The 43,197-nt window shown below is 65.0% G+C and carries 33 protein-coding genes; 6 read left to right on the top strand and 27 right to left on the bottom strand.

The window, feature by feature from the left end:
- Positions 1 to 2: 2 nt before the first annotated feature.
- The 3 genes from argJ to CG471_RS15820 are packed head-to-tail and all read left to right on the top strand — an operon-like array spanning position 3 to position 2,602.
- Positions 3 to 1,163 (top strand): bifunctional glutamate N-acetyltransferase/amino-acid acetyltransferase ArgJ, encoded by a 1,161-nt coding sequence (argJ, locus tag CG471_RS15830; RefSeq protein WP_257211568.1) that lies wholly within the window; start codon positions 3 to 5, stop codon positions 1,161 to 1,163.
- 12 nt (positions 1,164 to 1,175) lie between these two features.
- On the top strand, positions 1,176 to 1,973 hold the full coding sequence (locus CG471_RS15825) for an inositol monophosphatase (protein ID WP_099232428.1): 798 nt from the start codon (positions 1,176 to 1,178) through the stop codon (positions 1,971 to 1,973).
- Between the two features lie 17 nt (positions 1,974 to 1,990).
- On the top strand, positions 1,991 to 2,602 hold the full coding sequence (locus CG471_RS15820) for a glutathione S-transferase family protein (protein ID WP_099232427.1): 612 nt from the start codon (positions 1,991 to 1,993) through the stop codon (positions 2,600 to 2,602).
- A gap of 52 nt (positions 2,603 to 2,654) precedes the next feature.
- Here CG471_RS15820 and trxA read toward each other — a convergent pair whose 3' ends face one another.
- The 10 genes from trxA to CG471_RS15770 all read right to left on the bottom strand — a co-directional run bounded on the left by trxA (position 2,655) and on the right by CG471_RS15770 (position 16,937).
- Positions 2,655 to 3,002, bottom strand: a complete 348-nt coding sequence (gene trxA / locus CG471_RS15815; RefSeq protein WP_257011054.1) for a thioredoxin TrxA — start codon at positions 3,000 to 3,002, stop codon at positions 2,655 to 2,657.
- A 32-nt stretch (positions 3,003 to 3,034) separates the two neighbouring features.
- Positions 3,035 to 6,445, bottom strand: a complete 3,411-nt coding sequence (gene addA / locus CG471_RS15810) for a double-strand break repair helicase AddA (protein ID WP_099232426.1) — start codon at positions 6,443 to 6,445, stop codon at positions 3,035 to 3,037.
- The gene (gene addB, locus CG471_RS15805) at positions 6,426 to 9,404 is read right to left on the bottom strand and encodes a double-strand break repair protein AddB (protein ID WP_099232425.1); all 2,979 of its coding nucleotides are present in this window, start codon (positions 9,402 to 9,404) and stop codon (positions 6,426 to 6,428) included. The genes addA and addB overlap by 20 nt, the downstream gene beginning before the upstream one ends.
- Positions 9,397 to 10,104 (bottom strand): nucleotidyltransferase family protein, encoded by a 708-nt coding sequence (locus CG471_RS15800; protein WP_099232424.1) that lies wholly within the window; start codon positions 10,102 to 10,104, stop codon positions 9,397 to 9,399. Before CG471_RS15800 ends, addB begins: the two co-directional genes overlap by 8 nt.
- On the bottom strand, positions 10,101 to 11,087 hold the full coding sequence (locus tag CG471_RS15795) for an aminoglycoside phosphotransferase family protein (protein WP_099232423.1): 987 nt from the start codon (positions 11,085 to 11,087) through the stop codon (positions 10,101 to 10,103). The genes CG471_RS15800 and CG471_RS15795 overlap by 4 nt, the downstream gene beginning before the upstream one ends.
- Positions 11,084 to 11,527: a tRNA (adenosine(37)-N6)-threonylcarbamoyltransferase complex ATPase subunit type 1 TsaE gene (gene tsaE, locus CG471_RS15790; protein WP_099232432.1), complete on the bottom strand. Its 444-nt coding sequence runs from the start codon at positions 11,525 to 11,527 to the stop codon at positions 11,084 to 11,086. The genes CG471_RS15795 and tsaE overlap by 4 nt, the downstream gene beginning before the upstream one ends.
- Positions 11,528 to 11,534: 7 nt before the next feature.
- Positions 11,535 to 13,883 (bottom strand): PAS domain-containing sensor histidine kinase, encoded by a 2,349-nt coding sequence (locus CG471_RS15785; protein ID WP_004207175.1) that lies wholly within the window; start codon positions 13,881 to 13,883, stop codon positions 11,535 to 11,537.
- A 179-nt stretch (positions 13,884 to 14,062) separates the two neighbouring features.
- The gene (ahcY, locus tag CG471_RS15780; RefSeq protein ID WP_004207176.1) at positions 14,063 to 15,481 is read right to left on the bottom strand and encodes an adenosylhomocysteinase; all 1,419 of its coding nucleotides are present in this window, start codon (positions 15,479 to 15,481) and stop codon (positions 14,063 to 14,065) included.
- Positions 15,482 to 15,600: 119 nt separating this feature from the next.
- Complete coding sequence (locus tag CG471_RS15775) at positions 15,601 to 16,206, bottom strand: hypothetical protein (protein WP_099232422.1); 606 nt, start codon at positions 16,204 to 16,206, stop codon at positions 15,601 to 15,603.
- A 170-nt stretch (positions 16,207 to 16,376) separates the two neighbouring features.
- Complete coding sequence (locus CG471_RS15770; RefSeq protein WP_048937090.1) at positions 16,377 to 16,937, bottom strand: YqgE/AlgH family protein; 561 nt, start codon at positions 16,935 to 16,937, stop codon at positions 16,377 to 16,379.
- Positions 16,938 to 17,081: 144 nt separating this feature from the next.
- Between CG471_RS15770 and CG471_RS15765 the strand changes: the two genes are divergently transcribed.
- Together CG471_RS15765 and CG471_RS15760 are read left to right on the top strand one after the other, a co-directional pair.
- Positions 17,082 to 17,564: a peroxiredoxin gene (locus tag CG471_RS15765; protein ID WP_017499748.1), complete on the top strand. Its 483-nt coding sequence runs from the start codon at positions 17,082 to 17,084 to the stop codon at positions 17,562 to 17,564.
- 93 nt (positions 17,565 to 17,657) lie between these two features.
- Positions 17,658 to 19,112 carry an AMP nucleosidase gene (locus CG471_RS15760; protein WP_010338771.1) on the top strand — a complete coding sequence of 485 codons (1,455 nt, stop codon included), beginning with the start codon at positions 17,658 to 17,660 and terminating at the stop codon, positions 19,110 to 19,112.
- A 37-nt stretch (positions 19,113 to 19,149) separates the two neighbouring features.
- Here the strand turns inward: CG471_RS15760 and CG471_RS15755 are convergent, their stop codons facing one another.
- The 14 genes from CG471_RS15755 to CG471_RS15690 all read right to left on the bottom strand — a co-directional run bounded on the left by CG471_RS15755 (position 19,150) and on the right by CG471_RS15690 (position 37,466).
- Positions 19,150 to 20,298: a diguanylate cyclase gene (locus CG471_RS15755; protein WP_099232421.1), complete on the bottom strand. Its 1,149-nt coding sequence runs from the start codon at positions 20,296 to 20,298 to the stop codon at positions 19,150 to 19,152.
- Positions 20,299 to 20,329: 31 nt separating this feature from the next.
- Positions 20,330 to 22,153, bottom strand: coding sequence for a M2 family metallopeptidase (locus tag CG471_RS15750; protein ID WP_099232420.1), 1,824 nt, complete (start codon positions 22,151 to 22,153; stop codon positions 20,330 to 20,332).
- A 58-nt stretch (positions 22,154 to 22,211) separates the two neighbouring features.
- Positions 22,212 to 22,973 carry an alpha/beta fold hydrolase gene (locus CG471_RS15745; protein WP_010338774.1) on the bottom strand — a complete coding sequence of 254 codons (762 nt, stop codon included), beginning with the start codon at positions 22,971 to 22,973 and terminating at the stop codon, positions 22,212 to 22,214.
- Positions 22,970 to 23,653, bottom strand: a complete 684-nt coding sequence (locus CG471_RS15740) for a DUF2238 domain-containing protein (protein WP_099232419.1) — start codon at positions 23,651 to 23,653, stop codon at positions 22,970 to 22,972. Before CG471_RS15740 ends, CG471_RS15745 begins: the two co-directional genes overlap by 4 nt.
- Before the next feature lie 8 nt (positions 23,654 to 23,661).
- Positions 23,662 to 24,687 carry an aspartate-semialdehyde dehydrogenase gene (locus CG471_RS15735; RefSeq protein ID WP_004207185.1) on the bottom strand — a complete coding sequence of 342 codons (1,026 nt, stop codon included), beginning with the start codon at positions 24,685 to 24,687 and terminating at the stop codon, positions 23,662 to 23,664.
- A gap of 157 nt (positions 24,688 to 24,844) precedes the next feature.
- Positions 24,845 to 27,064: a S9 family peptidase gene (locus CG471_RS15730; RefSeq protein ID WP_099232418.1), complete on the bottom strand. Its 2,220-nt coding sequence runs from the start codon at positions 27,062 to 27,064 to the stop codon at positions 24,845 to 24,847.
- Between the two features lie 122 nt (positions 27,065 to 27,186).
- Entirely contained in the window at positions 27,187 to 28,143 is a 957-nt protein-coding gene (locus CG471_RS15725) for an alpha/beta hydrolase (protein WP_017499743.1), read from the bottom strand.
- 12 nt (positions 28,144 to 28,155) lie between these two features.
- Positions 28,156 to 29,577: a BNR-4 repeat-containing protein gene (locus tag CG471_RS15720; protein ID WP_099232417.1), complete on the bottom strand. Its 1,422-nt coding sequence runs from the start codon at positions 29,575 to 29,577 to the stop codon at positions 28,156 to 28,158.
- A 19-nt stretch (positions 29,578 to 29,596) separates the two neighbouring features.
- Positions 29,597 to 30,832: an MFS transporter gene (locus CG471_RS15715; protein WP_099232416.1), complete on the bottom strand. Its 1,236-nt coding sequence runs from the start codon at positions 30,830 to 30,832 to the stop codon at positions 29,597 to 29,599.
- Positions 30,829 to 31,779 carry a 2-dehydro-3-deoxygalactonokinase gene (locus CG471_RS15710; protein WP_257211566.1) on the bottom strand — a complete coding sequence of 317 codons (951 nt, stop codon included), beginning with the start codon at positions 31,777 to 31,779 and terminating at the stop codon, positions 30,829 to 30,831. Before CG471_RS15710 ends, CG471_RS15715 begins: the two co-directional genes overlap by 4 nt.
- Before the next feature lie 7 nt (positions 31,780 to 31,786).
- Positions 31,787 to 34,432, bottom strand: coding sequence for a TonB-dependent receptor (locus CG471_RS15705; RefSeq protein ID WP_257211565.1), 2,646 nt, complete (start codon positions 34,430 to 34,432; stop codon positions 31,787 to 31,789).
- A gap of 169 nt (positions 34,433 to 34,601) precedes the next feature.
- A complete protein-coding gene (locus tag CG471_RS15700) occupies positions 34,602 to 35,324 on the bottom strand; it encodes an IclR family transcriptional regulator (protein ID WP_004207194.1) in 723 nt (240 codons plus the stop codon).
- A gap of 46 nt (positions 35,325 to 35,370) precedes the next feature.
- Positions 35,371 to 36,546: a mandelate racemase/muconate lactonizing enzyme family protein gene (locus CG471_RS15695; protein ID WP_099232431.1), complete on the bottom strand. Its 1,176-nt coding sequence runs from the start codon at positions 36,544 to 36,546 to the stop codon at positions 35,371 to 35,373.
- A gap of 14 nt (positions 36,547 to 36,560) precedes the next feature.
- Positions 36,561 to 37,466: a dihydrodipicolinate synthase family protein gene (locus CG471_RS15690; protein ID WP_099232413.1), complete on the bottom strand. Its 906-nt coding sequence runs from the start codon at positions 37,464 to 37,466 to the stop codon at positions 36,561 to 36,563.
- Positions 37,467 to 37,602: 136 nt separating this feature from the next.
- Between CG471_RS15690 and CG471_RS15685 the strand changes: the two genes are divergently transcribed.
- Positions 37,603 to 38,337, top strand: a complete 735-nt coding sequence (locus tag CG471_RS15685; protein ID WP_099232412.1) for an SDR family NAD(P)-dependent oxidoreductase — start codon at positions 37,603 to 37,605, stop codon at positions 38,335 to 38,337.
- 57 nt (positions 38,338 to 38,394) lie between these two features.
- Here the strand turns inward: CG471_RS15685 and mqo are convergent, their stop codons facing one another.
- The 3 genes from mqo to CG471_RS15670 all read right to left on the bottom strand — a co-directional run bounded on the left by mqo (position 38,395) and on the right by CG471_RS15670 (position 43,051).
- Positions 38,395 to 40,119, bottom strand: coding sequence for a malate dehydrogenase (quinone) (gene mqo, locus CG471_RS15680; RefSeq protein ID WP_099232430.1), 1,725 nt, complete (start codon positions 40,117 to 40,119; stop codon positions 38,395 to 38,397).
- Between the two features lie 97 nt (positions 40,120 to 40,216).
- A complete protein-coding gene (locus CG471_RS15675) occupies positions 40,217 to 41,698 on the bottom strand; it encodes an alginate export family protein (protein ID WP_099232411.1) in 1,482 nt (493 codons plus the stop codon).
- A 12-nt stretch (positions 41,699 to 41,710) separates the two neighbouring features.
- A complete protein-coding gene (locus CG471_RS15670) occupies positions 41,711 to 43,051 on the bottom strand; it encodes a dicarboxylate/amino acid:cation symporter (RefSeq protein WP_099232410.1) in 1,341 nt (446 codons plus the stop codon).
- Between the last annotated feature and the right edge of the window lie 146 nt (positions 43,052 to 43,197).

Below are 43,197 nucleotides of genomic sequence, written 5' to 3'. Positions count from 1 at the left end.
CGTTGCGTGTCGCCAAGGCGCGATACAAGAATTGGGACCGGTGCGACCTTACCTATGTCGAGATGGACGCAGGCACGGCGGTCGCCGGCGTGACGACGCAGAGCAAATGCCCCTCGCCCGAGGTCGAATGGTGCCGGGACGCCATCCCGATGGGCCAGGCCCGCGCCGTCGTCGTCAATGCCGGCAACGCCAACGCCTTCACTGGCCATCGCAGCCGCGCCGCCGTGGAGGCGATCGCGGCCAAGGTCGCCAATCACCTGTCCTGCCAGCCGTCCGACATCTTCGTCTCCTCGACCGGCGTGATCGGCGTGCCGCTGCCGATCGACAAGGCCGAGGCAGGCCTGGACGCCGCCTTCGCCGCCGCGCCCTGCGGCTGGGAGGATGCGGCCAACACGATCGGCACCACCGACACCTATGCCAAGGGCGCTCATGTCTCCGCGATGATCGGCGACACTCGCGTCGATCTGGTCGGCATCATCAAGGGATCGGGCATGATCGCGCCCGACATGGCGACGATGCTCGGCTATATCTTCACCGACGCCGCGATCGATCCGGCGCTGCTGCAGCAGATGCTGTCGGCTGCCAACAAGCGGACCTTCTCCTGTATCACCGTCGACAGCGACACCTCGACCAGCGACACGGTGCTGGCCTTCGCGACCGGCAAGGCCGGCAATGCCCCGCTCGCGTCGATGGAAGATGCCGGCGCCGACGCCTTCGCCGCCGCGCTCTCCGACCTCTGCCGCCAACTCGCCCATCTGGTCGTGCGCGACGGCGAAGGCGCCAGCAAGTTCATCGAAATCACGGTCGAGGGCGCCGAGAGCGATGCCAGCGCCCATCGCATTGCCCTTTCGATCGCCAATTCGCCGCTGGTGAAGACCGCGATCGCCGGCGAGGACGCCAATTGGGGTCGCGTCGTCATGGCTGTCGGCAAGGCGGGCGAACCGGCCGAGCGCGACAAGCTGGCGATCCGCTTCGGCGCGACGCAGGTCGCCGCCGGCGGCCTGGCGCTCGACGGCTATGACGAGGCGCCGGTGGCCGCGCATCTCAAGGGGCAGGATATCGTCATCGGCGTCGATATCGGCCTGGGCGAAGGCCGCGCCACGGTGTGGACCTGCGACCTGACCCATGGCTATATCTCGATCAACGCGGACTATCGCAGCTAAGGGGGCCGGCGCATGATGGTGGAACTGCATGATCCCGTCGTCGCGCTGATGCGACAGGTGGGGCGCGACATCGTCATGCCCCGCTACCAGAATCTGGCGGCGGAAGAGATTAGCGAGAAGGCGGCGAACGACTTCGTCACCATCGCCGACAAGGAAAGCGAAATCCGGCTGGCCGAAGGACTAACGTCGATCCTGCCCGAAGCCGGCGTTATCGGCGAAGAGGCCTGCGCGGCCGACCCATCAATCCTCGACCGCGCCGGCGACGGCCTCAACTGGATCATCGATCCAATCGACGGCACGGGCAATTTCGCGTCGGGCAAGCCGCCCTTCGGCATCATGATCGCGCTGGCCGACAATGGCGCCACTTTGGCCGGCTGGATCCTCGATCCACTGACCGGGCGGCTATGCCATGCGACCTTGGGCGGCGGCAGCCATGTCGATGGCGAACGGATCATGGCGAAGGAGAGCACCGGCGACCTGCCGATCGCAGCCATCTCCACCATCTTCATGGAAGCCGAGGAACGGGCCGAGATGGAGCGCAAGTCGCAGGCCATTTTCACCATGGTGGACATTCCCCGCTGCGCCGCCGAGCAATATCCCCGGCTAGTTCTGGGGCAGAATGACGTGTCGATCTTTGCGCGCGTGCTGCCTTGGGACCATGCGGCCGGCACCCTGTTTGTCAATGAGGCGGGGGGCTGCTGCCAGCGGCTCGACGGCAGCGCCTATCGGGTCGGTGAACAGCGCCGGGGCCTGATGGGCGCGTCCTCGCCGCGCCTGTGGGATCTGGCGGCCAAGACCTATTACGCCTGACCCAAGGAAGACCGACTATGCTGACGATCTGGGGCCGCCTCAATTCGCATAATGTGAAGAAGGTCGCCTGGTTCGCGCAGGAAATTGGCCTGCCCTTCATACGCCATGATGTCGGCATGGAACATGGCATGTCCGACGCCTATCTGGCGATGAACCCCAATCGCCTGATCCCGACGATCGAGGATGGCGATGTCATACTGTGGGAATCCAACGCGATTCTGCGCTATCTCGCCCATCGCTACGCCCCGGAGGAGATCTATCCTGCCGACCCGGCTTTGCGGGCACAGGGCGACAAATGGATGGACTGGCAATTCAGCTTTGCCGACGCCCAGCGCGACGCCTTCATCCAGCTGGTCCGACGCCAAGATGGACAGCGAAATTTACAGGTCATCGAGAAGTCGGCGCAGGCGTCGGGTGCGACGATGGCGATCCTCGACCGGGCGCTGGCCGATCAACAATGGCTTTCGGGTGTCAATTTCGGTGTCGCGGATGTGCCGATGGGCGTCTACGCCCACACCTATTTCACGCTCGACATGGCGCGACCGGACCTGCCGCATCTGCGCGCCTGGTATGACCGGCTGCGCGAGAGGCCGGCTTATGCCGAACTGGTGATGATCCCGCTCAGCTAACAAAAAAGGGACGGCAGCCGGGCTGTCGTCCCATTTTAGATTTACCAGCGACTTAGAGGACGCTTTCGATCCAGCCCTTGAGCGCGCTCTTGGGTGCGGCGCCGACCTTGGTCGCGGCGACTTCGCCATTCTTGAACAGGATCATCGTCGGGATGCCGCGCACGCCATACTGGCCCGGCGCATCGGGATTTTCGTCGATGTTGATCTTGGCGATCGTGACCTTGTCGGCCAGTTCCTCGCTAATCTCTTCCAGAGCCGGGCCGATCATCTTGCACGGGCCGCACCATTCGGCCCAGAAGTCGACAAGCACGGGCTTGTCGGCGTCGATCACGTCCTGCTTGAAGCTGACATCGGTAACTGCCTTGGTGGCCATAACTGCAAACTCCTTAAGTTGGTCGATATCTAGGATGGCTGCGCCCGTGGCTCAACGGGTCACAGCAGCAAATATTGCTGCGCGGGCGAAAAGCCCGGCTTGTAGGGCGCCAGTTGCGCCGCCGTCAGCGCAATGAGCCGTGCCGCGCTGGTATAGAGCAGGGCCGCTTCCACCGTGCGGCCGGGGAAGATCACTTCCAGCGCAGCGACATAGGCGGCCATCTGCCGGACGTGGGCGACCGGTACTTCCTCCGCATCGCGCGGTGTCATCCGCCCGGTCTTGAAATCGACCAGTTGGACCCGGTCCGCCTCGACCCGCAGTCGGTCGACGGTGCCGGCAATCACCGCTTCGCCGACCACCGCGGCGATCGGCGCTTCGGCCAGCGCGCCCGGCGCGAACAGGGCGGCGAAATGTGGATCCTCGATCACCCGCAGCGCATGATCGATCACATCCCGGCGCAGAGTGGCATCCCCTGCCCCCTGCTGCTCCAGCCAGCGTTCCGCCCCCTCGCGACGCCGCTCGGCCGGCAGGTCCGGCAGGCGCTGGAACAGGGCATGGAGCCAGCGACCGCGCTCGGCTGCCTGGCGCATCGCGGCGGTGGGCGGCGGATTGGGCACGTCATCCTCGACCGGCGCGGAGGGCGCCAGTGGCCGGGGTGGACGCTGTTCCGCCGGCGCCTGCGCGCGCAGCCAGTCCGGCTCGACCACCACAGGCTTGTCTTCGGCGCTTTCCAGCTGCGTGGCCTTGGGCGTCAACGCCTCGGTCCCGCGCCAGCGACGGCGGGCGCCCCAGAGCGGGTCAGCCTCCCAGTCGCACCCCATGTCGACCATCGCTGCATCGACCGCGCCATACCAGCTTTGCGGCTTGACCTCGCCCTTGGCCCTTGGCCCGAGCGATCCGGCGACGATCAGTTTCTCCTCGGCACGGGTCAGCGCGACATAAAGCAGACGCCAATGCTCCTCGCGCTCGATCGCGGCGGCATCGGCCGCGACGTCGCCGATCGGCCCGATCCGTTCGCCCTTGCGCGGGGCCAGTATCGGCAGCCCGTTCCATTCAAGCGAATCCATGCGGTTGCCGGCGTCGGGATCAAGACAGGCATCGGCGAGAATGACGATTGGCGCCTGCAATCCCTTGGCGCCATGCACGGTCAGCAGCCGCAGCGCATCACCCTGCGCCGCCGCATCGCGGACGATTTCGACTTCGCCGCGATCGAACCAGTCGAGGAAGCGCTGGAGCGAGGGATGGTCGTCCGCCTCAAAGCCGAGCGCGGCGTTCAGCAATTCCTCGATCGGGTCTGCCGCTTCCGCGCCCAGCCGCTCGATCAGCCGGCGGCGCCCGTCCATCGGGCCGGACAGGATCGCCTCCAGATAGCGATAGGGGGTGGTGAAGTCCGCCTGCCCCAGCAATTGGCGCAGCGGCAGCAATTGCGCGTCGTCCAGCCGCTGGAGCAGATGGCGCCACAGGCCACCCTTGCGCCCGATCGCCCGCTCCATCAGTTCGTCCTGGGTCCAGCCGATCAGCGGCGACACCAGCAGGGCGGCCAGGTTCAGGTCATCGTCGGGCTGCGTGGCAAAGCGCAGCGCGGCCAGCAGGTCGCGCACCGCCAGTGGCGCATTGAGGCGCAGGCGGTCTATCCCCGCAACCGCGACCTTTTCCTCATAGAGACGGGCGACGATCAGCCGCGCAAGTTCGCTGCGGCGGCGGACCAGGATCATGATGTCGCCAGGGCGGACCGGGCGCCCACGCGCCTCCAGCATCATCTTGTCGTCGATCCATTGCCGGATCTGGCGCGCGATCTTGCCGGCCAGTTCCCGTTCCTGATCGGCGACCCAATCCTCCTCGCCCTCGACCTCGTCGGCCAGGCCCGCGATCGTCGGCTTCCACAGCAGCACCTCGCCCGGATGCCGATTGGCGCTGATATGCCGCACCTCGCCATCGGACAGGCCCAGCGACTGCGCCCGCAAGGTGGCGATCGTCCGGTCGACCAGGTCGAGCACCGGCGGGGTCGAGCGAAAACTGCGATCGAGCGACAGGTCGTGGAAGGCATGACCGGCCATATCGGCATGGCGGGCGAACACCATCTGCGCGGCGGCGAACGCCTGCGGGCTGGTGCCCTGGAAACCGAAGATCGCCTGCTTGAAATCGCCCACGGTGAAGATGGTGCGAACCTTGTCGGCCTTGGCACCGTCACCGGCGAAGAACTCGGCGGCCAGCGCACCGACGATCGCCCATTGGTGGACGTTGGTGTCCTGCGCTTCGTCGACCAGGATATGGTCGATCCGCTGGTCCAGCTTGTAGCGTATCCATTCGGCGATCCCCTCCTTCTGGAGCAGGGACGCCGTGCGCGCGATCAGGTCGTCGAAATCGACCGCACCGGCGAGCCGCTTGGCCTCGTCATAGGCGCGGGCATAGGCGCGCCCGGCATGGAGCGCGCGGGCCAGCAACGCAGCATAATCGGCCTGCAGCTTGACGCCGATCAGTTCGGCGCAACGGGCATGGAGGCGCGCGGTCGCCTCGCCATAGCCGTCGATCGGCGGCACCCAGCCCTTGGCGGAGATGAGGTCGCCATCCGCCTTCGCCCAGGCGCCGTGCAGGTCGGTCAGGGTTGCGGCACGCGCGGCGGGATCGCGGCCGCGCCAGGCGGCGATCCGGTCGCAGCGCTCCAGTGCCCGCCCCGTGCCCCAGTCGGCATTGGCCTGCGCCACCCAGGCAAGGTTGCGCATGTCGAACATGTCGTCGCTGCACTGATCCGCCAGCCAGGCGTCGATATCGCCTTCGGGCAGGCCCAGTTCGCGCGCCAGCCAGGGACCGATATCGCCGGGTAGCTCTGTCAGTGCGGAGAGGCGCGCGGCACAGCGCAGCAGGAAAGTCTCGGCCGCCCCCTCTCCCAGTCGCAGGCTCAAAGCCTGCAACGCGTCGATCAGGTCGCCATCGCCCAGTTCCTCGGCGCGGATGACCATGTCGGCCAGCGTCTGGCGGGCCAGCACACCCTGTTCGCGTGCGTCGAGCGGGCGGAAGCCGGGGGCCAGGTCCGCCTCCAGCGGGAAGGAGGCAAGCAATTGCTGGCAGAAGCCATGAATAGTCTGGATGCGCAGGCCGCCACCGGTCGATTCCAGCACTTCGGCGAACAGGCGGCGGGCGCGGTCGCGCGCTTCCGGCCCGCTTTCCTCGCCCAGCGCTTCCAGATCGTTGAACAGGTCGCGTTCCTCGGCCTGCACCCAGGTGGCGAGCCGATCATGGATGCGGTCGGCCATTTCCGCCGCGCCGGCCTTGGTAAAGGTCAGGCAGAGGATATTTTCGGGACGCACCCCCTGCAACAGCAGGCGGAAGACGCGCGCGGTCAGCACATGGGTCTTGCCGGTGCCGGCGGAGGCCGACAGCCAGACATGGGCGTCGGGCGCAGCGGCCAGCGCCTGCGCGCCGGCCAGCGGTTGCAAAGGGCTGGAGCCTTTAGCCATCGTCGCGCCCATACCATTCCTCCAGCCGCATCAGCTGGTCATAATCGCCATAATTGGCCACTTCCGGATTGACCTGCGCGGCGAAGGGCGCGGCGCCCGTCAGCCAGGTTTCGGCCGCGTCGCGGAACTGGTCGTAGACGAAGGCGGTGAAATCGGCGGTGATGACCTTGTCACGCTTGCCCATCGGATCGACCGGGCTCTCGCGATAGCCGAAAGCGTCGCCCTTCTTGGCCAGCGACCAATATTCGAAACTGCCCGCCACCCGCGCGCCGGCCACGCCGGGAAAGGCGCCATCGGCGGATTCTGCAATCAAACCCAGCAGGCCCAATTGCAGCGCGTAGCCGCCGCGCACCTGCCGCGCGCTGGGCGGCTTGCCGGTCTTGTAATCGACGATGCCGATGCTGCCATCGGGCATCCGGTCGATGCGATCGGCCTTGCCGGTCAGCAGCACGCCGGCAATCTCTGCCTTCCCTTCCGTCTCCACAGCCAGGATATGGCGGCCCGCGGACTGATCCTTCGCCACTTCGGCCGCGATCCAGCGGATCGCCTCGATCAGGCGCGGCTGCCACAGGGCGCGGAGCAGCGGATGAACATCGGGCCGGGCGAACATGGCGCGGGCGCGCGCCTCCAGATCGGCGGGATCGCGACTGCCGCCCTGCGCCCAATGCTCCAATATTTCATGCACGACCGTGCCACGCCAGGCCGGCCCGGCATCGGCATCGACCGGGTCGAGGCGATTGAGCTTCAGGATGCGCCGGGCATAGAAGGCGAAGGGATCGGCCTTCAGCCGGTCGACATCGGTGACCGGAATGCGGGTCGGCCGGGCGGCGAGCGGCGGCACCGGCGCGGGGCGCGCGGACGGCCGATGGCTGGGCGGCAGGTCCAGCGCATCGGCCAGCAAGCGATAGCGATCAGCGGTTTTCCATTGCGGCCCCGCCATCGCCTTCAGCCGCAGCCAGAAGCGCGAGGCGATCGCCGGCCCACCGCTGCCGCGCCGGGCACGGGTGATGAGGACATGCGGGGCGCCCAGCGCGCTCGCGAAATCATGCGCGGCAAGGCCAATCCGTGTTTCGAGGCCCGGCAAGCCCAGTTCGCGGCGGATGCGCGGCGCCAGCCAGGGATCAGGCGACGGCAGGCCCGGCCAGCTACCTTCGTTGAGGCCGCCCAGGATCATCAGGTCCGCCTGCACCAGTTGCGCCTCGACCAGACCCAATATGGCGATGCGCGGATGCCCGCCCTGCGGCGGGCGCACCGACACGCCGCCCAGCATATGGTCGAGCAGCGCCGGCAACGACCGGATATCGGCCTGGCGCGGCCCTTCGGCGGCGGCCGCCTCCATCTCGGCGAACAGGTCGGCGGCAGCATGGCCCTGATGCCCGGCCCAGAGCGCGTCATTGGTCAGCGCCCCGGCCTGTTCGCGCACCGCCGCCAATTGTCCCGCCAGATCGGGCGCGAGCGCGAAGGCGGCTTCCAGCGGTTCGAGCAGATCGCGCGCCCAGGGCCACCAGGCGCGAGCCTGCGCGCGCAGCTCCTTCTGCCGGTCATCACCCTCGCGCGGCTCCAGCAGCAGGTCGATGCCGCGCAGCCCCGCCTGTGGACGCGGTCCGCGCAGCAGCAGGTCGAGTTGGCGCACGCCCTCCAGCCAGGGCAGGCGCATCTCGCCGCGCATCACCAGCGGATGCTTGAGCAGGGTCAGCAGCGCCACTGGCGCAAAGCGCTCGGCCGCAGCCTCCGCCATGGCGATCAGCAAGGTGCCGGGCGGCAGGCGGGAGAGCGGCTGACCGGCGGAATCGTCAGCCTCTATGCCCCAGCGGCGCAGATGGGCGGAGACGCGCACCGCGAGCTGCCGGTCAGGCGTCACCAGCGCGGCGGTGCGTTCGGGCGTTTCCAGCGCCTCACGCAGCGCAATGGCAATGGCCTGCGCTTCCTCGCCCGGCGTCGCCGCCTCCAGCGCCTCGACCCCGGCGAGCGAGCGGTCGGCGGTCTTGAGATCGCGCCAGCGACTGGTCAGGCGCGGCGGCAGCATCGCGTTGGAAATATTGCGGCCGCGCACGGCCCGGGCATCATGCTCGCTGCCCCAGCGCCACTGGGCGACATCCTCGCGGCTGGCGCTCATCCGGTCGAGCAGGCGCTTGAGCGTATATTGGGGATGGGTCTCATGCCCGGCTGCGCTGCGGCCGGTGACGGGATCGGGCGGGAATGGACCGATCGCCGTCCAGGCATCCTCATCCAAATTCTGGTCGAGCCCGGCGAATACCACCTGTCCATTGGGCAGTTCGGCGATCCGCCGCAGCAGCCCCGCGATCGCCGGCGCGGTGGCGCTGATGCCGGCCGCGACGATGAAGCCCGGCGGCGGGGCCTCCGCCCAACGTGCAGCGACCCGATCGAACAGGCGATTGCGCCGATCCGCAAGGTCGATGAAGCCCAGCCGCGCCAGTTCGGCCGGCCAGCGGGCAATCAGGATGGAGAAGAGGTCGAGCGATTTTTCCCAATGGCTCGACAGCCCCTCGATCAGGTCGAGCTTCGACAGCGCATCGAGCGGCACCCGCTCCACCTGCATCTGGTCGAGCACGGCGCCGAGCGCCTGCCCCAGTTGCAGCGCCTGGCCGGCATCGGCCGCGCCGCCAGCATCCTGCACCATGCGGGCGAGGATCATCTGTCGCCGCATCGGCGGGATGGCGGCGGGAACGGCATCGCCTTCCCAGAGCGGATCGAGCGCACCGCCAACTTCCTCACCCAGTTCCGGATCGCCCAGCGCGACCAGACGGGGCAGCAGCAGGCCGCCCTTGGCCCGCCGGACAAAGGCATCGCTGACGGCGCGGACGGCGCGATTGCTGGGCAGCAGGATCATGCCCTGCGCCAGGCGGACGGGATCGCTCCCCTGCTGCGCCAATATGCCGGCGACCAGCGCATCGGCGAAGGCGCGATGCGCCGGGATGGTGTACAGCGCCGGCTTGGCCCGGTCACCCATGGGCGATCATCGACTCCACGAAGGGAATGGCCTGCGGCGTGCCCACGTCAAACCACAGCCCCTGATGCACCGCGCCATAGAGGCGCCCGGCCTCGATCGCGCGGTTCCAGAAGATATTGGTCGAAAAGACATCCGCCGGCGGATCAACCAGCAGGCGGGGCGAGAGGATCTGTACGCCGGTGAAGACGAACGGCGCGACATGGGCGGTCTTGCGCCGGGTCAGACGGCCATTGGCATCCATATGAAAATCGCCCGGTCCGCTATGGCAATTGGCCCGCGCCAGCGGCACCAGCAGCAGCAGCGCGTCCATCCGTTCGGGATCCCATAGCCGCTGCATCATGCCCAGCGTTTCGGCCGGGCCATCGATCCATAGATTGTCGCTATTGGCGCAGATGAAAGGCTTGTCGCCGAGCAGCGGCCTGGCGTGAATCAGCCCGCCGCCGGTCTCCAGCAGCTTGGCCCGCTCGTCCGAGATGCGGAAGTCCATGTCCTTGCGCGTCCTCAGATGCGCCTCGACCGTGTCAGCAAGATAATGGACATTGACCACCACCGTCTTGATGCCGCCGGCTGCGAGCCGATCGAGCGCATGGTCCATCAGCGCCTTGCCGGCGACCTTGACCAGCGGCTTGGGACGGGTCGCGGTCAGCGGGCGCATCCGCTTGCCGAGGCCCGCTGCCATGAGCATGGCGGTATCGATCATGCCTGGGCAAACTCCGCGAGCGCGTGATGGCGCTTGTCGGTAGGGATATTCGCATCGAACCAGGCCTTGACCGGTGCCAGCGCCGGATGGGCCAAATCGCGTTCCAGCAGCCCCCACATGCGCGGCAGATAGGACAGGTAGCGCGGCTTGTGGTCACGCTTCCACAGGCGGGTGAAGATGCCGATGATCTTCGCGTTGCGCTGGGCGCCCAGCACCGCATAGGCGGCGTCGAAATCGGCCGGCGGATTGGCCACCGCATGATAATGGGCCAGCATCGCGGCCTCCAGTTCCGGCGACACGTCGCGCCGGGCATCCTGCAGCAGCGAGACGAGGTCATAGGCCGGGTGGCCGGCCAGCGCGTCCTGGAAATCGAGCAGGCCAAGACCGCGCACTTCGGGCCGGTCGATCAACATGATATTTTCGGCATGATAGTCGCGCAGCACGGTGACGACAGGACTTGCCGACTGTTCGGCGATGGGCAGTACCGCGTCCCAGGCTGCATGATAGGCGTCGGCATCGACGTCCAGCCCAAGCGCCGGGCAATACCATTCGGTCAGCAGCCCGACCTCGCGCTGATAGACCGCGCGGTCGTAGGGCGGGACATCGGCAGCGGGCAGCTTGTGCAGGTCGGCCAGCAGATCGATCGCGCGGCGATAGACCGCCGGTTCGCCCGCCGGATCATCCTCGACATGCTCCTTCAGGCGCTCGTCACCAAAATCCTCGATCAGGACGAGCCCCTGCGTCAGGTCCTGCGCCAGGATTGCCGGCGCAGCAAAGCCCTGACCCAGCAGATGCTGAGCAATCACGATGAACGGACGCGGATCTTCATGCGGCGGCGGCGCGTCCATCAGCACGGCACGGCGGCCGCCGTCGACCACGCGGAAATAACGACGGAAGGAGGCATCGCCGGCAAGCGGCACGATGGCGGCGCCATCCCAACCCGCCTGCGTGAGGAAAGCGGGGGCGGTTGCGGGGGGGATCATATCTGTGACCATCGGTCCGTCCAAGCGTCGGGCACGCGCGCTGTCAAGCGCCGTGCGCCATCCGGCTCGATCATGATGGTCAGAAACAGGGCGTGCGACCAGAGCCCATCGCCCAGCCTGTCGGGCCATTCGATGATCAGCAGGCTGTCCTGCAGATATTCGTCCAGCGCCAGCTCGGCCGCTTCCTCCGCATCATCAAGCCGGTAGAGATCGACATGGGCGACCGGCAGGCGGACATCGGGAATGTCATAGGGCTGGACGATCGCGAAGCTGGGGCTGGGCGCCTCCCCCTCCAGGCCAAGCCCCTCCAACAGGCCGCGCGCCAACGTCGTCTTGCCGGCGCCGAGGCCGCCTTCCAGCGCGATGACGTCACCGAAGCGGACATGGCCCGCCAGTCGTCGGCCCAGATCGAGCTGAGCCCCCTCGCCCTCCAGGATCATATCCAGCTCAGCCACGGGGCAGCTCGATCACGACCATCGTTCCCTGACCCGGCTCCGATACCAGTTCGAACGTGCCGCCATGGGCCTGTGCCAACTGCTTGACCAGCGGCAGGCCGATCGTCGCGCGGGCGCCCTTGCGGTTCTGCTCGGCGCGGCTGATCGCATCGAAGATCGTGGCTTGCCGGGTGGCATCGATACCGGGACCATTGTCGGACACGACAAGGCGCGCGAGATCGGGGCCGCCATCGCCATGCAACAGCACCCGTGCGCCCGAGCCGCAATAGCGCACCGCATTTTCCAGAAGATGATCGACCGCCTGGCCGATCCGGCGCGCATCGCCCTGGATCACCCCCAGCGTATCCTGCAGGGTGACGGCAAGATCGATCCCCTTGGCCTTTGCCTCGGCGTCGATGCGCGCGACGCTGGCGCGCACCAGCGCCGCCAGATCGACCTCGCTGCGTTCGATCGGCAAGGTGCCGGCCTCGCCCTGGGTCAGGTCGAGCACATTGTCGATCAGCATCGACAGGCGTCCGGTGCTCTGCAGGATGCCGTTCACATATTCGACCGCACTGTCGCTGAGTTCGCCGGCATAGCCCGCGCTCATCATCTCGGCAAAGCCGGCTATGGTCGTCAGCGGCGTACGCAGCTCATAGCTCATGTTCGTGACGAAAGCGGTCTTCACCTTGTCCGCCTGTTCCAGCGCCTCGTTGCGGTCGCGCAGCATCTGCTCGACCCGCCGGCTGTCGGTGACATCCAGCATGGTGAACAGCGCATTGCCGTCCGGCAGCGGAATGGCGGCAAATTCGAAGATGCGCCCGTCGGCAAAGCCGACATGGCCGACACGCTGCTTGCGCTCGACCGTTGCCGCGCGGACCAGTTCGCGGACCAGATTGCTCTGCTGCGGCTTGGCAAGGCGGCTTTGCACGGCGCGCATCAACTCATCGATGCGGGGATGCTTGCCCAGCGCCTCTTCACTGATGTCCCAGATTGTGCGGAAACGGCTGTTCCACAGATGCAGGCGCCCATCCGACGAGAAGACGCCGATCGCCTCGAACAGATTGTCGAAGGTCGCTGTCCGCACCCGCAACAGTGTATCGCGCGCACTCGACAATTGCACCTGCTCGGTCCGATCCTCGAAGATCAGCAACAGGCCACCGTCGGGCAGCGGCTGGGCATAGACGCGCAAATGCGTGCCATCGACCAGCAGCCAGTTTTCCTCCAGCGGATCAGGCGACAGGAACCAGTCGCGCCGCTCCGCGCGCCATGCCGGGAAGTCACGATTCTCCGGCAGGCGGCGGGCATCGCGCATCTGATCGAGCACGCGCTCGAACAGCGGTGCATCCGTGAGCGCTTCCTGTTTCAGGCCGAACAGGCTGATGAAGGGCTGGTTCCAGAAGCGCAGCGCCCGGTCGGGACCAAAGCGCGCAACACCGGCCGACAGACGATCGAGCAGATCGCGCTGCGCCGCTTCCAGCCGACGATGCTCGACCCGCGCCTGTTCCAGTTCATGCTGGTCCATCGCGAAACCTGCGACACCGGCCGCGCCCAGCGGCACGTCGACGACGCGCATCGTCCGCCGTTCGCCGTCGATCGTTGCCGGAACGATACGGGCAAGAGAATTGCCCTCGTCGAGCGCCTGTGCTGCGGCGTCCTGCGGGCTGAAGCCGTTCACATTCTCGACCAGTTCGGTGCCGTTCATGATCACGTCATGGGCGCCAGCGCCGTCGACGGCGCGGACATAGGCGCTGTTGACCAGGCTCAGGCGCAGGTCGGGCGTGCGGTGCCACATCGGGAAGGGCGCCGCTTCCACCAGTCCGGCGAGCGCCTCCAGCGCCTCGCGCAATTGTCCGACGGTCGCGCTCAGCGCCTGGATCTCCGCTTGGCTGTCGGTCGCGTCGAAGATCCACAGCACGACGCCGCCATTGGCGGCCAGCGCCGGCCCGGCGGGCGCACCGCGAACCAGCAGCGTGCGCGACGAGCCGCTGCCCCGGATCGGCAGCGAAAAACTCTTGCCCGCTTTCTGTGCGGCGCCGATCTCGCGCCCCAGTGCAGCCGCATCGGCCGGCTCAAGCCCGCCATCGGGCGCCGTCAGTTCGGACACGAAGGTCGGTACGCGGTCCCGGCCCAGCCATTTGCCCAGCCGGTCGGCGGCCTCCATCCGGCCGTCGGGATGAATGATGACGGGCGCAGCCGGCGCCGACGCGAGCAGCGTCGTCAGCCGATCAAGCTTCCCCTGCGCCTGCATGCCTGCGCGGCGCATGCGCTGACCCGTGATCAGCGCCCATATCGCAGCCCCCAGCCAGCCGGCCATCACCGTGCCCAGCAACAAAGTGGCAAGCGGGCTCATAGACCCCATTGCGCCATTCCCATCCCGTTCGCGACCAGTTGTTTATCGTTCATACAGACCAATGGCCACGGGCCTAACGCAACTTGGCGCCGGCGGAAAGCGCCCAGATATGATGAATGCCCGGCACAGCATGGTCCGGGCATCGGATAAGGTAAAAGGGGGAGGATGGCCCTCCCCCTTTCCAATTCTTAGTAGCGGTAGTGGTCCGGCTTGAACGGGCCTTCGACCGGCACACCGATATAGTCGGCCTGACGCTGGCTGAGCTGGGTCAGCTTGACGCCCAGCTTTTCCAGGTGCAGCGCGGCGACCTTCTCGTCCAGATGCTTGGGCAGGACATAGACGTCGTTGCCGTAGGTCTCGCTCTTGGTCCACAGCTCGATCTGGGCCAGCGTCTGGTTGGTGAAGCTGGCCGACATCACGAAGCTGGGGTGGCCGGTGGCGTTGCCCAGGTTGACCAGGCGGCCCTTCGACAGGACGATGATCTTCTTGCCATCGGGGAACTCGACTTCGTCGACCTGCGGCTTGATCTCGGTCCACTTCATGTTGGCGAGGCCGGCGATTTCGATCTCGCTGTCGAAGTGACCGATGTTCGACACGATCGCCATATTCTTCATGGCGCGCATATGATCGACGGTCAGAACGCCTTCGTTGCCGGTGGCGGTGACGAAGATGTCGGCGCGCGGCGCGGCTTCTTCCATCGTCACGACTTCATAGCCTTCCATCGCCGCCTGCAGGGCGCAGATCGGATCGATTTCGGTCACGAGAACGCGAGCGCCGCCGTTGCGCAGCGATGCGGCCGAACCCTTGCCGACATCGCCGAAACCGGCGACGCAGGCGACCTTGCCAGCCAGCATGACGTCGGTGCCGCGACGGATCGCGTCGACCAGCGATTCCTTGCAGCCATAAAGATTGTCGAACTTCGACTTGGTGACGCTGTCGTTCACGTTGATCGCCGGGAAAGGCAGCTTGCCCTTCTTCGACAGTTCATACAGACGATGCACGCCGGTGGTGGTTTCTTCCGACACTCCCTTGATCGACTGGACGGTCTTGGTCAGGAAGCCGGGACGCTCGGCCAGCACGCGCTTCAGCACGGCGCAGAAGATTTCCTCTTCCTCGTTCGACGGCGTGAACAGCTCTTCGCCGGCTTCGACGCGGGCGCCCCACAGGGCGAACATGGTGGCGTCGCCGCCATCGTCCAGGATCAGGTTGCAGACGCCGCTGTCGTCATTGTGCCAGTCGAAGATGCGCTCGACATAGTCCCAATATTCCTGGAGGCTTTCACCCTTGACGGCGAAGACCGGCACGCCCGACGCGGCGATCGCGGCGGCGGCATGGTCCTGCGTCGAATAGATGTTGCAGGTCGCCCAACGGACCTGCGCGCCCAGCGCGGTCAGCGTCTCGATCAGCACGGCGGTCTGGATCGTCATGTGCAGCGAACCGGTGATGCGCGCACCCTTGAGCGGCTGCGACGCACCGAATTCGGCGCGCAGAGCCATCAGGCCGGGCATTTCGGTTTCGGCGATCTCGATTTCCTTGCGACCAAAGGCAGCAAGGCCGATATCGGCGATCACATAATCCTGCGCCTTGTCAGCGGGTACGGTGGCCACGAGCCTGTCTCCATCATTAGAAATTGACCGGCCGCCGGCATAAGAAAGGCGGCGGCGATGGTCGGGCTTTACCAATCGCCGCCAAGCATGGCAACTCAATATAAAGTTTTCTTTATGTGTTAATCGGCCGGACCCCGAACCTGTGCGGACGGCAGGCGCGCTGCCCCTTCGGCCATGGCGATGGATCGGCCCACAGAACCGTCGCTCACACCTTCGTCGGCCAGCAGATCATTGGCCAGCGCGATCGCCATGTCGCACTGGGGCGCATCGATCCGCGGCACGATGCCGGCAGATTCCGACAATTTCCAGATCGCAGCCCGATTGGCCGGGACCGCATTGGCCGCCGCCTGGATCGCCTGAAGATCCCTGCATTCCAACCCGCCGGCACCCGCGCCATAGCTGTTCGCCAGCATGATGACATAATCATCATAGGCGTCGAGACCGCCTTCCAGACCCGCAACGTCCGCAAAATGGCTGCGCAGCGCGTCATTCACCTCGACCAGGGTCGTCCGCTTTTCACGCACGAACTGGTTATAGGCCGGCAGGAAATCATAGGCGCTCGTATTGCAGCGGAGCGCCGACACCATCAGCATCATCTCGAAATTGCGGACCTGCGCCGCCTCGACATGATCCTTCTTCCAGCAGGTCGCTGCCGACGCCGGCGCGAGCGGCATCGCTGCGGCAAGCGCCGCACAGATAATCTTCTTCATGAAATAACCCCGCATATTCCCCAAGGACGGAGAATGAGCGGAACCGATTGCTGCAATCTATCGCGCTATGGTTAAGGCGAATTTACCCTAAACGGTTCAGTTACGATGACAGAACAAGCGGCCAATGGCTGGTGTTGTTCTGCCCCTGAAACGGCCGGAAATCGACAGCGCAACGGATCAAAAAGTCAGGCCGACCCGCCGCCACTCACCAGATGGGCCGAATCGACCCCCGCGGCGGCATAGGCCGCGCGCCATTTGCGGTGCGCAGGCGTATCGAACAGCAGGGCCGCATCGCCCTCGGCCAGGAACCAGCTTTCGCCCGCCATTTCCCGTTCCAGCTGGCCCGCGCCCCAGCCTGCATAGCCCAGCGCGACAAGATAGCGGCTCGGGCCGCGCCCTTCGGCAATCGCCTTCAATATGTCGAGCGAGCCGGAAAGACCCCAGTCCGGCCCGGACTGCACCATGTCCTGCCCGGCCCAATCGAGCGAATGCAGCACGAAGCCGCGCCGCGGCTCCACCGGTCCGCCCTTCAGGACGGGCTGGTCAGGAATGGCCGAAGCGTCGATATCAAAACTCTGGAGCAGATCGCGCAAGCCGACCCCCTCCACCTCCTCGCTCAGGGAAATACCCAGCGCCCCATCCTCGTCATGCACGCACAGCGCAATCACGGAATGGTCGAAGCGCTCATCCTCCATGCCCGGCAATGCCAGTAGGAAGCGGCCGCCAAAAAAGCGCGGATCGGTCATGCTGCGGAATATAGGCAGAAACGCGCCAATGCCAATCGGCGACCGTCGCGACAAAGGGGCATCGTGCCATATTCCGCGCCCGCACCCTTGACAGCGAAGGCGCGAGCAACGAACTCCGCGACGCCACAGGCCAGGAGACAAGATATGACCATCGCCAAGGGTGATCGCCTTCCCAGCACCACCTTCACGAAGATGACCGAAAACGGCCCCGAACAGGTTGTTTCGGACGAATATTTCGCGGGCCGCACCGTCGCCCTCTTCTCGGTGCCCGGCGCCTTCACGCCGACCTGCTCGGCCAAGCATCTGCCCGGCTTCATCGAAAAGGCCGAGGCCCTCAAGGGCAAGGGCGTCGACGAGATCGCCTGCACCGCCGTCAACGACGCCTTCGTCATGGGCGCATGGGGCAAGTCGGCCGGCGCCGATGACAAGGTGACCATGCTGGCAGACGGCAATGGCAGCTTCGCGCAGGCCGTGGGCCTGACCATGGACGGCAGCAAGTTCGGGCTTGGCGAGCGCGGCCAGCGCTTCTCGATGATCGTCAAGGACGGCGTGGTCGAGGAACTGAACGTCGAAGCACCGGGCGACTTCAAGGTTTCCTCGGCTGACTTCATGCTCGAGCAGCTCTGAATTTTCGGGTCGCGCGCCCGGCCGGATCGGTCGGGCGTGCGATTGTTTCGCTGGCATCTTCCTTCCGTCACACAAGTGCGTTAGCAAGAGGTGATGACACAGAGCATCGGCACAGCGATCGTCGCGCAACTCGACGCCATCTATCAGACATCCATCGAAAATCTGCGGGAGGCCATGCGCGCCTATGCCCGCGATGGCAGCATACCGCCGCCCGAGGCTCGGGCCGACCGGCGCTTCTGCTACCCCGAACTGCGGGTCACCTATCAGGATGACAGCCAGGCGCCGCCGCCGGGCCGCTCCTTCGCGCGCCTGTCGAAACCCGGCCGCTATGTGACCACGGTCACCCGGCCCGCGATGTTCGCCGATTATCTCGCCGAACAGATCGACCTTCTGGTCCGCGACTATGGCGTGGAGGTCGAAACCGGCCTGTCGGATCAGCAGATCCCCTTCCCCTATGTCCTGGACGGGCTCGACATCAATGCGCTCGACGGCACGCCGCCGACCGAGTTGGCGCGCCACTTCCCGGCAACGGAACTGGCCGAGATCGGCGACGAGATCGCCGACGGACTGTTCACGCCGGATGCCGAAGGCGACCGTCCGCTCGCGCTGTTCGACGGGCTCCGCACCGACTTCTCGCTGGCGCGCCTGAAGCACTATACCGGCACGCCGGCGGAGCATGTGCAGCGCTATATCCTGTTCACCAACTATCATCGTTATGTCGACGAGTTCGTGGACTGGGCCTGCAAGGAACTGCAGCGCCCCGACAGCCGCTTCACCGCGCTATCGGGTGCCGGCGGCGTCTTTGTGACGCCCGAAACCGCAGATCCCGCGCAGATGATCGCCGACAGCGCCTGGCGCAAGCATCAGATGCCGGCCTATCATCTGATCGCGCCGGATCGCAGCGGCATCACCCTTGTCAACATCGGTGTCGGCCCGTCCAACGCCAAGACGATCTGCGACCACCTGGCCGTTGTCCGCCCCGAAGCCTGGCTGATGATCGGCCATTGCGGCGGCCTGCGCCCCAGCCAGCGGATCGGCGACTATGTGCTGGCCCATGCCTATCTGCGCGACGACCATGTCCTTGACGAGATGTTGCCGCCGGAAATCCCGGTGCCGGCGATCGCCGAGGTTCAGGTCGCGATGGCGAGCGCCGCCGAAGCAATATTGGGCGGGGGCAATCCGGAAGATTTCAAGCGCCGCCTGCGCACCGGCACGGTCGTCACCACAGACGATCGCAACTGGGAATTGCGCTATTCCAGCTCCGCCCTGCGCTTCAGCCTGTCGCGCGCGGTCGGCATCGACATGGAATCCGCCACGATCGCGGCGCAGGGTTATCGCTTCCGCGTCCCCTATGGCACGTTGCTCTGCGTATCGGACAAGCCGATCCATGGCGAACTGAAGCTGCCCGGCCAGGCCAACCGTTTCTATGAGGAAGCCATTGCCGGCCATCTGCGCGTCGGCCTGATGGCCTGCGAACTGTTGCGCCAGGAAGGCCCCAAGCTGCACAGCCGCAAGCTGCGCGCCTTCAACGAGCCGCCTTTCCGGTAAAGCGGAAGTCCCCGCGTCGTTGCCCGATCCCGATAGATCAGGCGGCGGCGCGGGATACCGTGACCCGGTTCTTGCCCTCGCGCTTCGCCGCATAGAGCGCCGCATCGGCCCGCGCGACAAGGTCGTCCAATTCCCGATCATCCGGCCGCAAATCGGTAACGCCAAAGCTGGCGTGCAGCAGCGCCTGGGGCGCCTCGCCAAGGCGCAGGCAGCTGATTTCCGCCCGCACGCGCTCCATCGCATCGGCCGCGACTTCCGCGCCGGTATCCACCATCAGCAGGCCGAACTCGTCGCCACCCAGGCGGCCGACCACATCACCGCGCCGCACCGCGTTGGTCAGCAGATGGGCAAAGCCGCGCAGCGCGGCATCACCCGCCATATGACCATAGCCGTCATTCAGCCCCTTGAAGCCATCCAGATCGCAAATAACCAGCGCGACAGGGCGTCCCTGTCGCCGGGCATTGGCGATCGCCCGTTCGGCCGCTTCCTCGATACCGCGACGGTTGAGGATATTGGTCAGCGGATCATGCATCATCTGCTGCCGAAGCTGCTGGGCAAGATCGCCCGCCACCACCAGCACCGCCGTAACCGCCGTGCCGACATAGACCGTCGGCATGAACAGTCCCAGGATCGCGCGATAGAGTTCCTTGCCCTCCTCCGGACCGCGGATCAGGGCTGCCGATGTGGCCAGCGCCAGCTGCCCCAGAACAAAGGCGAGCAGCGCGGCGAAGAAGGCCAGCTCGGGCGGCGTGAAGGACCGGTTGCGCGGCCAGAGCGACAGCGCACTGACCGCCATGAGCAGACCGACATAGGCGGGAATGATCATCCCCTGCATGATCTGACTACCCACCGGCCCGATCGCAATCGCCATTGCCAGGCTCACCAGGACAGCCGGGACGGCAAAGGCGAGCAACTGCAAGGGGCGGCCCGAACGCTGACGGATGCCGATCGCCAGTAGCGACGCGCTGACAATGAGGCCGATGCCGGTCAGGATGAACAGCCAGCGGCTATGCAGAAAATAGCCACCTGCATTGGCGATCCATTGGAGGATGGCGACCGCATAGGATGCGGTCCAGGTCAGCACATGTCTCTGGCGGCCGAAATGCAGCCATGAAACACCCATGGCGATGGTCATCACCAGGGCAGTACCGAAAAGCAGGGAAAGAATAACGGCCGGCGCGCTCATGCGCCGGCCATTTACCAATTTTTACGGCGACTTACCAGCCGCAGGACTTGCCCTTATTCTGCGCCTTCAGCCATGTCTGAAGCGGCGCGAAATAATTGACCAGCGCCTTGCCCGACATCTCGCGGCTACCGGTGAAGGCCTGCAGCGCATCGGGCCAGGGCTTGGATGCGCCCATCTTCAACATGGCGTCAAGTTTCTCGCCTACTGCCTTGTTTCCATAGAAGGAACAGCGATGGAGCGGCCCCTTCCAGCCGGACTGGCGGCAGGCCGCCTCGTAGAATTGGAACTGCAGCACGCGGGCCAGGAAATAACGGGTATAAGGCGTATTGCCGGGAATATGGAATTTCGCGCCGGCATCGAACTTCGTCTCGTCACGGGACACCGGCGGGATGATGCCCTGATACTGACGGCGCAGGTCGGTCCAGGCCGACTCATATTTGGATTCCGGGATCGATCCGTCGAACACGCCCCAGCGCCATTTGTCGATCAGCAGGCCGAACGGCAGGAAGGCGACCTTGTCCATCGCCTGGCGCAGCAACAGACCCAGATCCTTGTCGGTGCCCGGCACCTTGGCCGGATCGAGCAGGCCGATCTTCACCAGATAGTCGGGCGTGATCGACAGCGCGATGAAGTCGCCAATCGCCTCGTGGAAGCCGTCATTGGCGCCATCGAGATAGAGCGGCTTCTGGATATTGTAGGCGCGCTGGTAATAATTATGGCCCAGTTCATGATGGATGGTGACGAAATCATCGCCATTCACCTTGGTACACATCTTGATCCGGATATCGTCCTTGTTATCCAGATCCCAGGCGGAGGCGTGGCAGATCACTTCGCGGTCGCGCGGCTTGGTAATCTGCGACCGTTCCCAGAAGGTTTGGGGCAGCGGCGCGAAACCGAGCGAGCTGTAGAAGCCCTCCCCCGTCTTCACCATCTTGATGGGATCGTAATTCTTGGCCGTCAGCAGGTCGGTGATGTCATAGCCGAGGTCACCGGCACCGGCGGGCGCGACGATCTCATAGATATTGCCCCATTCCTGTGCCCACATATTGCCGAGCAGGTCCGCGCGGATCGGCCCGGTCTTGGACTGGACTGCATCGCCATATTTCTCGTTGAGCTTGGTGCGGGTATAGCAGTGCAGATCATCGTAAAGCGGCTTCACCTCGGCCCAGATCTTATCGGTGAGCTTGGCGAAATCATCGGCCGGCATGTCATATTTGGACCGCCACATCGCGCCGGTATCGGCAAAGCCCAGTTCCTTGGCACCCTGGTTGGCGATCGTCACCAGCTTGGCATAGTCGCCGCGCATCGGCGCGCCGACATTGTCGTGCCAGCTGACCCACATTTCCTTGAGCTCGTCCGGGTTGCGGTCCGTGCCCATCTTCTCTTCGATATCGCTGCCGTTGATCGGCTGGCCGTTGAGCGTGCCCTTGCCCTTGCCATAGGTGGACTGGAGTTTGGTCGCGAGATCGTTGAGTTCCTGCGAGGCACCCGGCGTAGTCGGCGCGGGCAAGGTCAGCGCCGTGCGTAGCAGCGTCAGGCGGCGCTTGGTCTCTTCGGTCAGGCCCGGCGCGGTCGCGAACTTGGCCGCCTCCAGCGCATAATCGACCCGCATCGTCGTATCGATCGCACCGAAATAGGAAGCGAGCGCGTCGGTGTCGTCGGTGATGTAGGTCGCATTGATCCAGGCGGCCCGGCTGCTGATCAGCGACTGATCGAACAGCGCCTTCTCCGCCTTGGTCAGGAAGGCTTCGGCCTCGGCAGCGGTCGGCTGCTGCGTGGTCGGCGCCTGCTGCGCCAGCACCGGCGATGCAACAAGGGCAGCCGCAAGCGCGGCGATCGAAATGGCGATTTTCATGGAACTTGGCCCCTCAGGTCTTCTTATGGGGCCAAGGTGGATTAGGCGGACGAGACAGTCAAGCGGTCAGGAAATCGACCATCGCCTGGCCCAGCTCCTTGCGGGTCACGGCGTTCATGTGATTGCCTGGGATCTCGACATAGCGGCCGTTCGGCAGTGCATCGACCAGTTCCTGCGCGATGCCGTTATCCTGATCGTCGGCGCCGCAGATCACCTCGGTCGGCTGCTGGAAGCCGGCAATGGTAGCCTCGTCGGTATCGACGAAGGTATTAAGAATATGCAGCATCGCCACCGGATCCCCCTTGGTGGTCTTGAGGAACGCCTCGGTCATCCATTCCGACGTGCCGCGCTCGAACGTGCCGAGATTGGTCAGCACCTTCTTGTAATAACCACCCTTGTCGAGCGTCTTGGTCAGCCCGCGCAGGCCCATGCCGGCCAGGATCACCCGGCGCGGGGTCGCGCCGCGCGCCAGCATCCGCACGGTCGTGCGCGCGCCCAGCGAATAGCCGCCCAGATCATAGTCGGTCAGGCCCATCTGCTCGACCAGCGCCAGATTGTCGTCGGTCAGCGCGTCGGCCGGATAGGCCGCTGCGTCATGAGGCTTGCCGCTTTCGCCATGACCGCGCAGGTCCGGCATGATCAGGCGGAAACCCGCCTCCACCAGCTTGGCGGCATGGCCGTAACGAATCCAGTTGGTCCAGGCGTTGGAAAAATAGCCATGGATCAGCACCAGGTCGCGCCCCTGTCCGACGACATGCACCGCGATCGGCAGGCCGCCCAGGCCCTTGATATCATGGCGTTCGATCTGTAGGTCGGTCATTGCGCTGGTCCTTCGGGGCTTGGGGTCTCGCCGATAGGATCTCCGCCGCGCCCGCGCAAGAGCGCGATCAGGGCAAGGGCGCTACCGATCTGGGCGGCGGCCATGTCCTTCTGCGGATCCCAGACATCGCCCTGCTGGCCATTATAATAGTCCGCCATCTCGCCGGCAGCGATCACCGTCAGCAGCCATTCGAATATCTCGTAAAGCGCGCTGCCAAGGCCGATCGCGGCAAAGGCGAAGGCCAGGCTCCAGCCATGGCGCAGGCTGCCCTTGCGTCGCGCAATCTCCGCCACCGGTGCGGTCAGCAATGCCCCAAAGGCGAAATGGACGAGCCGGTCATAAGCATTGCGCTGCAGCCCGAGGAGACTGGAAATATCATGACCGCTGAGCAGCCGCGCCCAATCGTCATAGGGCACATAGGAATAGATCCAGCGCGCGCCGAAGGTGTGGAGCAGCAGGAACAGCCAGATGCAGCCGACCGATCCGGTCGAGAGCGGCCAGCGCCGCAGCAGCCAGGGCGTGGCAAACGTCAACAGCAACGTCGGACCATGCTGCAACGGCGCGAGATCGGGAAAGGGCTGCGCGATATTGGCCAGCCCGATCGCCACCAGAAGGGTGGCGATCATCCGGCACTGCGCAGCGGGAAGGGTCTTCCACACTGCCACAGCGCCGGGGATCATATGCGGGCTTAGCCCTTCTTGAGGTGGCGACGGCCCAGCAGTTCGGCGATCTGCACCGCGTTCAGCGCCGCGCCCTTGCGCAGATTGTCGCTGACGCACCACAGGTTGATGCCGTTTTCGATGGTCGAATCCTCACGCACGCGACTGATGAAGGTCGCGAAGTCGCCGACGCATTCGATCGGCGTGATGTAACCGCCGTCCTCGCGCTTATCGACCAGCATGATGCCCGGCGCCTCACGCAGAATGTCCTGCGCCTCCTTCGCCGAAATCTCATTCTCGAACTCGATGTTGATCGCTTCGCTATGGCCGACGAACACCGGCACGCGCACGCAAGTCGCGGTCAGCTTGATCTTGGGATCAAGGATCTTCTTGGTTTCCGCGACCATCTTCCACTCTTCCTTGGTCGAACCATCGTCCAGGAAGACGTCGATGTGCGGGATCACGTTGAAGGCGATCTGCTTGGTGAACTTCTTCGGCTCGGCCGGATCGCCGACGAAGATGTTGCGCGACTGCTCGAACAGCTCGTCCATGCCTTCCTTGCCGGCGCCCGACACCGACTGGTAAGTTGCGACGACGACGCGCTTGATCTTGGCGGCGTCATGCAAGGGCTTGAGCGCCACGACCATCTGCGCGGTCGAGCAGTTGGGGTTGGCGATGATGTTCTTCTTCACATAGCCATCGATCGCGTCCGGGTTCACTTCGGGCACGATCAGCGGCACGTCCGGGTCCATGCGATAGAGCGACGAATTGTCGATCACCACGCAGCCGGCCGCAGCAGCCTTGGGCGCATATTCGGCGGTCGGGCCGGAGCCGGCAGCGAACAGCGCGATGTCCCAGCCGGTGAAGTCGAAATGTTCAATATTTTTGCATTTGAGTGTCTTGCCGGTGTCACCGAAATCAATTTCGGTGCCCTGCGACCGGGGCGATGCAACCGCCGCGATCTCGTCAATCGGGAATTCGCGTTCGGCGAGAATGGTCAGCATCTCGCGGCCCACATTACCGGTGGCACCAACGACGACGACCTTATAACCCATGACTTAACACTCCACTCCATGCAGTATTGCGGGGTGGCGCATAGCGCAGTGGCGCGATTTGTCCAGAAAGAAGGGCTATTGCCAGCGATAGTCACGGGGTGGGAGGTGGCGCCGGCACGGCCGACGCCACCCATCCCTTACTCCTCACGCCCGGCCTTCACTTGGCCGGATCGACACCCTGATCGCGCAGGAAATTCTCGATCGTCGTCCAGAGGTGAACGCTGATCTTCGGTCCGCCGACGCGATGTGTCTGGCCAGGATAGACCATCAGTTCGAACGGCACGGCCGCGCCCTGCATCTTGGCCATCAGCGCGGTGGAATTGTCGAACACGACATTGTCGTCCGACATGCCGTGGATCAACAGCAGCGGATCCTTGATCTTCACCGCGTCATCGACCGCGTCCGAGCCGGGATAGGCGCTGGGCTTGTCCTGCGGCTGGCCCAGATAGCGTTCGGTATAATGGGTGTCGTAAAACTCCCATTTCGTCACCGGCGCGCCCGAAACGATCGCGGCGAAGGTGCCCGGCGCCTTTTCTGCCAGCTTGAGCGACATATAGCCGCCATAGGACCAGCCATAGGTGGCAATCCGCTTGGGATCGACGAAGGGCTGGGCCTTCAGCCATTCTAAGCCTTTCAGCTGGTCGTCCACCTCGACTGTGCCCATGGCGCGATGGATATGATCCTCGAACGCCTTGCCGCGATCGGGCGTCCCGCGATTGTCGATCGAAAAGACGATCCAGCCCTGGTCGACCAGATATTGGTTGAGCGCGCCGCTCCATGTGTTGGTCACCTGGCGTCCGGCGCCCGGACCGCCATAATGGATCATGAACACCGGATAGCGCTTGCCCGCCTGCATCGGCGGGGTCAGCATCTTGGTGTAGAGCGTGCTGCCATCGGCCGCCTTGACGGTGCCGAACACGGTCCTGGCGTGGCTCGCCAGATAGGGTGCGTAGGGATGATCGCCCTTCAGCGCATTTTCCGAAATCCATTGCAACTGCTTGCCGCCGCTGTCGGCCAGATAGACCTGCTTGGGCTGGTCGGCATTCTGGCGGGTGACGACAATGCGGCTCGCCGCACCATCCATCACCGCGTCGTTCCACCAGCCCTTGGCGGTCAGCGCCTTGAGCGGACCGGCCTTGGCTAGCGACGTGATATAAAGCTGTTGCTCCAGCGGCGTCTCGCGATTGCCGGTGAAATAGACCAGGCCCTTGCCCTCATCCACGCCAACGATATCGCGTACTTCCCATTCGCCGCTGGTCAGCGCGGTCCATTTGCCGCCCCGCACATGATAGAGGTGGCCATGGCCGGTCTTTTCCGACCACCACAGGAAACTGCCGTCACTCAGCGGCGTGAAATTATTGCTGAGGTTGATCCAGCTTTTCGACGTTTCGGTGAGGACGACCTTCGCCTTGCCGGTCGCCGGATCGACCGCAAGCAGGTCAAGCCGCTGCTGATCCCGGCTTTCGCGCTGGACATAGAGGGTCTTGCCATCCTTCGACCAGTCGACACGGGCGAGATAGACATTCTTGTCCGCGCCGAGATCGACCTGGACCTGGCCCGAACCGTCCGCCTTCATGACGAAAAGGTCGACGATCGCATTGGGGGTACCGGCGGCCGGATAGCGCTGCTGATAGACCTTGGTTCCCTCGCCGCCGATCGCGGTGCGGGTGACAATCCCGACCGGGCTTTCATCAACCCGCGCGACCGCGATCATCGCGTCGGTCGGTGACCACCAATAGCCGGTCCGCCGATCCATTTCCTCCTGCGCGACGAATTCCGACACGCCCCAGCTGACCGTATCGCTGGCGCCCTGGGTCAGTTGCTTCTCGCTGCCGTTCATCGGCTGCACGAACAAATTGCCGCCACGCACGAAGGACACGAAACCGCCCTTGGGGCTGACCACGCCGTTGAGTTCGCCGTCCGGCGTGTCGGTGAGGCGGGTGACCTTGCCGTCGAGCGCGGCGAGATAGAGATCGCCATCGACCGGCACCAGGATGGTCTTGCCATCGGGCGACCAATCATAGCTGGTGATGCCGGTACTGCCAGCGACCGAGCGGTCCCGTTCGCGCTGCATCTTTTCCGCTTCGCTCAGTTCCGCACCGCTGCCGGTCTTCTTCGAATCCACCAGCATGCGTTCGGCGCCGGTTGCGGTGTCGATCGCCCACAGGTCGAGCCGCTCCTTCTCGTCAGCACGCGGCTTGAGCAGGGTCACCAGCTTGCCGTCGGGCGAGAGCTTGAGCGCGCGCGGCTGCGGGCCGGCAAGGTCGGGGCTGGCGAACACCCGCTCCAGCGTCAGCTTTTGCTGCGCCTGCGCGGCGGTGACGGGAAGCAGCAGCAAGGCGCCCAACGCAGCGCCGGCCTTCAGATATGGGGACATGCTCATCCTTTCCGGGCAGCGCCCGATCGGGCGCCACGATATCGGCCGGGCTTAGCGCGATGCGACGGAAAAGATCAATCGGTTGGAAGAATATGTCCTCCATCCACGGGAGCCCCTGACACTCAGACCAGCCCGCTCCGCACCTGCCATTTGCGCGCAATCACCGGCCAGTCAGCAAAGGGCTGGGCCGGATCGCCGCGCAGGCCGACGCCATGGCTGCCCTCGTCGAACAGATGCATGTCGATCGCGCCCTGCGCGGCCCGCACCGCCCCGAACAGGGTCAGCGACTGGTCGACCGGGACGGTGCGGTCATGGACCGAATGGAACAGGATCATCGGCGGCGTGGTCGACGCCACGATCTTGTCCAGCGAATAGGCAGCTATTTGCGCGTCGGTCGGATCGTCGCCGATCAGCGACCTTCGGCTCCCGCCATTGGTGGCGCCGGCCATCGTCACTACCGGATAGAGCAGGATCGCCCCGTCCGGCCGGGCCGACAGATGGTCCGCGCTTTCCGCCATCGGATAGATGCGGTCATTGGGCCGCATGCACAGGCTCCCGGCCAGATGACCGCCGGCGGAGCCCCCCAGCACCAGCACCCTCTGCGGATCGACGGTCCAGCCGCCGCTGCGCCCGGCCCGGATCAGCCGCATCGCCCGCTGCGCATCCTGCAGCGCGACATCGGCACCCGCCGCCCAGCGATCGGCTGGCAGGCGATAGCGCAGGACGAAGGCATGGATGCCCATGTCCGCCATCCAGCGCGCGCATTCATAGCCTTCCCGATCGATGCCGACCCGCGAATAGCCGCCGCCAGGAATGATCAGCACTGCCGCGCCCGTGGGCTTGGCCGCCGCGAACCAGGACAGGGTCGGCCGCGTCACATGGATGCCGACGCGGTAGCGATAGCCCAGCGTGTCGATCTGGTCGTCCACCACTTCGGTGATGGCCGGTATCTTGCCGCCCGGCACGCCGTCGGGCCAGAGCGGGATGATCTGCGTCGGCTCGTCGGTGGCCGCGGAAAAGCGGCCGAACAACGGTGAACTTGCCACCGCTGCCAGAAATTCGCGTCGACTGCCGATCATCCCGTCTCCCTTTCAGTTCGTGACCTGCGTCAGATAGACGCTGCCGGTGGTGCTGTTCACATCGGTCGGCGCGGCCCCATAGATGATGTCGGTGTCGGCCGAGAGCGGCACCGTGGCAAGCCGGGTTATGGCCTTGCCGGGCGCGAGGTCGGTGATCGTCCAGCCCGACGCCGTCGATGTCTTGAGCCCCTGACGCAGCCCTTCGCCGGTGGTGGCGAAATAGACGCGGACCTGCGCCGCCGTGCGCGATATGCCCAGCGCCGCGGGCACATTGTTGCTGGCCGTGTAGATTTTTTCCCGGCTCGTCCAGCCGGTGCCGCTCCAGCGCACGCGCCACACATCGAAATTGGCGTCCCCGCTGCCATCGGTCGGGCGATAGCGATAGGCGATGGTCGGCTGGTTATAATCGTCGAGCGCCAGCTTGGCGCTCTGCAGCCCCTTGAGCGTCTGGTTGGTGGTGAAGACCTCGCCCGACTGGAGCGGCAGGAAGAAGAGCTTGGCATTGGCGAGGCCCACCGGCAGTGTCGCCGCCGTGCCATCGGCATAGCTCCAGCCGCCGCCGGTCGGCGAATAGCGCAGATAGCTGCCATAATGGCGCAGCGACCGGGGCAGCGACTTGGCCCATTCCCACAGCAGATGGACGCTGCCGTCGCTGCCGAATGTCATGTCGTCGGGATAGACGACCGCGTCATTGGCGGCGGCAAAGGTTCCGACATGGCTCCAACTGCCACTGCTGCCAGACATCGCCCAGCGGAACAGTTCGCCCTCGCCATCATAGGTCGCCGCATCATAGCTGCGGATCATCAGATAGACGTCGCCATTGGGCGCCCGCTTGGCGACCGGATAGGTATAGAGGCCGGTCGCGGGGATATCGGTCTGGCGGGTGAAACTCATGCCGCCGGGCGCATCGGCGCGGAAATAGCGAATGCCGTCCGACAGATTATGCATGTCGGCCCACACATGCAGCACGCCCGCGCCATCGACCGCGATGGTCGGCTGCTTGTGCCCGATATCGTCCGCCTCGGTCCAGACCGTTCCGTCGGGATTGCGCAGCACGGCGAAGGTCCAGGTGCCACTTGTGTCGCGCTTGCCGATCTTGACCTCGTGGCTGCCGGCCGCGCCGGAAGCGGGCGGGCTGTCGAAGGCGACATAAAGCGTGCCATCAGGCGCCAGTGCGATCGGCACCCACCAGGCCGCCTGGTTGGAGGAGTCCGCGTCGCGCGGCACCCGTTCGACACTGATGCTGGCGGCGAGCGCGGCGGCCATCGGTTCTTCCGCCGCCGCCTGGAGCGGGCTGCCGAGGCTGACCCAGTTGGCGATAGCGCTGGTCGATCCGCCGGTGCCGCCCGTGGTCGTCGCATCGCTCAACAGCAGCGCGGCCGACGCCGTTCCGGCAAGGGCTATTCCCCCTGCCAGTCCATAGAAACGCTTCATCTTCCTCTCCCACTTGTTGTTATGCGTGGACGAGTTGGCCTTCCCCATTGGATCGGCGCGCACTGCGCAGCGCCAGGAAGGCAAGCAGAAAGGCGATCGGATGGAGCAGCGCCATCAGCAGGAAGCTGCGTTCGAACGCACCGCCCGCGACAAGCTGGCCGACCAATTGGGTCGAGAGCAAGCCGCCAAGACCGCTGCCCGCCGCGACCACGCCGAACACGGTGGCGACGATGCGGGTGGGGTAGAGATCGACGATCAATGTGCTGATGTTGATCTGGAACACCAGATGGGCAAAGGTCACGGCAGAGGCGAGCGCGAACAGGATCGGCAGGGCCGGATGGCTGGCCGCGATCGCGCCGAGTGGCGCCACCAGCGCGGCCGCGCCCATCACGATGATGCGGCTGGTTGCCGGCGCCACACCGCGCGCGATCAACCGGCTGGAGAAGAAGCCGCCCCCAATGCTGCCAAGGTCGGCCGCGAGATAGACGATCCACGCCATGGAGGCGACCGCGATCAGGGTCAGTCCATAGATGTCGGTCAGATATTTGGGGAACCAGAAGAGGTAGAAATACCAGACCGGATCGGCGACCGCGCGGGCACCGGCGAGCAGCCAGACCGACCGGTCGCGCAGGATTCGGCCCCACAGCGCACCCTCGCTGATCTTCTCCTCCTTGGCTTCCGGCGTGCTGCGGGGATAGACGATCAGCCAGACGACCAGCCAGACAAGCCCCGCCGCGCCAGTGGCGATGAACGCCGCGCGCCAGCCGAAATGCAGCGCGATGCCGGCGATCAGCGGCGGCGCCAGCGTCGCGCCGATCATCGCGCCGGCCGTATAGATGCCAAGCGCAATGCCGCGTTCCCTGGGTGGAAAATGTTCCGATACCGCCTTGGGACCGGCGGTGTAGTTGCCCGCTTCGCCCAGCCCCAGCGCGAAGCGCGCCGCGCCCAGCTCCCCTGCCGACCGGACGAAGCCGGTCAGCAGGTTCGCCAGCGACCACCAGCCCACGAACAGCGCCAAAGACAGGCGCGTGCCCAGCCAGTCGGTCACCCGGCCGGCCATCAGATAGGCGAAGGTATAGGCAATCAGGAAAGCCTGGACGACGCGCGCATAGGCGATGTCATCCATATGCAGGTCTTGCTGCACCGTCGTCGCCAGGATCGAGAGCGCCTGCCGGTCGAGATAGTTGATTACGGTCGAGGCGAACAGCATCGCCAGGATCGCCCATCTGATCTTGCGGGCCTTCCCCTCGATCATGCGGCCGCCGCCTCCATGCGCGCGGCGATCGCCGACAGGCCGGCGAGTGCGGTGCCGTCACCCGCCGCCTTTTCGGTAACGATCCCCAGACGCTCGCAGACCCGGCCGTAAAGATCGACCAGCAGTTCCGCGCCGACCAGCACGATGCTGTCCACCGCCATACCCCGCGCACGATGGGCAGCGACCGCGTCGCGGACCTCCGCAGCGATCATCAATCCGGACAGGAAGGATGGCGCGGCTTCGCTGGTCAGTTCCCCCATCAGGATACGACTGCGCAGCGCGAACAATCCATGCTCGATCGCCAAGGTCGGATCATCGACCACCAGCCCGGCACCTATATCGAAGACAGTCATGTCGGTCGGCGCGGCCGGATCATAGGGTTTCGCCAGCGACCGCCCGAGCAGGCCATGGGCGAGCAGCAACTCGCGCATTTCTCCCTGCATCGAGGTAACGAAATCCAGCACCGTCCGTCCCCGCGTCCGCACCCATTTGGCGTGGGTGCCCGGCAGGCAGATCAGCCGTTCGGCATCATCGTCCGCCACGCCCGACAGCCAGCCGAACAATTGCACTTCCTCGCCGCGCATCACATCGGGCTGGCCAAAGATGTTGCGGCAGGACAGGCCCGGCACGATCGCGATAGGGCATCCCGCCGCCTCGAACCGCAGCAGCGCGCCGGCCATCGCCTCGGGCCCGGCCGGGCAAGGCAGATAGGCCGCCTCACGCCAACCGATGGTCGACCCGATCATGCCCGACAGCAGCACCGACATCGGACCATGGCGATCGATCCAGTCACCCGCCGCCGCGCGAAAGGCGGTTTCATGATCGGTAACATCCTTGGCGCCCTTGCCGCGCACCGTCTCGACCGGGATCAGCCGCCCCTCCTCCACCCGGCACAGGTGAAGGCGCATGTTGCTTGATCCCCAATCGCCCGCGATCAGCATAGTCATCCCGTCCTCAGAACTTGAAGTTGGCGCCGATGGCGAAGCGGCGGCCCTGCTCGGCATAGAGAGCGATCGCTTCGGGCGCGCCGGTATAGCGGATCTGCTTCTCGTTGGTCAGGTTGCCGGCCTCGGCATAGATACCAAAGGCGCCAAAATCATAACGGATCGATGCGTCGATCGTCTCATAGGGCTTGAAGAAGGAGCCTTCGCCACCCGCCGTCACACTGTCGAGATAGCCCGAGCGATAATTATAGGCGACGCGCAGGCCGAACCCGTCTTTTTCATAATAGCCGACCAGATTGGCATTATGCTTGGACAGCCCTTCCAGCGGCAGGGTGGCGCCGGTGCGGGCATTCACGAATGGCGTGCTGCTGTCGATATAGCTGTAGTTCGCCAGGATGCCGAAGCCGCTGGCAAAGCCATCCAGGAAGTTGAACGGCAACTGCAGCATCACTTCCGCGCCCTTGAGCTTGCCGCCCTCGCCATTGACCTTGCGCGTGACCAGGAATTGCTGGGTCTCGCCCGGCACATCCTCGAAGGTCGAGCGGGTGGTCAGGAAGGAGCCGATATCCTTGTAGAAAAGGCCGACCGTCAGCGCCGAACCCTGGCGGAAATACCATTCCAGCGACACGTCATACTGGTCCGCGCGGAAGGGCTTGAGGTTCGGATTGCCGCCGGTCCCGGTATAGACGATGCGGTTGAGCAGCAGGCCGGGGCTCAGATCCTGCGAGTCCGGCAGGCCGACGACTTTGGCCGCACCGACACGGGCCACCAGCTTGTCGGTCAGGTCGAATTTCAGCACCGCGCTCGGCAACCAGTCCTCATAGGAGGGCGATGCGGTGACCGGCTGGAACGTGCCGTCGGCGCGGCGCAGCGCGGATACCGCATCACGGTCGGTGCGGGTGTAACGCAGGCCGATATTGCCGGAGAAGGGAATGCTGCCCAGATCACCCTTCAGATTGAGCTTCACATAGCCCGCCTTGGTGACTTCATCGAGCTTGTAGGAGGCGGTGGGGTCCAGCACGCGCGGCGTGCAACTGCCCAATATCGCCTCGCAGGCAAAGTCCGCGCCAGTGCCGAACGGATTGCCGACCAGATAGGATTGGGCGAAGGGCGCCTTGCCACCCAGCAGATCGGGGAAGCTGCCGACCTCATAGAGCGCTGCATCCCGATCGGTCAGGCGGACCGAGGAGGTGAGCTGTGACAGCAGCGAATTGCGCGCGGTCTTGAGCTTGGCGATACGGCCGCCGACCTCGAGGGAGTCGAGCACGCCGCTTTCGATCGCATAGCGCAGGTCAACCCGGCCGGCATATTCCTTCGCATTGGATTCAAAGCGGTTATCGAAGAAGTTGGAATAATTGTAGAGCGACGGATCGAGCAAATCGACGCCCGAAGGCAGGGTCAGTTGCGGCACGCCGCCACCGGTGAAATCGAACGAGGTCAGATAGGATGCCTGCGTCTGGGTGCGGACATAGGTCTGGTTGTAGTTGAGCTGGGCGTCCGAATAGCTGCCCTCCGCCTTGATCGTCCACGGCCCCTTTTCATAACGCAGGTTGAGCGCGCTGGAGAGCGAGTCATCCTTGATCGTCAGCCGCTCGTCATTGCCCTGCAGCGGCCGGCGGACCGTGCCAGCGACCAGCACCTCATTGGGCGAGAAGCTGTAGTCGACATAGTCCGCGCCATTGCTGGTCAGCGCGACGGCGAACCAGTTGCGCCGGCGCTTGGCCTTGCCGGCGGCATAGACGGTGTCCAGCGACAGCTCCAATTCGTCGGTCGGCCGCCATTGCAGCACGACATTGGCGCCCAGCCGCTTGCGCCGTTCGCGCAGCCGCTGATAGCGGAGGTCGGCGATATAGGTGCCGGCCAGACCATCGCCATTGGGATCATTGTCGGCCACGCCATCGCCATCGGGGTCGAACGCGCCAGTCAGCGGCAGGAAGCCGGCGAAGCTGTTGAAGCTGTCCTCCTGGATCGGCCGATCGGATGCGGTCACATTCACCAGAACGCCGAACCGGTCATCGAAATTGCGCGAATAGAGCAGCGAACCGCTGACACCCTTGCGGTCGAGCATGTCGGCATAGCTGCCCTCGATCCGGCCGGCGACCATCGTGTTCGGCGCGTCGAGCGGCTTGCGGGTGATGATGTTGACCGTGCCGCCCAGCGACCCGTCAATCTGGTCGGCCGACAGCAGCTTGGTGACTTCCAGGCGGCTGATCAGTTCGGCGGGATAAAGCGACAGCGGATTGAAATCGGCATCGGCCGGCACACCGGGACCACGGCCAAAGGGGCTGACCAGCGAGCGGCCATTCACCTCGGTCCGGTTCTGGCGCAGGCCGCGGATCGAGACGCTGGTGCCATCGCCCAGCGAGCGGCGGATCTGCACACCCGATACGCGCTGGAGCGATTCCGCGATATTCTGGTCGGGCAGCTTGCCGACATCCTCGGCCACGATCGAGTCAACGAAGGTGACAGCCTGGCGCTTGGTCTCGATGCCCTTGCTCAGGCTCTGACGAATGCCGGTGACGACGATATCGGCAACCGCGCCATCGGCCGCCTGGGCGGGTTGCGGCTCTGCGGTTTCCTGGGCGGCTACGATCGTCGGAAACACGGCCGTGCTGGCCAGTACCAACAGGCTCGCGCATTTTGCTACCTTGCGCATCTTCATCCCCTCCTGTGCGAGCATTGTGCTTCTGAGGGAGAAATTGTTGCACAATTAGCGACGTGTCAATCCCGAAATCTGAAATTTGTTGCTTCTATATCGATTTAATTGGCCAATTTTGGGGAATAAAATCAATATGGCGGCATATTTGTATCACATGAAGCAACATTTACTCCCCGATGCGCTGCGCCGCCTCGCGCAGGGCCTCGACCAGCGGCGCCGTCGCCCCCTCGGGAATCCAGCCCGACATGGCAATGCCGGCATGGACCGGATCGCCCATCGACACGGACACGATATGATGGTCGCGCTCATCCGCCACATGGACGCGCGCATAGCCCAGCGCACGAACCTCGCTCAACTTGGCGAGCAGGCTGTCGATGCCGTCCGGGAACATCGGAATGTCGCGCCCTTCATACAGCTCGCGCACATCCGCATCCTCCAGTTCCGCAAGCAGCGCGATCCCGATGCCGCTGGTGGTCGCCGGCAACAGGCCGATACGCCCCAGGCCGCGCGACGCCTCGATCCCCGGCGGGGCGTGGAAGAGATAGGAGACGCTGTCATTCCACAGCACGCCCATCGCCACCGTATGACCGTAGCGGCGCAGTTGCTCCAGTTCCGGCAGGGCGCGGCGGATCAGGCCGGACGCAAACAGGCTCTGCGCGGCCAGCACATGCATGCCCGGCCCGGCGGTATATTTGCGGTTCGCGGTCTGGCGGGCGATGCCCAGATAGGCCAGCGTCTTGAGCAGGCGGTTGATCTTGGTCGGATCGGAATCCAGTTGTCGCGCCAGTTCGCGGCAGCCGATCGGCTCGGGCGAGGAAGCGAGCGCCTGAAGCGTGGTGATCCCGTCGATCAGGCTCTGGTTGGGCTGGGCGTTGATTTTCGTGCGCATGGCCGTTTCTAGCGTCCGACCATGGCGTTTAGCCAGCCCAGATATCTCATTGCCGCCCCCGCGTTACATGGTTCCAGAAGGCCGCGTTCGGCGCCACCCCCAGCCCCGGCCCTTCGGGCAGGGCAAAGGCGCCGGCCGTGCAGGACAGGCGCCCGTCGAGCAGCAACGCCGAACGCGGCAGGATCGAATGCTGATATTCATGATAGGGCAGGTCGCGCACCGCCGCGGCGGCATGCAGGCTGGCCGCTGCAAAGATACCGACGCCGATGGTCGCATGCGGCATCACCCGGACATGATGCGCCTCCGCCAGCCGGGCGATGCGCATGAACTGGGTGATGCCGGTATGGCCCATTTCGGGCTGCACGATCGATACCGCGCGTGCTTCCAGCCGGGGCCGGGCGTCGAACACGCTGCGCCATTCCTCGCCCGCCGCGATCGGCGTCGCGACGCGGGCGGCGACATCGGCCAGCCCCGCCACATCCTCGGGCTTGACCGGCGCCTCGGCGAAATAAAGGTCATGCGGTTCGAGCCGGCGGACGAGCGCCACCGCCTCGGCCGCTGAATACATCCAGTGCAGGTCGACCATCAGTTTGACGTCCGGGCCGATCGCGGCGCGCAAGGCCCGCGCCTCCGCCTCGATCCCGTCGAAGCTGACCACGCCGGCGAACTTGATCGCGTCGAACCCCTGGTCGACGAAGCGCTTCGCCAGTGCGCAGCGTGCCTCCAATGTCGGTTCGGGCAGGCCGGAGACATAGGCCGGAATGGTCTCGCGCCGCTGCCCGCCCAGCACGCGGCAGAGCGGCAGGCTGGCGGCGCGGGCATGGATATCCCACAGCGCGATGTCGACCGCCGCCATCGCATCCAGCCAGAAACCGCCCTGATAGCCGCGCACCCGCATCAGGTCGTAGAGATCTTCCCAGATCACCTCCACATCATGGGCCGATCGGCCGATCAGGATCGGCGCGATGACATCGTCGACCAGTTCGTGGATCGCCCCCGGCGCGACCAGGCCATAGGTCTCGCCCCAGCCGACCAGCCCTGATCGGGTGGTGGCGCGCACCACGACCGATCGGTCGACCGTCGGATAGATGGTGCCGTTGCGGCGCCGGACGATATAGCCGGCCGCGTTGACTTCCTCGCCCGGCCCCAGCGCGCCCAGATAGGGCACGTCGCGCGGAATGGTGACGGTGAAGACGTCCAGCCGCTCGATCACATCGTCCATCGCGCCCATATCCTTCAGCCCTGCACCACGCCGATTCCGCTCCAATCGTCGATCCGTGCGAGGATGCGGTCAAGCTCGCGCTGGTCGCCCTCGTCCAGTTCCGGGCCGGGCGCGCGGGTGAAGGCGTCCGCTATCAGGCCGCGCCGGCGCAAGACTTCCTTGGTCAGGCGCCAGCGGAACACCGCCTGCATCATCAGCAGCGGCAGCATCCGTTCATAATGGGTGCGCACCGCATCACCGTCGCCGGCCAGATGGGCAGCCATCAGCGCGACATGCGCCTCGGGCAGTTCGGCCGCCGGCATGGTGCCGATCGCGCCGCGCGCCAGTTCATCGGTGATGTAACGGCCACCGGCACCGCCGAACACGCCCAGCAGATGATCGGGCGCGGCGGCGCGGATCGCGCTGATCCGCTGGCCACACGGCATATTCTCTTCCTTGACCCAGTGGATGGCGGGGACGGCACCGACCACGGCGATGACATCTTCTGCGCTCAGGCCCGCACCCATCGGCCGGGGCGCATTTTGCAGCATCAGCGGCAGGCCGGCCTCGCCCAGTTTGCGATAATGGGCGGCCAGCGCGTCATTGTCGCCGGCCAGCGCGCCCGGCGTCATCACCATCGCGCCGGCGGCGCCCGCTTCCTTGCCCGCGCGGATCAGCGCCAGGCTTTCTTCGATATCGGGGCTGGACGCGCCGATGATGAAGCCAATGCGGCCATCGATGCGCGCGGCGATCCGGGCAATGAGGCCGATCCGCTCATCGAGCGAGAGCATGTCATATTCGCTGGCGAGGCCCGGAAAGACTGCGCCGTCGACACCGCAATCGACGACGAAATCGACAATCGCATCCATGCCGCTATCGTCGATCGCGCCGGACGCATCGAACGGCGTGGGCAGAACCGGATATACGCCACTGACCTTCATGGAACCCCTTCCTCTCCTGTTTCCGTTTCAGTTATCGCTCATTTAGCAACACGTCAATCTGACATTGTCAGAATTATGCCATTGCGAGTACATCTCTAGATGATATGTTGCTTTTATAAATACGAATGGAGAAGATATGCCCCGCCTGTCCGGCAAGATCGCTCTCATCACCGGTGCCGCCGGCGGCATCGGCGCGGCCATTTGCGTCCGCTTCAAGGCGGAGGGCGCCCATGTCGTCGCGATGGACCGGATCGCCCCCGATGCGGGGGATGAGGCATGGATCTGCGACCTGGCCGACGACGCCGGCATCGCGCAGGGCGCGGCCGACCTGCTGGCACGGCTTGGGCCGCCGGACATCATCGTCCATGCCGGCGCAGCCACCGAACAGGCGGACATCTTCGCCTCCTCGCCCCAGGCCTTCAATGCGGTCTATGACGTGAATGTCGGCGGTGCGGTCCGCCTGGTCCAGGCCTTCGCTCCTGCCATGCAGGGCGCAGGCCGGGGCAGTTTCGTCTTCATTTCCTCGATCAATGCCCGCATGGGCGCGCCAAGCCTGGCGGCCTATGCCGCATCGAAGGGCGGCCTCGAAACCTTCATGAAGGGCTTTGCGCTGGACGTCGCAGCCGACGGCCTTCGCGCCAATTGCGTCGCCCCGGCCTCGATCGACACGGCAATGCTGCGCGCCTCCTTCGACCGGCAGCCCGATCCGGCGGCCGCGCTGGCCGCCAATATCCTGCGCCATCCGCTCGGCCGGCTCGGCACCGTCGAGGATGTTGCCAATCTGGTACTGTTCCTCGCGTCCGATGAAGCCGCCTGGATCACCGGTGGCGTATTCCCGGTGGACGGTGGTGCCGGCATCACCCGCCGATAGGCTGGAGGACAGGGAACAGGCTGGCGATCGCGCGCCAACCCATCCCCTGTCCGGTCGTTACAGCGCCTGCTGTTCCGAATTGAGGTTGCGCTTCGCCGGTAATTTGGCGCCGGCATCGGGCATCGCACCATTCAGGCCCGCCGGCACCTCGATATAGGGCAGGCCCAAAGTCTGGCTGGTCATGCGACGGATACGGTTGGTGAGGTCCGGGCTGGCGTTGAGCTTCTGCCCATAGGAAGGCACCATCGCCGCCACCTTGGGCTTCCAGCTTGTCGCCATCTGCTGCGGGAAGGCGCGGCGCATCACTTCCAGCATGATCGCCGGCGAGGTGGAAGCGCCGGGCGAGGCGCCCAGCAGCGCGGCGATGCTGGCATCCTTGTCGGTGACGATCTCGGTCCCGAACTGAAGCAGCGTGCCCTTCTTGGGATCATATTTGATCACCTGCACGCGCTGGCCCGCAGTGATCAGCTTCCAGTCGCCGCGCTTGGCATTGGGATAATATTTGACCAGTTCGGCCTGGCGCTGGGCATCGGTCAGCGTCGCCTGCTGCGCCAGATAGCGGACCAGATCCAGATTTTCCGCGCCGACCTTCATCATGCCGCCCACATTATTCTTGTAGATGGAAGCGAACAGATCGAACGACGAGCCATTTTTCAGGAATTTCGTGCTCTGGAGTGCGAAGGGACCGAACAGGGTGACCGACTTGCCGTCGAGCTTGCGCGCGTCAAGATGCGGCACCGACATGGGCGGCGATCCGGCCTCCGCCTTGCCATAGACCTTCACATTGTGACGGCTGGTCGCGGCCGGCCCCTCGAACGCCAGGAACTGGCCGCCGACCGGGAAGCCGGCATAGTTTTTCGATTCCGGAATGCCCGACATCTGCAGCAGCTTGAGCGAGGCACCGCCCGCGCCGATGAAGACGAACTTCGCCTTCACCACGGCATCGCTGTTCTTCTTGAGGTCATGGACGGTGACGTTCCACGTCTTGTCCGCATTCTGATGCAGGCCGCGCACCTCATGGCCAAGCTGCAGGTTGAAATTGGGATTGCGGGTCAGCGCATGGGTCAACTGGGTGGTGATGACACCGAAATTGACATCGGTGCCGAGCGGCATGAACGTCGCCGCCACCTTCTGCTTCGGGTCGCGCCCCTCCATCACCAGCGGCGCCCAGCGGCGGATCTGTGCCGGATCCTGCGAATATTGCATGCCGTAGAAAAGCGGGTTCTTGACCAGCGCATCGCGGCGCTTGTGCAGATAGGCGATATTGTCGTCACCCCAGACGAAGCTCATATGCGGCGTCGGGTTGATGAAGTCGGTCGGCTTGGGCAGGCGGCCCTGCTTGACCTCATGCGACCAGAACTGGCGCGAAATCTCGAACTGCTCGGCGATGTCCACGGCCTTTTCGGTCGCGATCGATCCGTCGTCCTTCTCCGGCGTATAGTTCAGCTCGGCAAAGCCCGAATGGCCTGTGCCCGCATTGTTCCAGCCATTGGAGCTTTCCTGCGCGACCTTGTCCATCCGCTCATAGATATCGATCCGCCAGTCCGGCTCCATCTCCTGGAGATAGGTGGCCAGCGTCACGCCCATGATGCCGCCGCCGATCACCAGCACATCGACCGGCTGGTCATTGGCGGCCGCCTTGCCAGCGGGCGAGGCCATGGGACGGAACAGGAATGCGGCGGCGGTGATCGCCAGCACCAGGAGGAGGATGGCGAGGGTAAGGAGGATCTTCTTGAACAGGGGCCGGCGGCGCGATGCCGCCGGACTGGAGGAGGATGTCATGATCGTGGGTTCCAAATTTGCGTGGAAAGGGGCCGGGCGGCCGGATGCGCGTTCGCCAATCTTATCCGTCAGGTCATGCGCACCACCCCATCATCCTTCAGAAACGGAAGCTCAGCCAACCGGCCAGATAATCGCTGTTGCCATAGCCGGCACGACTGAGCACCGGGCCAGCATCCAGATGCTCGTAGCGCCCGACAAAGGACAGGCGCGGCGTGATCGACCATGTGATCTGCGCACGGATGGATTCGCCGATCTTGTGACCGGGAACCGATTGGGTGCCGGCGAAGATCGACTTGTTGGCGCGATAGACCGCATCATTTTCATCGGCGCGCCAGGCGAACTGATATTCCATCAGCATCTTCACGCCCTTGAGCGGCGACAGGGTCAGGCTGGGCGCCAGCGTCTTGAGGTTGGTCGGCGTCATGCACAGCTGGTAGCTGTAATAGATATTATTGCCGAAGGGGGCGTAGGCGGCCTTCAGCGTGCCACCCTCGAACGTGCCGCCGCCGCTTGCATAATCGGCGTGGAAGCCGATGCGCGGCCCCATCGGCAGGTCGCCGGGCAGCTTGTAGCTCTGGTTGAAGAAAAGCTGCCAGGCGTTGATGTCGCGCCCGTCGAAATCGCCGAACTGGTGGTTGACGGTCCAGTCGAGATTGACCGGGCCAACCTGCCCCCACAAGCGCGCGCCGGCATAGAAGCGCTCGACCCGGCCGGCCACACCGCCCCACAATGCCTCGCTGGTGCGCAACCGCCAGAAGAAGGGATCGAGATAGAGTTCCGATCCGCCCAGCGCCTTTTCGGGAATGCGGATGCCGGCGGTGAAGCCGGAAAAACGCCGGCCCTGCTCGACCTTGTCGTCGCCCGTCCCGCCATTGCCCAGCGCGGTCGGCTTGAAATCGAAGGCATCGATGCGCAGCGATCCCGTCCGCGCCCAGGCCCGCACGCCGTTCAGCGCATAGCGGATCGTGTTGTTGTCGCGCTGCGACGTCAGCAGATTGGGGCCGTCGGTAAATTCCTGGCGCCCATAGCGCAGGCCCAGGTCCATGCCGGCGACCCGCCCCTTCAGTTCGGCGAAGGACTGGAGCAGCACCAGATCATTGCGCAGCGATCCCGACGGCGTGCCGATATTGTCACCGGACATGCCGCCATGGGCGATTTCGCCATAGAAGCGCAGATGCGGCCCGACATGCAGGTCGGCGCCACCGACCAGCCGGTTGATGTCCTGCCGCTGGCTGCCGGCGTTCCGCAGGTTGAGGTTGGTCGTGTAATTGACCCGCACCCGCGCCTCGCCGCTGAGCGTCAGAAAGATGTCGCCATCATCGTCGAGCGGCAGATATTTGAGGCGATCGAACAGGTCGCCGCGCTGCTGGGGATCGGCCTTGCTGCGCCAGTCCTCCGCCCAGCGCGACAGGGCGTAGCCGCCCGATACCGCGCCTTCGCCGACCGCATCAGCGGGATAGAGGCTGGTGGGCTCAGCGGGCATGGCGTCGGCCCATGCTGGCGTGGCGAACAGGGTGGCCAAAGTGAGAGCGGAGGCAGCGACGGGGCGGCGCGCGGCCGCGCAGGAGAAACGAACCATGGTGGCTGCGCCTCATTCCGCCGGTACGGCGCTGGCGAGCGCCGGGGCCGTCGGGGATGGCGCCCCGCCCTCGCCCCGCATCGCGGCTTGCAATTGCTGCTGATCCAGCTTCCCTTCCCAACGCGAGACGACGACCGTCGCCACCGCATTGCCGATGAAGTTGGTGAGGCTGCGACATTCGCTCATGAAGCGATCGACGCCCAGGATCAGGGCCATGCCGGCGACAGGCACGGACGGGACGATGGAGAGTGTCGCCGCCAGCGTGATGAAGCCGGCACCGGTCACGCCCGCCGCGCCCTTGGACGAGAGCATGGCCACGCCCAGCAACAGGATCTGGTCGCCGATCGACAGATCGACGCCGGTGGCCTGCGCGATGAACAGCGCCGCCAGCGTCATGTAGATATTGGTGCCGTCAAGGTTGAAGCTGTAGCCGGTCGGCACGACCAGGCCGACGATCGACTTGGGGCAGCCCGCCCGCTCCATCTTCTCGATCAGGGCCGGCAGCGCGCTTTCCGACGAGGAGGTGCCCAGCACCAGCAGCAATTCGGTCTTGAGGTAACGGATCAGGCCGAAGATCGAGAAGCCGGCGGCACGGGCGACCAGGCCCAGGATCACGACCACAAACAGCGCCGAAGTGAGGTAGAAGGTGCCGACCAGGAACGCGAGATTGGCGAGCGTGCCGACGCCATATTTGCCGATGGTGAAGGCCATGGCGCCGAACGCACCCACGGGCGCGGCCTTCATGACGATGGCGACCAGCTTGAACACGGCGGTCGAGACATCTTCGAGCAGGTCGAGCACGCGCGCACCGCGATCGCCGATCAGAGCCAGCGCGACCCCGAACAGGATGGCGACGAACAGCACCTGAAGGATATTGCCGCTGACGAAGGCGGACAGGAAACTGTCGGGGATGATGCCGGTCAGGAAACCGGTCAGCGTGCTGTCATGCGCCTTCTGCGCATATTCGCTGACCTTGCTGGCGTCGAGCGTGGCGGGGTCGATGTTGAGGCCCGCGCCCGGCTGCACCACATTGGCGACGATCATGCCGACGACCAGCGCCAGGGTGGAGAAGAAGAGGAAATAGGCGAAGGCCTTGCCCGCGACCCGGCCGACGCTGGCGATGTCGCGCATGCCGGCAATGCCGGTGACGATCGTCAGGAAAATGACCGGGGCGATGACCATCTTCACCGCCTTGATGAAGGCGTCGCCGACCGGCTTCATCGCCTCCCCCAGATGCGGCGCGAAATGGCCGAGCGCCACGCCGGCGATGATCGCCAGCAGCACCTGCGCATAGAGATGAAGATACCAGGGACGCCGGGCGATCGGCGCGTCGGGGAAATCGGAAATCTGCATGACAGTTGTCTTTCTGGCCCTCGCCAAAAGCCTTCCCGCCTTCTTGAATGGGCGGGTCGGGAATTGAAGTGGCCAGTATCGAGCCGTCAGAAGCGCGGGACAAATTGTAGGAGAAATGAAATTAAATCATTATAATTCAATATATT

This window comes from Sphingobium sp. IP1, from assembly GCF_002708645.1.
GTDB lineage: Bacteria > Pseudomonadota > Alphaproteobacteria > Sphingomonadales > Sphingomonadaceae > Sphingobium > Sphingobium yanoikuyae.
The sequence above is the reverse complement of the archived record's forward strand: the minus strand, read 5'-3'. Positions and strand labels throughout refer to the sequence as shown.

Coding starts and splice junctions, on each gene's coding strand:
- CG471_RS15825 (WP_099232428.1), top strand. CDS start 1,176: ATGATGGTGGAACTGCATGATCCCGTCGTCGCGCTGATGCGACAGGTG.
- CG471_RS15820 (WP_099232427.1), top strand. CDS start 1,991: ATGCTGACGATCTGGGGCCGCCTCAATTCGCATAATGTGAAGAAGGTC.
- addA (WP_099232426.1), bottom strand. CDS start 6,445: ATGGGCGCGACGATGGCTAAAGGCTCCAGCCCTTTGCAACCGCTGGCC.
- addB (WP_099232425.1), bottom strand. CDS start 9,404: ATGGGTGACCGGGCCAAGCCGGCGCTGTACACCATCCCGGCGCATCGC.
- CG471_RS15800 (WP_099232424.1), bottom strand. CDS start 10,104: ATGATCGATACCGCCATGCTCATGGCAGCGGGCCTCGGCAAGCGGATG.
- CG471_RS15795 (WP_099232423.1), bottom strand. CDS start 11,087: ATGATCCCCCCCGCAACCGCCCCCGCTTTCCTCACGCAGGCGGGTTGG.
- tsaE (WP_099232432.1), bottom strand. CDS start 11,527: ATGATCCTGGAGGGCGAGGGGGCTCAGCTCGATCTGGGCCGACGACTG.
- CG471_RS15785 (WP_004207175.1), bottom strand. CDS start 13,883: ATGGGGTCTATGAGCCCGCTTGCCACTTTGTTGCTGGGCACGGTGATG.
- CG471_RS15775 (WP_099232422.1), bottom strand. CDS start 16,206: ATGCGGGGTTATTTCATGAAGAAGATTATCTGTGCGGCGCTTGCCGCA.
- CG471_RS15770 (WP_048937090.1), bottom strand. CDS start 16,937: ATGACCGATCCGCGCTTTTTTGGCGGCCGCTTCCTACTGGCATTGCCG.
- CG471_RS15765 (WP_017499748.1), top strand. CDS start 17,082: ATGACCATCGCCAAGGGTGATCGCCTTCCCAGCACCACCTTCACGAAG.
- CG471_RS15760 (WP_010338771.1), top strand. CDS start 17,658: ATGACACAGAGCATCGGCACAGCGATCGTCGCGCAACTCGACGCCATC.
- CG471_RS15755 (WP_099232421.1), bottom strand. CDS start 20,298: ATGAGCGCGCCGGCCGTTATTCTTTCCCTGCTTTTCGGTACTGCCCTG.
- CG471_RS15750 (WP_099232420.1), bottom strand. CDS start 22,153: ATGAAAATCGCCATTTCGATCGCCGCGCTTGCGGCTGCCCTTGTTGCA.
- CG471_RS15745 (WP_010338774.1), bottom strand. CDS start 22,973: ATGACCGACCTACAGATCGAACGCCATGATATCAAGGGCCTGGGCGGC.
- CG471_RS15740 (WP_099232419.1), bottom strand. CDS start 23,653: ATGATCCCCGGCGCTGTGGCAGTGTGGAAGACCCTTCCCGCTGCGCAG.
- CG471_RS15735 (WP_004207185.1), bottom strand. CDS start 24,687: ATGGGTTATAAGGTCGTCGTCGTTGGTGCCACCGGTAATGTGGGCCGC.
- CG471_RS15730 (WP_099232418.1), bottom strand. CDS start 27,064: ATGTCCCCATATCTGAAGGCCGGCGCTGCGTTGGGCGCCTTGCTGCTG.
- CG471_RS15725 (WP_017499743.1), bottom strand. CDS start 28,143: ATGATCGGCAGTCGACGCGAATTTCTGGCAGCGGTGGCAAGTTCACCG.
- CG471_RS15720 (WP_099232417.1), bottom strand. CDS start 29,577: ATGAAGCGTTTCTATGGACTGGCAGGGGGAATAGCCCTTGCCGGAACG.
- CG471_RS15715 (WP_099232416.1), bottom strand. CDS start 30,832: ATGATCGAGGGGAAGGCCCGCAAGATCAGATGGGCGATCCTGGCGATG.
- CG471_RS15710 (WP_257211566.1), bottom strand. CDS start 31,779: ATGACTATGCTGATCGCGGGCGATTGGGGATCAAGCAACATGCGCCTT.
- CG471_RS15705 (WP_257211565.1), bottom strand. CDS start 34,432: ATGCGCAAGGTAGCAAAATGCGCGAGCCTGTTGGTACTGGCCAGCACG.
- CG471_RS15700 (WP_004207194.1), bottom strand. CDS start 35,324: ATGCGCACGAAAATCAACGCCCAGCCCAACCAGAGCCTGATCGACGGG.
- CG471_RS15695 (WP_099232431.1), bottom strand. CDS start 36,546: ATGGACGATGTGATCGAGCGGCTGGACGTCTTCACCGTCACCATTCCG.
- CG471_RS15690 (WP_099232413.1), bottom strand. CDS start 37,466: ATGAAGGTCAGTGGCGTATATCCGGTTCTGCCCACGCCGTTCGATGCG.
- CG471_RS15685 (WP_099232412.1), top strand. CDS start 37,603: ATGCCCCGCCTGTCCGGCAAGATCGCTCTCATCACCGGTGCCGCCGGC.
- mqo (WP_099232430.1), bottom strand. CDS start 40,119: ATGACATCCTCCTCCAGTCCGGCGGCATCGCGCCGCCGGCCCCTGTTC.
- CG471_RS15675 (WP_099232411.1), bottom strand. CDS start 41,698: ATGGTTCGTTTCTCCTGCGCGGCCGCGCGCCGCCCCGTCGCTGCCTCC.
- CG471_RS15670 (WP_099232410.1), bottom strand. CDS start 43,051: ATGCAGATTTCCGATTTCCCCGACGCGCCGATCGCCCGGCGTCCCTGG.